This window comes from Enterobacter cloacae complex sp. P16RS2, assembly GCF_014982155.1.
In the GTDB taxonomy this organism is placed as follows: Bacteria; Pseudomonadota; Gammaproteobacteria; order Enterobacterales; family Enterobacteriaceae; genus Enterobacter; species Enterobacter cloacae_M.
In genome coordinates this window covers 1-57,175 of the sequence record NZ_JADCKW010000014.1, presented here as the reverse complement: position 1 = coordinate 57,175, position 57,175 = coordinate 1, and the positions used below count along the sequence as shown (strand labels likewise).

The 57,175-nt window shown below is 58.2% G+C and carries 54 protein-coding genes and 1 tRNA gene (1 of these 55 cut by a window edge); 26 read left to right on the top strand and 29 right to left on the bottom strand.

Annotated elements, in window-relative coordinates; genetic code table 11:
• A protein-coding gene (gene fimH, locus INF68_RS10080) for a type 1 fimbria D-mannose specific adhesin FimH (protein WP_126786009.1) crosses the window boundary here: on the top strand, positions 1-87 show its 3' portion. It extends 921 nt beyond the left edge of the window; 87 of the gene's 1,008 nt are visible here — the last part of the coding sequence; the start codon falls outside the window, past its left edge; the stop codon is at positions 85-87.
• A gap of 9 nt (positions 88-96) precedes the next feature.
• Entirely contained in the window at positions 97-618 is a 522-nt protein-coding gene (gene sfmF / locus INF68_RS10075; protein WP_109844911.1) for a fimbria assembly protein, read from the top strand.
• 51 nt (positions 619-669) lie between these two features.
• Here sfmF and fimZ read toward each other — a convergent pair whose 3' ends face one another.
• The 3 genes from fimZ to INF68_RS10060 all read right to left on the bottom strand — a co-directional run bounded on the left by fimZ (position 670) and on the right by INF68_RS10060 (position 3,554).
• Positions 670-1,302, bottom strand: a complete 633-nt coding sequence (gene fimZ / locus INF68_RS10070; protein ID WP_023310647.1) for a fimbria biosynthesis transcriptional regulator FimZ — start codon at positions 1,300-1,302, stop codon at positions 670-672.
• A gap of 800 nt (positions 1,303-2,102) precedes the next feature.
• A complete protein-coding gene (locus INF68_RS10065; protein ID WP_047173834.1) occupies positions 2,103-2,831 on the bottom strand; it encodes a response regulator transcription factor in 729 nt (242 codons plus the stop codon).
• Positions 2,832-2,855: 24 nt separating this feature from the next.
• Entirely contained in the window at positions 2,856-3,554 is a 699-nt protein-coding gene (locus INF68_RS10060) for an EAL domain-containing protein (RefSeq protein ID WP_126786008.1), read from the bottom strand.
• 278 nt (positions 3,555-3,832) lie between these two features.
• On the opposite strand from INF68_RS10060, the gene INF68_RS10055 reads away from it, so the two are divergent.
• The 8 genes from INF68_RS10055 (at position 3,833) to pheP (ending at position 13,127) form a co-directional block, all read left to right on the top strand.
• Positions 3,833-3,909: transfer RNA gene (locus INF68_RS10055), tRNA-Arg, on the top strand.
• Positions 3,910-4,005: 96 nt separating this feature from the next.
• Positions 4,006-4,836 carry a CPBP family intramembrane glutamic endopeptidase gene (locus INF68_RS10050; protein ID WP_126786007.1) on the top strand — a complete coding sequence of 277 codons (831 nt, stop codon included), beginning with the start codon at positions 4,006-4,008 and terminating at the stop codon, positions 4,834-4,836.
• 355 nt (positions 4,837-5,191) lie between these two features.
• Complete coding sequence (locus INF68_RS10045; protein ID WP_109844921.1) at positions 5,192-6,208, top strand: iron ABC transporter substrate-binding protein; 1,017 nt, start codon at positions 5,192-5,194, stop codon at positions 6,206-6,208.
• Positions 6,209-6,232: 24 nt separating this feature from the next.
• Positions 6,233-7,807, top strand: a complete 1,575-nt coding sequence (locus INF68_RS10040) for an iron ABC transporter permease (RefSeq protein ID WP_048976680.1) — start codon at positions 6,233-6,235, stop codon at positions 7,805-7,807.
• Position 7,808: 1 nt separating this feature from the next.
• Positions 7,809-8,840, top strand: a complete 1,032-nt coding sequence (locus INF68_RS10035; protein WP_045400806.1) for an ABC transporter ATP-binding protein — start codon at positions 7,809-7,811, stop codon at positions 8,838-8,840.
• Positions 8,841-8,989: 149 nt separating this feature from the next.
• On the top strand, positions 8,990-9,265 hold the full coding sequence (gene yahO / locus INF68_RS10030; RefSeq protein ID WP_033144835.1) for a DUF1471 family periplasmic protein YahO: 276 nt from the start codon (positions 8,990-8,992) through the stop codon (positions 9,263-9,265).
• A gap of 186 nt (positions 9,266-9,451) precedes the next feature.
• Positions 9,452-11,635 (top strand): TonB-dependent siderophore receptor, encoded by a 2,184-nt coding sequence (locus INF68_RS10025; protein ID WP_126786006.1) that lies wholly within the window; start codon positions 9,452-9,454, stop codon positions 11,633-11,635.
• Between the two features lie 103 nt (positions 11,636-11,738).
• On the top strand, positions 11,739-13,127 hold the full coding sequence (gene pheP / locus INF68_RS10020) for a phenylalanine transporter (RefSeq protein ID WP_045400812.1): 1,389 nt from the start codon (positions 11,739-11,741) through the stop codon (positions 13,125-13,127).
• An 82-nt stretch (positions 13,128-13,209) separates the two neighbouring features.
• Here the strand turns inward: pheP and INF68_RS10015 are convergent, their stop codons facing one another.
• Together INF68_RS10015 and INF68_RS10010 are read right to left on the bottom strand one after the other, a co-directional pair.
• A complete protein-coding gene (locus INF68_RS10015) occupies positions 13,210-14,451 on the bottom strand; it encodes a mechanosensitive ion channel family protein (protein WP_033144837.1) in 1,242 nt (413 codons plus the stop codon).
• Positions 14,452-14,516: 65 nt separating this feature from the next.
• Complete coding sequence (locus INF68_RS10010; RefSeq protein ID WP_023310658.1) at positions 14,517-15,953, bottom strand: MFS transporter; 1,437 nt, start codon at positions 15,951-15,953, stop codon at positions 14,517-14,519.
• A 107-nt stretch (positions 15,954-16,060) separates the two neighbouring features.
• On the opposite strand from INF68_RS10010, the gene INF68_RS10005 reads away from it, so the two are divergent.
• Complete coding sequence (locus tag INF68_RS10005) at positions 16,061-16,930, top strand: helix-turn-helix transcriptional regulator (RefSeq protein ID WP_126786005.1); 870 nt, start codon at positions 16,061-16,063, stop codon at positions 16,928-16,930.
• 152 nt (positions 16,931-17,082) lie between these two features.
• Positions 17,083-17,685, top strand: a complete 603-nt coding sequence (locus INF68_RS10000; protein WP_126786004.1) for a hypothetical protein — start codon at positions 17,083-17,085, stop codon at positions 17,683-17,685.
• A gap of 27 nt (positions 17,686-17,712) precedes the next feature.
• Here INF68_RS10000 and nfsB read toward each other — a convergent pair whose 3' ends face one another.
• The 3 genes from nfsB to INF68_RS09985 form a co-directional block, all read right to left on the bottom strand.
• Complete coding sequence (nfsB, locus tag INF68_RS09995) at positions 17,713-18,366, bottom strand: oxygen-insensitive NAD(P)H nitroreductase (RefSeq protein ID WP_047061288.1); 654 nt, start codon at positions 18,364-18,366, stop codon at positions 17,713-17,715.
• A gap of 120 nt (positions 18,367-18,486) precedes the next feature.
• Positions 18,487-18,855: an MmcQ/YjbR family DNA-binding protein gene (locus tag INF68_RS09990; RefSeq protein ID WP_109844928.1), complete on the bottom strand. Its 369-nt coding sequence runs from the start codon at positions 18,853-18,855 to the stop codon at positions 18,487-18,489.
• Positions 18,845-19,435, bottom strand: coding sequence for a TetR/AcrR family transcriptional regulator (locus INF68_RS09985; protein WP_039264021.1), 591 nt, complete (start codon positions 19,433-19,435; stop codon positions 18,845-18,847). The genes INF68_RS09990 and INF68_RS09985 overlap by 11 nt, the downstream gene beginning before the upstream one ends.
• Before the next feature lie 190 nt (positions 19,436-19,625).
• On the opposite strand from INF68_RS09985, the gene INF68_RS09980 reads away from it, so the two are divergent.
• Together INF68_RS09980 and INF68_RS09975 are read left to right on the top strand one after the other, a co-directional pair.
• Complete coding sequence (locus INF68_RS09980) at positions 19,626-20,729, top strand: MBL fold metallo-hydrolase (protein WP_126786003.1); 1,104 nt, start codon at positions 19,626-19,628, stop codon at positions 20,727-20,729.
• Between the two features lie 32 nt (positions 20,730-20,761).
• Complete coding sequence (locus INF68_RS09975; protein WP_047650664.1) at positions 20,762-21,103, top strand: RamA family antibiotic efflux transcriptional regulator; 342 nt, start codon at positions 20,762-20,764, stop codon at positions 21,101-21,103.
• Between the two features lie 57 nt (positions 21,104-21,160).
• Here the strand turns inward: INF68_RS09975 and INF68_RS09970 are convergent, their stop codons facing one another.
• Positions 21,161-21,409 carry a DUF1158 domain-containing protein gene (locus INF68_RS09970; RefSeq protein WP_013097677.1) on the bottom strand — a complete coding sequence of 83 codons (249 nt, stop codon included), beginning with the start codon at positions 21,407-21,409 and terminating at the stop codon, positions 21,161-21,163.
• 488 nt (positions 21,410-21,897) lie between these two features.
• Here INF68_RS09970 and INF68_RS09965 point away from each other — a divergent pair, with 488 nt between their 5' ends.
• The 3 genes from INF68_RS09965 to INF68_RS09955 all read left to right on the top strand — a co-directional run bounded on the left by INF68_RS09965 (position 21,898) and on the right by INF68_RS09955 (position 28,944).
• Positions 21,898-24,606, top strand: coding sequence for a cation-transporting P-type ATPase (locus INF68_RS09965; RefSeq protein WP_126786002.1), 2,709 nt, complete (start codon positions 21,898-21,900; stop codon positions 24,604-24,606).
• Positions 24,607-24,714: 108 nt separating this feature from the next.
• Positions 24,715-25,779 carry an efflux RND transporter periplasmic adaptor subunit gene (locus INF68_RS09960; protein ID WP_126786001.1) on the top strand — a complete coding sequence of 355 codons (1,065 nt, stop codon included), beginning with the start codon at positions 24,715-24,717 and terminating at the stop codon, positions 25,777-25,779.
• Positions 25,780-25,788: 9 nt separating this feature from the next.
• The gene (locus INF68_RS09955) at positions 25,789-28,944 is read left to right on the top strand and encodes an efflux RND transporter permease subunit (RefSeq protein ID WP_126786000.1); all 3,156 of its coding nucleotides are present in this window, start codon (positions 25,789-25,791) and stop codon (positions 28,942-28,944) included.
• Here INF68_RS09955 and INF68_RS09950 read toward each other — a convergent pair.
• Complete coding sequence (locus INF68_RS09950) at positions 28,874-29,995, bottom strand: YbdK family carboxylate-amine ligase (RefSeq protein ID WP_126785999.1); 1,122 nt, start codon at positions 29,993-29,995, stop codon at positions 28,874-28,876. The two genes, INF68_RS09955 and INF68_RS09950, sit on opposite strands and share 71 nt — an antisense overlap.
• A gap of 105 nt (positions 29,996-30,100) precedes the next feature.
• Between INF68_RS09950 and INF68_RS09945 the strand changes: the two genes are divergently transcribed.
• Positions 30,101-30,991: an oxidoreductase gene (locus tag INF68_RS09945; RefSeq protein ID WP_126785998.1), complete on the top strand. Its 891-nt coding sequence runs from the start codon at positions 30,101-30,103 to the stop codon at positions 30,989-30,991.
• Here the strand turns inward: INF68_RS09945 and INF68_RS09940 are convergent.
• Entirely contained in the window at positions 30,988-31,782 is a 795-nt protein-coding gene (locus INF68_RS09940; protein WP_126785997.1) for a helix-turn-helix domain-containing protein, read from the bottom strand. The genes INF68_RS09945 and INF68_RS09940 overlap by 4 nt on opposite strands.
• Positions 31,783-31,858: 76 nt before the next feature.
• Here INF68_RS09940 and INF68_RS09935 point away from each other — a divergent pair, with 76 nt between their 5' ends.
• The 3 genes from INF68_RS09935 to INF68_RS09925 are packed head-to-tail and all read left to right on the top strand — an operon-like array spanning position 31,859 to position 34,909.
• The gene (locus INF68_RS09935) at positions 31,859-33,841 is read left to right on the top strand and encodes an FUSC family protein (RefSeq protein ID WP_193525315.1); all 1,983 of its coding nucleotides are present in this window, start codon (positions 31,859-31,861) and stop codon (positions 33,839-33,841) included.
• A complete protein-coding gene (locus INF68_RS09930) occupies positions 33,834-34,049 on the top strand; it encodes a DUF1656 domain-containing protein (protein WP_109844937.1) in 216 nt (71 codons plus the stop codon). The genes INF68_RS09935 and INF68_RS09930 overlap by 8 nt, the downstream gene beginning before the upstream one ends.
• Positions 34,046-34,909 (top strand): HlyD family secretion protein, encoded by an 864-nt coding sequence (locus tag INF68_RS09925; protein ID WP_126785995.1) that lies wholly within the window; start codon positions 34,046-34,048, stop codon positions 34,907-34,909. The genes INF68_RS09930 and INF68_RS09925 overlap by 4 nt, the downstream gene beginning before the upstream one ends.
• Positions 34,910-34,925: 16 nt before the next feature.
• Here INF68_RS09925 and INF68_RS09920 read toward each other — a convergent pair whose 3' ends face one another.
• From INF68_RS09920 to INF68_RS09895, 6 genes are all read right to left on the bottom strand, one after another.
• Entirely contained in the window at positions 34,926-35,351 is a 426-nt protein-coding gene (locus tag INF68_RS09920) for a VOC family protein (RefSeq protein ID WP_126785994.1), read from the bottom strand.
• Between the two features lies 1 nt (position 35,352).
• The gene (locus INF68_RS09915; protein ID WP_193525314.1) at positions 35,353-35,946 is read right to left on the bottom strand and encodes a hypothetical protein; all 594 of its coding nucleotides are present in this window, start codon (positions 35,944-35,946) and stop codon (positions 35,353-35,355) included.
• A gap of 129 nt (positions 35,947-36,075) precedes the next feature.
• Entirely contained in the window at positions 36,076-36,468 is a 393-nt protein-coding gene (locus INF68_RS09910) for an Imm63 family immunity protein (RefSeq protein ID WP_126785992.1), read from the bottom strand.
• A gap of 407 nt (positions 36,469-36,875) precedes the next feature.
• Positions 36,876-37,904, bottom strand: coding sequence for an HNH endonuclease signature motif containing protein (locus tag INF68_RS23225; RefSeq protein WP_224397248.1), 1,029 nt, complete (start codon positions 37,902-37,904; stop codon positions 36,876-36,878).
• A 319-nt stretch (positions 37,905-38,223) separates the two neighbouring features.
• Positions 38,224-38,679 (bottom strand): hypothetical protein, encoded by a 456-nt coding sequence (locus INF68_RS09900; RefSeq protein WP_126785991.1) that lies wholly within the window; start codon positions 38,677-38,679, stop codon positions 38,224-38,226.
• Between the two features lie 226 nt (positions 38,680-38,905).
• A complete protein-coding gene (locus tag INF68_RS09895) occupies positions 38,906-39,787 on the bottom strand; it encodes a LysR family transcriptional regulator (RefSeq protein WP_126785990.1) in 882 nt (293 codons plus the stop codon).
• 105 nt (positions 39,788-39,892) lie between these two features.
• On the opposite strand from INF68_RS09895, the gene budA reads away from it, so the two are divergent.
• From budA to INF68_RS09875, 4 genes are all read left to right on the top strand, one after another.
• On the top strand, positions 39,893-40,672 hold the full coding sequence (gene budA, locus INF68_RS09890; RefSeq protein WP_023310680.1) for an acetolactate decarboxylase: 780 nt from the start codon (positions 39,893-39,895) through the stop codon (positions 40,670-40,672).
• Between the two features lie 13 nt (positions 40,673-40,685).
• Positions 40,686-42,365 carry an acetolactate synthase AlsS gene (gene alsS, locus INF68_RS09885; protein ID WP_023310681.1) on the top strand — a complete coding sequence of 560 codons (1,680 nt, stop codon included), beginning with the start codon at positions 40,686-40,688 and terminating at the stop codon, positions 42,363-42,365.
• A gap of 20 nt (positions 42,366-42,385) precedes the next feature.
• Positions 42,386-43,156: a (S)-acetoin forming diacetyl reductase gene (locus INF68_RS09880; RefSeq protein WP_024906954.1), complete on the top strand. Its 771-nt coding sequence runs from the start codon at positions 42,386-42,388 to the stop codon at positions 43,154-43,156.
• 131 nt (positions 43,157-43,287) lie between these two features.
• Positions 43,288-43,761, top strand: coding sequence for a cold-shock protein (locus INF68_RS09875; RefSeq protein ID WP_023310683.1), 474 nt, complete (start codon positions 43,288-43,290; stop codon positions 43,759-43,761).
• A 68-nt stretch (positions 43,762-43,829) separates the two neighbouring features.
• On the opposite strand, the gene INF68_RS09870 is transcribed toward INF68_RS09875, so the two are convergent.
• The 5 genes from INF68_RS09870 to INF68_RS09850 form a co-directional block, all read right to left on the bottom strand.
• Entirely contained in the window at positions 43,830-44,534 is a 705-nt protein-coding gene (locus INF68_RS09870; protein ID WP_126785989.1) for an ABC transporter ATP-binding protein, read from the bottom strand.
• Entirely contained in the window at positions 44,521-45,357 is an 837-nt protein-coding gene (locus INF68_RS09865; RefSeq protein WP_126785988.1) for an ABC transporter ATP-binding protein, read from the bottom strand. The genes INF68_RS09870 and INF68_RS09865 overlap by 14 nt, the downstream gene beginning before the upstream one ends.
• On the bottom strand, positions 45,350-46,183 hold the full coding sequence (locus INF68_RS09860; protein ID WP_126785987.1) for an ABC transporter permease: 834 nt from the start codon (positions 46,181-46,183) through the stop codon (positions 45,350-45,352). Before INF68_RS09860 ends, INF68_RS09865 begins: the two co-directional genes overlap by 8 nt.
• A complete protein-coding gene (locus INF68_RS09855) occupies positions 46,183-47,196 on the bottom strand; it encodes an ABC transporter permease (protein ID WP_126785986.1) in 1,014 nt (337 codons plus the stop codon). Before INF68_RS09855 ends, INF68_RS09860 begins: the two co-directional genes overlap by 1 nt.
• 144 nt (positions 47,197-47,340) lie before the next feature.
• A complete protein-coding gene (locus tag INF68_RS09850) occupies positions 47,341-48,909 on the bottom strand; it encodes an ABC transporter substrate-binding protein (RefSeq protein WP_126785985.1) in 1,569 nt (522 codons plus the stop codon).
• A 201-nt stretch (positions 48,910-49,110) separates the two neighbouring features.
• Here INF68_RS09850 and INF68_RS09845 point away from each other — a divergent pair, with 201 nt between their 5' ends.
• Entirely contained in the window at positions 49,111-49,809 is a 699-nt protein-coding gene (locus INF68_RS09845) for a GNAT family N-acetyltransferase (RefSeq protein WP_109844946.1), read from the top strand.
• 33 nt (positions 49,810-49,842) lie between these two features.
• Here INF68_RS09845 and INF68_RS09840 read toward each other — a convergent pair whose 3' ends face one another.
• From INF68_RS09840 to INF68_RS09810, 7 genes are all read right to left on the bottom strand, one after another.
• Complete coding sequence (locus tag INF68_RS09840; RefSeq protein WP_126785984.1) at positions 49,843-51,537, bottom strand: thiamine pyrophosphate-binding protein; 1,695 nt, start codon at positions 51,535-51,537, stop codon at positions 49,843-49,845.
• A 33-nt stretch (positions 51,538-51,570) separates the two neighbouring features.
• Positions 51,571-52,311, bottom strand: coding sequence for an SDR family oxidoreductase (locus tag INF68_RS09835; RefSeq protein WP_094934424.1), 741 nt, complete (start codon positions 52,309-52,311; stop codon positions 51,571-51,573).
• 331 nt (positions 52,312-52,642) lie between these two features.
• Positions 52,643-53,290, bottom strand: coding sequence for an anti-sigma factor domain-containing protein (locus INF68_RS09830; protein ID WP_126785983.1), 648 nt, complete (start codon positions 53,288-53,290; stop codon positions 52,643-52,645).
• A complete protein-coding gene (locus INF68_RS09825) occupies positions 53,287-53,841 on the bottom strand; it encodes an RNA polymerase sigma factor (RefSeq protein ID WP_047061309.1) in 555 nt (184 codons plus the stop codon). Before INF68_RS09825 ends, INF68_RS09830 begins: the two co-directional genes overlap by 4 nt.
• Positions 53,842-53,884: 43 nt before the next feature.
• Entirely contained in the window at positions 53,885-54,448 is a 564-nt protein-coding gene (locus INF68_RS09820) for a fasciclin domain-containing protein (protein WP_023334833.1), read from the bottom strand.
• Positions 54,449-54,591: 143 nt separating this feature from the next.
• Positions 54,592-56,256 (bottom strand): choline dehydrogenase, encoded by a 1,665-nt coding sequence (betA, locus tag INF68_RS09815; RefSeq protein WP_126785982.1) that lies wholly within the window; start codon positions 56,254-56,256, stop codon positions 54,592-54,594.
• Positions 56,257-56,269: 13 nt separating this feature from the next.
• Positions 56,270-57,175 (bottom strand): aldehyde dehydrogenase family protein (locus tag INF68_RS09810; RefSeq protein ID WP_193525313.1); only part of this gene is annotated, 906 nt, incomplete at its 5' end.

Here is a 57,175-nt window from a genome sequence, read left to right as displayed (position 1 = left end):
CGGGTCTGGCCGGTGAGCGTGACGGGCAATAAGCCAGCGGAAGGGCGCTTCACCTCGCGCGGGTATTTGCGCGTGGATTACGACTAAGGAGCCGATATGCGAAACGGGATCCGTTTAATCACCGTAGCGCTCTTTGCGCTTTGCACCCAGGCTCAGGCGGACACCGCGTTGGGCGAAATTAACATTCGGCTCTACGGCAATATCGTCGATTTTACCTGCGTTGCCGAGGGCAGCGACAGCGACAAGGCCGTCCCGCTGGGCACATGGCCCACGAAACAGCTCAGCACCACCGGGAGCCGCACGCAGCCTATGCCGTTTACGCTGAAGCTGACCGGCTGCCCGCCGGGCGCGGCGTCCATTACGTTTTCGGGTAAAGCTGACGGGAGCAATAGCGGCCTGCTGGCGCTGAATGACGCCAGTACTGCAAGCCATGTCGCCGTTGAGATCAGGGATGCGGATAAAACGCGCCTGGCGCTTCAGCAGGCCAGCCAGCCGGTTTCGGTTGACGCACAGGGAAATGCGACGCTGTCGTTTTATGCCAATTATATTGCCACTGCCGATAACCCTCAGCCCGGACGGGCTGATGCGGATGCCACCTTCATGATTAATTATAATTAGCACTGACCGCACTCCCTGCAGCTCAGATAAGCTGCAGGGAGTGAATTCAGGTTATAGCAGCTCGTGGGCTTTGGCGTAATCAATTAATTCCACGATGCTTTGCACACCCAGCTTGGAATAAATATTGGATTTATGCGCGCTAATGGTCTTGTTGCTTAATAGTAGCTGTTCAGCTATTTCCTTGTTGGATAATCCATTCGCCAGATACCGTAATACCGTGACCTCGCGATTCGATAATGGCATATCTACTGCCATCCCTTTCCCGGAACCCAAATGGTTTATAAAGTTCAACGTCTCCGACGGGAAAAAGGAATAGCCCATCAGAATCATTTCTACGGCGTTGTAGATCTCACCCAAATCTTTTCGTTTACTGACGAAGCCATTTGCCCCGGCGCGAATGGCGCGACCTGCGTAAAACAACTCTGATTTAGACGAGAGGAACAGAACCTTAATGTTTTTGTTTAAGTTCCTGATTCTCTTTAGTAAAGAGAAGGCATCCGTGCCCGTGAGTTCAATGTCAAGGATCACCAGATCGATAGGGTGATTGCGGATACAGTCAAGGACTTCATGGCTATCGCCAGACTTGAGCTTGACTGCGATATTCTTATTTTTCTGTAGCAGGACTTCTATCGACATTCTGACGATAGGATGTTCGTCCATAATGATAACGGATGCCGGTTTCATTTTTAATGCCTCAGATTGTTAAAAGCGTTATACAGAGTTTGGTAAAACTCTCGAAATGCCGGAAGGATATAATGTGCAGATCCCTGTACCGTAGTATTTCCCTGGGAAGAGCGAAAGCATCCTTGTTTACGTAATGAAAAGAACTATGCCTCAGCGCGGTCATCTCATTAGGCTGGTGTTGGCAAAAAGGTTTTTCTTATTCAGATTTGATACGCATCTTATTATACAGGGTAAGTTTTTTCCGAAAACCCTGTAAATTAATGTGAGGGTATTGGTTTGTATTATCTTCTGGATATGAATCGCTATTTTTTTAAAAATAGCGGAAATATCCTGTTATCCCATTTACCGCATATTTTCATCTTTATGTAATAACAAAAAATAACAGATATCGCTGTATGTTGATCAATTGTTAACAAAAATATGCCTCTTTGAAAGGGACGAACCCGCAAACGTGAGGTTAAAAATTGCCCTCGCAGGCCGACTGACCTTCATCTGAAAGTGCTTACACCGATCCGGATAACGGCTTCTGGTGCACAGGAGAACATGCTGCCCGCTTCGCTTTTTACTCCTGGCAGTTGTCGCTAAGCTGCTTGTTTTTACATCATTATCATCTTGTTAACGCCTTCTGCATTCGCTTAACGGATGGAGGAAAGTGCTGCCGTTCCGCTAATTTGTGGCATTTCACAAGGTTCGCGCCCATAAATTAGGAATAGTTATAAATTCGATTTTATTGTTAAAAATTAACATTTTCGCAACGCGAGTGGTAAGTAAATTCTTAAACCGCTTTAGGAAATAAGGGGTTAGGTGGTGAGTGAAAACGTGCAGTCTGAGAGGTTATTAAGAAGATGGAGCAATTCCTGGCGATGGCTTAGCCCCAGCTTTAAGAGGATGCAGCTGAGACGATAGATAATGCGGCTATAGGGGCGATTCTGCATAAGGGCAATTTGACGCAATGTCTTGCCCCGGGAAAGCTCCTGCAGGATGGGCCATTCGTTGCGCGAGAACCAGTCTTTCTCGGTACCCAGCGGAGGTAGGGTATCCAACAGGCTGTGCTGGAGCGCAGCGGCGCTCAGCTGACGTTCGAGCACATGAAAGGGACCCGCCGCTTTGCAGAAGAGGCGGGTATCGTAATTATCGGCCCGGACCAGCAGCCAGGGCGTTAGGAACGGAGGAAACAGGCTATGCCGTCTCAACTGATCCAGTTTCTCCAGAAGCCCCGTGGACCGGCTTTCAATATCCACGACCAGGCGGGCTGAAGGCCACTGCGTTTGAGCGATAAGGGCGTCGTCCAGCGTGGCGTAGTCGCAGCAGCTGCTCAGGGGAAACTGGGCGTTGAGAAAACCGGTGCGCAGGTAGTGATCCTCCGTCACCAGAAGGATAAACGGGGCGTCGGTTTTGCGGGGCTGGCTGATAGACTGGCTCAAAAATTCGAGCCGGTCGAAAAAGGGGGGAGCAAAAGGTGAGCGCGTAAATCCCAGGGCATCACTTCCTGTACGCCGCCGCCGGTAACGGCGCACTGTCATTCGCATGGTCTCCCTCCTGGAAATGGCTTTTTAATCCTCCGGCCATGTCCAGGACGGCCAGTAATATCCCTGGCCAAGGTCTGCGCCTGCCTGCAGTGCCCAGGTACGATCGCGTTCAGTCTCAATACCTTCAATAAGCACTTTCCCGGCAAGCTGAAAGCAAAGGGAAACCAGTTGCCTCAGCGCAGGGGTGTCGCGTAAACGCCAGAATGCTTCCTTATCTATTTTGATGCCGCTTAACGGGAGTCGGCAGGATAAAAACGACTGCACGGTGACGTCATCCACGTCATCAAGCCAGATTGCGTGTCCCTGTCTGCTAAGTTGCCGCAAATTTTGAACGACATGCTGCTTCTCGACGAGGGTCAGCGCTAAAAAGGACGCGAGATCGACAATCTCAATATTGAGCGACACGCCTGTTAACCGGATAAGTCGCTGAAAAGAGGCTGTCTCTGTCAGGACGGTTATCGGCAGATTAATAAAAAGATTATGACCGTGCGGCGCATTTTTTAACGCGGCAAGCTGCGCTTCAAGCAGCGTTATCGACCAGTCTGCGGACCGTTCGCAAAAAAAGTCCTCGCTGTGCCGCGTGTCGGACAGAACGCTTAGTACCTCCACGCCAACCTGGCGCAAGGAGGAAAGGGCGACGATGGGCTCAAGCTTAATGCCGACGATGTCCTGAGAAATGTACTGTAACCGGGGGGGCGTATCGATCAGGTTTTGCGCTGCCACTCCATTGTCCTGTTGTCTGCCAGCCTCCAGGCGGCCGGGATACCTGACTCTAGTGTGACGAGCTGACGTTCGGGAAAACAGCAGGCGTTACTTAAATGCAACTAAGCCTTTTCGCAGCGCCAAATTTTACGGTGAAACAGGGCGAAATGTTGAGAAAATAGCCGTATTTACAATCGGCTAGTGGTAATTGCCGTGTAAAGCGGAAAAGGCATTGACTCACTTGCCATTGACCGTATAATTCTTCGCGTTTCACCACCGCGAAGTACACGCATATCAGTGCGCCCTTAGCTCAGTTGGATAGAGCAACGGCCTTCTAAGCCGTAGGTCGTAGGTTCGAATCCTACAGGGCGTGCCATTTCATAGAGTCACGCCTCCTTCACATCCTCCTGATTTCCGTTGTGGGACATATTTGGGACATCGCCCCTAAATTTACCGGTCAAGAAGGACATTTATGTGGTATCTACTCGCAACTTCGCTTGCCGCACTCTCCCTTAATAAAAGCCTGGCTTATCTAATGCTGGGATTAACGGCATTTCTCGGCTGGAAACAGGGTATTCTTGACGCCCCGGCGCTGCTGGTTATTGCATCAATCGTTGTTGGCTGGTCTGCTGCTGAATGGCTACGTAATAAAAATAATAAATATACATATCTGGTCGAAGGCCTGTGCGTGGTCATCGCCGTTGCCCTGGTTTTGCATGTGATCCCGGGCTTCCATAACCCCAAAGTGCTGGATGCTGTCGTCGTTGGTCCGCAAAGCATACCGTTCAGTATGTACTTTAATATGGACAAGGCAGTGGTGCCGTTCTTTTTAATTACGTGCATGCCAACGTTATTCGTAGCAAAACCCCTCTATAAAGCTGGCAAGGTCGGCTGGGGAATATTGGTTCTTGCGATACCCGCGCTGTTACTTCTGGCTGTTGCGTTGGGCGGACTTAGAATTGAGCCGCATGCACCAGAATGGTTCGCTCAATTTGCCCTTGCGAATATTTTCTTCGTCTCTTTGGCCGAGGAAGCCTTGTTCAGAGGCTACCTGCAGCAACGCTTGTCCCGGATTATTCATCCTGTTGTCGCGATGTTGATTGCCTCAGTCATCTTTGGACTGATGCATTATAGCGGCGGTTTACTGCTTATTATTTTTGCCAGCCTCTCCGGCATTATTTACGGCCTGGCGTGGATGTGGAGCGGTAAGCTCTGGGTTGCAACGTTATTCCATTTTGGCCTGAACTGCGTGCATTTATTGTTCTTCACCTATCCGATGTATGCCCCTCATGCGGCGATGTGATGCTTTTTAAATGAGTAGTCTTATAAACTTAGCTACCTCCAGATAAGCATAAAAAGCCCCGCAATATCGGGGCTTTTATATCTGGCGGGCGCATGAATAACAGATTTACCTTTGCGTCATAATGAATAGAAGGCTAATGAATTTCATTGTAGGCAGGCTTAAGGTTTTCTTAATCTAAAAATTATCTCTCATTAAAATTTGGATTTTTATCATTCTAAAATCTGCTAAAAAGAAATTTTACACTTTTACGCCTAAACTGGATTGATACTAATTATCATTAGCGTTGTTGTATGCTTTAATCCTGTCCCACAAAGCTATGAGTCGTTAATCCCGTTGGTCTATTAAGGATATGTTCATGAATTCTCGCCTGCTGTCCTGCTTCTCGCTTGCCTTGTTGTCTTCATCACTTTTCCTTTCTACACAATCGGTTGCGGCCGATAACAGCGAAGGTATCGTTGTTTATAACGCGCAGCACGAAAACCTGGTGAAGTCGTGGGTGGACGGTTTTACTAAAGAAACCGGCATCAAAGTCACTCTGCGTAATGGCGATGACAGCGAGCTGGGTAACCAACTGGTTCAGGAAGGCAGCGCGTCACCTGCAGACGTGTTCCTGACGGAGAACTCGCCTTCAATGGTGCTGGTGGATAACGCCAACCTGTTTGCGCCGCTGGATGCAGACACCCTGAAGCAGGTACCGGCGGAATATCGTCCTGCGCACGGCCGCTGGATCGGCATTGCCGCCCGCAGCACGGTATTTGTGTATAACCCGGCAAAACTCAGCGAACAGCAGCTGCCTAAGTCGCTGATGGATCTGGCGAAACCCGAGTGGAAAGGCCGCTGGGCGGCATCACCGTCAGGCGCGGATTTCCAGGCCATCGTGAGCGCGATGCTGGCGCTGAAAGGCGAGAAGGCCACCCTGGAATGGCTTAAAGCGATGAAAGCCAATTTCGTTGCCTATAAAGGCAACAGCACCGTGATGAAAGCGGTCAATGCCGGTCAGATTGATGGCGGCGTGATTTATCACTACTACCGTTTTGTCGATCAGTCCAAAACCGGTGAAAACAGCAAAAACACCCAGCTCTACTACTTCAAACACCAGGATCCGGGCGCGTTTGTGAGCCTCTCCGGCGGCGGCGTGCTGGCATCCAGCAAGCATAAAGCGCAGGCGCAGGCCTTCATCAAATACATTACCGGTAAAGAAGGTCAGGAAAGCCTGCGTACCAACAACGCCTTTGAGTATGCGGTGGGCGTGAACGCGGCCTCAAACCCGAAACTGGTCCCGCTAAAAGATCTTGATGCACCGAAAGTTGAACCTTCGACGCTTAACAGTAAAAAAGTTATCGAGCTGATGACGCAAGCCGGCCTGCTGTGATCCTGAGAGTAAAGTGAACGTCTTATGTCTGGTCTGAGTCTCGACATCGGAAAAAACAGAGTGCAGGAGCCTGCCCGCAGGCGTCCTGCACTGCCGATGGTTGCGTTAGCTGTTTTGTTTTCATTAATGGCGCTTCTGCCTTTGGGTTTTATCATTGCCATTGGCATTGAGACCGGCTGGGAAACCATTAAGGCGCTGGTGTTTCGCCCGCGTGTTGCTGAGCTGCTCAGCAACACGCTGTGGCTGACGGCTTTAGCGGTTCCGCTGTGTATCGTGACGGGCGTGGCAATCGCCTGGCTCACGGAGCGCACGCAGCTTGCCGGGCGAGGGATCTGGTCCGCACTGGCGGTCGCCCCGCTGGCGATCCCCGCGTTTGTGCAAAGCTATGCCTGGGTGAGCGCTGTCCCGTCCATGCACGGGCTCTCCGCGGGCGTGTTCCTCTCGGTTCTTGCCTACTATCCGTTTATCTATATGCCGGTTGCGGCGGTGCTGCGTCGCCTTGACCCGACGCTTGAAGATGTCGCCGCTTCGCTGGGTACGCCGCCGTGGAGGGTCTTTTTCCGCGTGGTGCTGCCCCAGCTCAAGCTGGCTATCTGCGGCGGCGCGCTGCTGGTGGCGCTGCACCTGCTGGCGGAATATGGCCTGTACGTGATGATCCGCTTTGATACCTTCACCACGGCAATTTATGACCAGTTCCAGTCTACCTTCAGCGGCCCGGCGGCGAACATGCTGGCGGGCGTGCTGGCCTTGTGCTGTCTGGCTATATTAATGCTGGAGGGCGTGACGCGCGGAAAAGCACGCTACGCGCGCATTGGCGCCGGGGCCGCGCGCGAGCAGAAACGCTGGCCGCTGAAGCCTGCGGCCGCAGCGCTGGGCCAGCTGTTTTTCATCGTGCTGATCGTTCTGGCGCTGGGCGTGCCGCTAATTGTCCTGTGTCGCTGGATTTGGCTCGGCGGCGTACAAAACTGGATGAGTGCCGATCTCTGGCACTCCCTGCGCCAGACGCTGATGCTCGGCGTGGGCGGTGCGCTTCTGACGACCGCGTGCGTGATCCCCATCGCGTGGCTGGGCATCCGCTATCCGCACCGCATCTTCCGGATGCTTGAAGGGTGCATCTATATCACCAGCTCGCTGCCGGGTATCGTCACGGCGCTGGCGCTGGTCACCGTCACCATTCATTACGCTCGTCCCATTTACCAGACGGAAATTACCCTGTTCCTGGCCTACCTGCTGATGTTTATGCCCCGCGCGCTCATCAACCTGCGGGCGGGGATTGCGCAGGCGCCGGTTGAGCTGGAAAACGTGGCGCGCAGCCTGGGCAGCACGCCCGCGAAGGCGCTCTGGAGCGTCACGATGCGGCTGGCCGCGCCGGGTGCGGCGGCAGGGGCCGCGCTGGTTTTCCTCGGCGTCAGCAACGAGTTGACCGCCACGCTGTTGCTCTCTCCGCTGGGCACGCGCACGCTCTCCACCGGATTCTGGGCGCTGACCAGTGAAATTGACTATGTTGCCGCCGCGCCTTACGCGATGCTGATGATCCTGATCTCACTCCCGCTGACCGCCATTCTCTATATGCAGTCGAAAAAAATTGCAGGGCTATGACATGCTTGAATTAACCGCCATTTCTAAATCGTTTTCTGATGTGCAGGTGCTCGACAGCTTAAACCTGAGCGTGGCGCCGGGGAGCAGGACGGCGATTGTCGGGCCTTCCGGGTCGGGGAAAACCACGCTGCTGCGTATTCTTGCCGGGTTCGAAACGCCTGACACCGGGCGCATTGTCATGCAGGGGAGAACGCTGTTCGATGAAAACAGTTTTGTTCCCGCCCACCTGCGCCGGATTGGTTTTGTGCCTCAGGAGGGTGCGCTGTTCCCGCACCTCAATGTGGCAGACAACATCGCCTGGGGGCTGGACGGCACCCGCCACGAGAAACGCCAGCGCGTTGCGGCGCTGATGGAGATGGTTTCTCTGGACAGGCAGCTCGCAACGCACTGGCCCCACGAGATTTCCGGCGGACAGCAGCAGCGCGTGGCGCTTGCCCGTGCGCTGGCCCAGCGACCTTCACTGATGCTGCTGGATGAACCGTTCTCGGCTCTGGATACCGGCCTGCGCGCCACGACGCGTAAGGCAACGGCCGATCTGCTGGCCGAAGCGGGCGTGGCCTCGATTTTGGTCACCCACGATCAGAACGAAGCGTTGTCCTTTGCCACGCAGGTTGCCGTCATGCGCTCCGGGCGCTTCACGCAGGTCGGTACGCCTTATGACGTTTACACCCGTCCCGTTGACGAAGAGACGGCGCTGTTTCTTGGCGATGCCGTGATCCTGCCTGCTCAGCTTGCCGCCGGGTATGCCGTGTGCGCGCTGGGTGAAGTGCCGACGGACAACGCGCATGCGACAGGACAGGGCAGGGTAATGATGCGCCCTGAACAATTACGCGTGACGGCATGTGCAGCGCATGAAAGTCCGATCTCGATTCTCGACGTGGACTTCACCGGCCAGCTGTCGACGCTCACCCTGGGATTGGCCGGACAGCAGCAGCCGGTGATTCTGAAGACCGTAAGCCAGCCAGGATGGAACCCGGGCACGGCGGTACGCGTTGATATTGCTGGCACCGCGCGGGTATTCGAATATTCTTAATATTCGTTAGTAATTTCATGCAACGGGTTGTTATAAAAGATTTTTCCCGAACGAATGGCAATTCCTGAGATTCTCTACCATGCTCATAAAACCTCACCACACTGCGTGAGGTTTTTCGTAGTTGCTGATTAATCTCAAGGAAAAAGGTTATGAAAAAGACGACTGCTATTTTGTTGGGAACGGCATTACTGTTTACGACCAATGCTTTTGCTGCACAGCTACTTACTAAAAGCGAGTTCAAAAAAGTTGCATCTCAATATAAAAAAATCGGTACGGTAAACACCTCGAATGAAGTATCGGTGGATGATGCGAAAAAAGAACTGATTGAGAAAGCCGATAAGCAAGGCGCGGATGTCCTGGTGCTCACTTCAGGGAACACCAACAATAAAATTCACGGTACGGCCAATATCTACAAGAAAAAATAACGTTATTGCAGCCACTCCCCAAACGGGGTGGCTGTTCCCCCTCTTTTCGCGCCAAATCTCCTCATGAACGCGGTTACACTTGCCAACGCATGGATAATGCGTATAGTTCTCATTTGCATTGCATTCAATACATTCTAAGGCCCGACAACGGGTCATTTTTTGCGCGCACTTTAAAATGAGTTAACGATGAACAACACCATCATGCACAAAACGCTGCTGGCGCTCGCCGTTGGCGCGGCGACACATTCCGCCTTAGCGGCGGACAATCAAAAAGAGGACACCCTCGTTGTCCAGGCTAAACCTGCCAGCGATTTCAAACCCGGCGGCGACCAGCCGGTACCGGCCTTCCTTGACGGACAGGTGGCGAACGGCGGGCGCATGGGGATGCTGGGCCAGCAGAACGCCATGGACGTGCCGTTCAACATCATCAGCTACACCTCGAAGCTGGTAGAAGATCAGCAGGCGAAAACCATTGCCGATGTCGTCGCGAACGACGCGGGCGTGCAGTTCGTTCAGGGGTACGGCAACAGCGCGGAGACCTACCGCATCCGTGGCCTGAAGTTCGACGGTGACGACATGACCTTCGGCGGCCTGTCCGGCGTGCTGCCGCGCCAGGTTGTGGATACCCAGATGGTCGACCGCATCGAGATCTTCAAAGGGGCCAACTCGCTGATGAACGGCGCGGCAAGTTCCGGCGTGGGCGGGATGATCAACCTTGAGCCAAAACACGCGGGCGAGCTCCCGCAGGCGAAGGTCGGCGTGGACTACACCTCGGATTCCCAGATTGGCACCACGCTCGACGCGGGCCGTCGCTACGGTGACAGCGACCAGTTCGGCGCGCGGGTGAACCTGGTCCATCGCGAAGGGGAAACCGGCATACCGAATGACCGCCGCCGCACCACGCTGCTCTCTACCGGCCTGGATTACGCCGGCGACCGCTTCCGCACCTCGCTGGATCTGGGCTATCAGAAGAAAACCTTCCACGGCAGCCCGACCAGCGTCAATATTTCCGCGGTGGATTTCGTACCCGAGCCGCCGAAAAACGATCGCAACTTCTCGCAGAAGTGGGCCTACAGCAACATCGAAAACGAATTCGGGATGTGGCGCAGCGAGTACGACATCACCGACGGCTGGACGGCCTATACCGGTCTTGGCGCGCAGCACGCGCACGAGGAAGGCATCTACAGCGCGCCGAAGCTGGTGGATAAAAGCGGCAAGGCAACGGTCAGCCGTCTTGATACCAACCGCATCAGCGATTCCGTCAGCGGCATGGCGGGCATTCGCGGTAATTTCAATACAGGCTTCGTCTCGCACAAGGTCAACGTTGGCTATTCGGCGATGACCAAAAACGAAAAAATCGCGTGGAAAATGTCGGCGGCGAAAGATAACCCGACCACCAACATCTACCACAACACCGGCGTCGATATGCCGGACAGCACCAATTTCAACGGTTCCGGCGGAAAGTACAGCGATCCGCTGACCAGCGGGCGCACCCGTACCCAGGGCTGGCTGCTGAGCGATACGCTGGGCGTGCTGGATGACAAGCTGCTGTTCACCGCAGGCGCCCGCCATCAGAAGGTGGTCATTCGCGGGTATAACAAAGTCACCGGTGCGGAAAACGCGGCGGACGGTTTCGACGGCAGCCGCTGGATGCCTACCTACGGCGTGGTCTACAAGCCGTGGGAGGAGATTTCCCTCTATGCAAACCACACCGAAGCGCTGCAGCCGGGCAAAACCGCACCTAACACCGCCACCAACTACGGCCAGAGCACCGGTATCGTTCACTCTAAGCAGAACGAAGTGGGCGTGAAGGCGGACTTCGGCCGCGTGGGCGGATCGCTTGCGCTGTTTGAGATCAAAATGCCGTCGGCGATCCTCGACGACAGCGGCCATTACGGCCTGGATGCCGAGCAGCGAAACCGTGGCGTGGAGCTGAACGTCTTCGGTGAGCCAATGCTGGGGATGCGTCTGAACGCCAGCGCCACCTGGCTGCAGGCCGAGCTGACCAAAACCAAAAATGGCGTGAATCAGGGTAACGATGCGATCGGGATTCCGAACTTTTACGCCGTGCTGGGCGCTGAGTACGACATCAAGCCGATTGACGGCCTGACCGCGACCGCCCGCGTGAACCATTCTGGCGCGCAGTACGCTGACCTGGCAAACACCAAAAAGCTGGACAGCTACACCACGCTGGATCTGGGAGTGCGCTATCGCTTCGCGGTGAACCACAATGAAAACCAGATGACGGTTCGTGCGGGCATCGACAACGTGACCAATGAAAACTACTGGGCCAGCGTGGACGATTCCGGGACCTATATTACGCAGGGCGAACCGCGCACCTTTAAGGTCTCGGTTGGCTACGCGTTTTAAGCGTTCCTTCTCGTTATCCGGGGCAGGGATGCCCCAATCCCTTGCTACCTCCAGCATGAAGTGTTAAAACGTGCCCCTTCTAAAAAAGAGACAGGGGTAGGACGTGAAAGACGCGTCATCCGCTTCAGGCCATGGTAGCGCTGAAGCCTCGTCGGATCAGAATCCGACGCTGCAACGTGGTTTGCAAAATCGACATATTCAGTTAATTGCCCTTGGCGGCGCGATTGGTACCGGGCTGTTTCTCGGCATCGGCCCCGCTATTCAGATGGCGGGCCCGGCGGTGCTGCTGGGTTACGGTATCGCCGGGATTATCGCCTTCCTGATCATGCGCCAGCTTGGCGAGATGGTTGTTGAAGAGCCGGTTTCAGGCTCCTTCGCGCACTTTGCTTATAAATACTGGGGCCCGTTTGCAGGCTTCCTCTCCGGCTGGAACTACTGGGTGATGTTCGTGCTGGTGGGGATGGCGGAGCTGACCGCCGCAGGCATTTACATGCAGTACTGGCTGCCGGACGTCCCGACGTGGATCTGGGCGGCGGCCTTCTTCATCATTATTAACGCCGTTAACCTCGTCAACGTGCGCCTGTATGGCGAAACCGAGTTCTGGTTTGCGCTGATCAAGGTGCTGGCGATTATCGGGATGATCGGCTTTGGCCTGTGGCTGCTGTTCTCCGGCCACGGCGGTGAGCGCGCCACGATCGACAACCTGTGGCAGCACGGCGGCTTCCTCGCCACCGGCTGGAAAGGGCTGATTCTCTCCCTGGCGGTGATCATGTTCTCCTTCGGTGGACTAGAACTGATTGGAATTACCGCCGCGGAAGCGCGCGACCCGCATAAAAGCATTCCAAAAGCGGTCAACCAGGTGGTATACCGTATTCTGCTGTTCTACATCGGCTCGCTGGTGGTGCTGCTGGCGCTCTATCCGTGGGTGGAAGTGAAGTCCGACAGCAGCCCGTTCGTGATGATTTTCCACGATCTGAACAGCAACGTGGTGGCCTCGGCGCTGAACTTCGTCATTCTGGTGGCGTCTCTGTCGGTCTATAACAGCGGCGTTTACTCCAACAGCCGCATGCTGTTCGGCCTCTCCGTGCAGGGCAACGCGCCGAAGTTCCTCACCCGCGTCAGCCGTCGCGGCGTGCCGGTGAATTCCTTGTTCCTTTCTGGTGCTATCACCTCGCTGGTGGTGCTGATTAACTATCTGCTGCCGAAAGAGGCCTTTGGCCTGCTGATGGCGCTGGTTGTCGCCACTCTGCTGCTGAACTGGATCATGATTTGCCTGGCGCACCTGCGCTTTCGCGCCGCGATGCGCCGCAAGGGACGCGATACGCAGTTCAAAGCGCTGCTCTATCCGGCGGGGAACTATATCTGTATCGCTTTCCTGGGGCTGATTCTGGTGCTGATGTGCACCATGGATGAGATGCGCCTTTCGGCGATGCTGCTGCCGGTATGGGTTATCTTCCTGTTTGTGGCGTTTAAGCTTTCCCGCAAAAAGTAGCGCGGTTTTCTTCCTCTCCCCGTGGGAGAGGGCCGGGGTGAGGGCACCAGACTGCACCTGCCTTCACGCCCGGCAACCCACCTTACCGATGCTGTAGGGTCAACGAGCGAATATCGTTCCCGGTCGGGGACTGGTGAATACGCAGCCCAAATTCATCCACCACCGCGAAAATATGGTCGAAGATGTCGGCCTGAATCTCCTCATATTCTGCCCAGACCACCGTGTTGGTGAAGGCGTATATTTCAATCGGCAAACCATTCGCATCAGGCGCTAGCTGGCGCACCATCAGCGTCATATCTTTGCGAATACGTGGATGGTTGCGCAGATATTCATTCAGGTAGGCGCGGAAGGTGCCTATATTGGTCATCTTACGCAGGTTTAATACTGACTCCCCTTCACCGTTCTTCTGATTCCACAGACTAATTTCCTCATGTCGCGCGGCCAGATAGGGCTTCAGCAGCTTCGCCTGAATGAGTTTCTGCTGCTCCTGCTCGTCCAGGAAATGAATGCTGGTGGTATCAATATTCAGGCTGCGCTTAATGCGTCGCCCGCCGGAGGCCGACATGCCGCTCCAGTTGATAAAGGCGTCGGAGACCAGGGCCCACGTCGGAATGGTTGTAATCGTATTATCGAAGTTGCGTACTTTAACGGTGGTCAGACCGATGTCCGTCACCGTGCCGTTGGCACCGTATTTCGGCATCTCCAGCCAGTCGCCGAGCTTGAGCATATCGTTGGCGGAAAGCTGAATCCCCGCCACAAGACCGAGTATCGGGTCCTTAAACACCAGCATCAGCACGGCGGCCATGGCGCCCAGACCGCTTATCAGAATCGCCGGGGACTGGCCGATCAGCAGGGAGATAATCAGTATCCCCACCAGGATGGCGCTCACCAGCTTGATGCCCTGGAAGATCCCCTTCAGCGGCAGCTGTGATGCGGTGGCCATTTTCTGCGACAGATTAAAAATCACGTCCAGCAGCGAGAAGAAGGAGAGAAGGGCATACACCATGACCCACAGCTTTGCGCATGTCGTGAGAATTTCCGCCGCTTCGCTGCCTTTTTGCAGCCACAGTACCGCCTGGACGTTGACGATTATCCCCTGAAGGGTGAAGGCCAGACGGTGAAATAATTTATTCTGGGTGATGATCTGCAGCCACAAATGGCTGCTGGCCTGCGCGCGTTTTTCGAAAGCGCGAAGCACCACTTTGTGCAGAATAAAATGAACGATGATGGCGGTAAGAAAAATAATACCAAAGATAATCACTAAAGAAGTGGTGTGATTAATTTCAATGCCTAACTCTTCAACCTGAGCAATTAATTCCTGCATAACGTCTCCTGTATTGATGCAGCCCCATAATGGCGGCTGCGGATCTATTATGCAAATTCACGGGCTTATTTGGTGGCCTGGCAGACCTTTACCATTGGCAGGCACAGGCGATGGCGGATGCGCAGCGTCGCCAGGGCAAGCACCACCATCATCGCCGTTTCCACCATCAGGAAGACGTTCACCGCCTGGGTGTAATCCCCGTGATGGTTCTGCAGCGCGTGGAGCAAAATCGCGCCGAAAATGGCCGGGCCAAGCCCCAGAGCGGCCTGCTGCAGCGTGCTGAGAATGGCGCTCGCGGCTCCCGCGTCGTCAGGCTGAATATCGCGCATCCCGATGCGGTAGAAGCTGTTCACGATCAGCGCCTGCCCGTAGCCGACCAGCCCGGTCGCGGGCGCCAGCGTCAGGGCGGTATTCTCCATTCCCCAGACGCGGAACGTGGCGATCAGCGCCAGCAGGCCGGCAATCTGGATCGCCAGACCCGTCAGCAGAATGGTACTGGTGCTGTAGCGAGCAATCAGTCGCGGCGCGAACCACGCCGAAATAAAGTAGGTAACGCCCAGCGCGATAAAACTGTTTCCGGACTGCCACGGTGCCATCCCCAGACCGGTTTGCATGGTCAGCGCCATACAGAACATAAACCCGGACCAGACGCTGAAAAAGAGCATCGCAATCAGAATGCCAAAGCGAACGCTGCGAAGCTGCAGCAGGCGCGGCGGGATCAGCGGATGGGCATTCTCACGCTCCTTTTTGCGCGCATTCAGCGCCGTCAGCCAGCCCAGCGGAATAATGGCGAGAAGCATAACCTTCAGCGGCCACGACCAGTGCCACTGTGGGCCGAGCGCCATCGGGAACAGCAGGCAGCAAAGAATGATCGCCAGCAGCACGGTTCCGGTCCAGTCGATGCGTGACGGCGTCTCGCGACGGGTTTCGGGTACGAAATGGCGACTCAGCGCCAGCACCACCAGACAGATCGGCACGTTGATGAAGAAGGCGTTACGCCAGCCCAGCCCGGCGATATCCGCCGACACCAGCCAGCCGCCGCCCATCTGGCCGACGATAAACGCAATCCCACCGATGCCGCCAAACAGGCTGATGGCCTTAGCGTGCGCCGTACCTTTCAGCGTCACGTGCAGCGTGGCAAGAATTTGCGGCACGATCAGTGCGGCTCCCGCCCCCTGAACGATGCGCGCGGCCAGCAGCTGTTCAATGTTCCCCGCCATCCCGCAGAGCAGCGAGGCCAGGCCAAAGCTCGCGACGCCCCACATGAACAGACGCCGACGGCCAAAGTTGTCCCCCAGCTTGCTGCCGAGCGCGAGGCAGACGGCAAAGGCCACGCCATAAAGCGCGACGATGAGCTCCAGTTCGGTAGCGGTAGCGTGCAGCGAATGGGTGATGGCGTCCAGCGCCACGTTGGTGATTGAGGTATCAATCATCGGCAGCATCTGGCCGGTTAGCAGCAATATCAGGCCAGCGCGGCCCGGTGAAACAACTGACGTATTCATGGTAACTCCATTGCGTCATTCAACAGATGGTCGTAGCATCAACCATCTGATAAACGGGTACCAGTTCTTGCTTATACTGGTACTGGCACTACCATGCAGGGGGATTTATGGCCTTGATGTCTGAACCCGTCGTCTCACTTCAGGATGACACCCGAAAACAGCTGGGGGCATTTTTACGCGCGCGACGTGAAAGCCTCGATCCGCAGCGTCTCGGCCTGCCGCGTAGCGGTCGCCGCCGCACGCCGGGTCTGCGCCGTGAAGAGGTGGCGATGCTCGCTGACGTGGGCGTGACCTGGTACACCTGGCTGGAGCAGGGCAGGGACGTCAATCCGTCCAGCGCGGTGATGGAGGCTGTGGCAAAAGCGCTGCAATGCACTCCGACCGAGGCCCGACACCTGTTTGTGTTAGCCGGGTTGCCGCCGGGTGAAGCGCCGCAGGCGGTCTGCTGCGAGGGTATCAGCGAGGGCACGCGGCGCCTGCTGGATACGCTTATGCCTAAACCCGCCAGCATTCAGAAACCGAATTTCGACATCGTGGCGTGGAACGACAGCTTCGGACACCTGATGGGCGTCGACTTCAATGAAATTCCCCCTGAAGACCGCAACTGTATTTACCTGTTCCTCACCCATCCGGCGTGGCGCGCGCGTCTCGGCAGACGCGACGATGTGCTGCCGATATTCGTCTCCTATTTCCGCGCGGCGATGGCCGAACACCGGGGCGACCCGCTGTGGGAGGCCAAACTGGCGCGCTTCTTCGCGGTGTCCGAAGAGTTCAAAACCCTGTGGCACCAGCGCAACGACGTGCGCGGCGTGGAGAATCAGCTCAAGCTGTTTACCCATCCCGAGCTGGGGGATTTTACGTTGCAGCAGATGTACTGGTATTCCGCGCCGCGAAACGGATCGCGGCTGCTGGTGTATCTGCCGGTGGATGAGGCGGGAGAGCGGGCGATGGAGTGGCTGGCGGCGCAGGGAAAGTAAGTTTTTTGCGAGACGGTTTCAGGGAATAAGCGCCGAATCTGCTAAGTGGAGGAGACCGGTGTAATGTTGGGTTTAACGTAAACCCATCGACTGAATCGACATCATTTCGACGAGGTGTTAAGTCGTTTATACTCTCGCCATGAGCAACCACCATGTCGCCACTGATGATTGATTCCGCAGATTTCAGCCAAAAATTAGGCCTTATCTCCCGAAACGTCGAACATACCGAAGCGTTTCTTGCGCGGAGTACGGTGGATTTTCATCTGCCCGGATTTATGCTGCCTGTGGGATATCGCCTGTTAAAATCGCGATACGGCGATGAATACCGTCTCGTGACCACCGAGGACGGAAAACCCTATACGGCGTATGCGGTAAAGTTGACGTTTCATAAAGAAATTACATTCCCCCACGGGGCTGCGACACAGGTCATGGTGTGGCGTACGCCACGCGCTGTCCATCAGCGGGTAATAAGTGGATTACCCCAATCTTTCTTCCAGTGGGTGCTAAGCGAATACGACATTGTGGTCTCTGACAGCGAACAGACTGGCGACGGACAGCGGTTTTGGTTACGTATGATCGACTGGGCGTTCAGTATGAATTATCAGATAAGCGTGGCGGACGGTACGGTAGGCGAAGAGTGGCACTTAACACCGGTGAGTTCATACGCCGAGCTGGAAGAGCGCTGGATTGCGTTTGCCTGGGGATACGATCGCGATGTCCATCCACATCGCAGGTTAGTCATCAGTAAAGCGTAACGGGCCGCACAGAGCGGCCCGTGTTGATTAGCACTCTGTCACAATCGTGCTCAGCGGCAGGCGAGATTTCGGCAGCGTGGCGTTGAAATCTTCCACGCTGTGGTGCCCAACCGGTACCACCACCAGGCTGGTAAAGCCTTTCTCTTTCAGGCCAAATTCTTCGTCGAGGATCGCGGCGTCGAAACCTTCAATCGGTACCGCGTCCAGGCCCATCGCGCCCACGCCCAGCAGGAAGTTTCCGACGTTAAGGTAAACCTGCTTCGCCATCCACTGGTCGTCATCTTTCAGATCCACGCGGTGCATGTCGGCGAAATAGGTGCGGCCCTTGTGGTTTGCGGCTTTGGCTTCCGGCGTGTTGAAACGGCCATCGGCCTCTTCCTGATCCACGACGCGCTCCAGCCAGGCGTCATCCAGCGCGGTTTTCGCGCAGAACACTACCACGTGGGAAGCATCCAGCATTTTGCGTTCGTTGAACACATAGGTGCCCGCGGCGGATTTTGCCACGCGCGCTTTTCCTTCCTCGGTGCTGGCTACAATGAAGTGCCACGGCTGGGAGTTGGTGCTGGACGGGCTGTACTGCAGCAGGGTTTTGATTTTTTCCGCTTCTTCCGCGGTCAGTTTTTTGCTTGCGTCGAACGCCTTGGTAGAGTGGCGTTTCAGGGCGACAGAAATGATATCCATAACAACTCCTGGTGATGAAATTCGCCCGCTCGCGGGCGCGAAAGGAAAGCAGATTACAGCGGGACGCGGAAAAAGATAAGTGCAATTCGAGCGCTTAATCTGTTCGTCTCAGACGAACAATCAGACCGGCCGGATCCACTTCTGGTCTTTTTTCGGCAGCTTATCCACCACCAGATTCCAGGAATCCGCTATCAGGTCGGCGACCAGTTCAGGTGTGATGTCGTCAGTGCCGTAAAGCGAAATCCAGTGTTTTTTATTGAGGTGATAGCCCGGCTCAACGCCGCGATAAATTTGCTGATTTAACAAGGATTTTTCTGGGTCTGACTTGAGGCTGACGTGCGGTCGTCCGCGTACGGTGGCCATCAGCATAAAAATTTTCCCGCCCACCTTAAACACGTCGTACTCGGGGCCGAACGGCCAGCAGTGTTCGGTGAACGGCAGCTCCAGCGCCACGCGTTTTGCGTGCTCCTGCAAGGATTTACTGTCCATCGCTCTCTTCCTGGGCAAGCCCGCGCCACATCACCTCAAAGCCGAGCGCTTTAAAATCAACGGCACGGGAAGGGTCGCGAGTGGCAAATTCCATCGTAGATTCGGCCAGCGATAAGAAAAGCGCATCGCCAAACGTTTTAAATTCATCTGACATAAACACCTGACGCACCGAGCGGCGGCACAGTTCATGGAGTTCCGGGAACATCTCTTTCACCGCCTGTTCCGTTTCGGCGCTCAGCTTTTCACTGACGCCGATCTGGCGGATAGCCGCATGAGAAACGGGGTTACGAATACCCCAGTCCACGTAGCTGTTCCAGATATTGCGGGTATGTTCTTTGGGCAGCGTGATGGTGCGATCGAGGTTTGCCAGCATGGCCTGGCAGAGATCCTGCTTCAGGTGCAGATAGAGGGCATTCAGCAGATCGTCTTTAGTGGGAAAGTAGCGAAACAGGGTCCCTTCGGCGACGCCCGCGTTACGGGCGATTAACGACGTTGAGGCGGCAATACCTGACTGTGCGAACGCCACCGTTGCGGCTTCCAGTAAGGCCTGTTTTTTATCTTCACTCTTCGGACGTGCCACTAAATTTTTCCCCCTGTCAATTATAAAAACCCTGATTGAAACACGTGCTTTGACACGCTGCAACGCGGAATGTCAAAGATCGAAAACGTCTTGACGACTTTATCATCATATCTATAATGAGTGCTTACTCACTCATAATCAAGTTTACCCCGCGCAAACTATCGGATGGGGCGCGTTTTCGGGTCTGGATATGAACAAACCTCTCTTCATCTGCGTGGTGTTAATCATGATTATTGCTTCAGCTGCGAGTTTACCGTTTGTACTGAATGCCGGATTCGGCCAGCCGCCGCAGGGTGAGCAGCTCACTGAAGTGGAGGCCTCTCCCCAGTATCGCGACGGGAAATTCCACAATACGCTGCCAACGCCGGGCTATAACGGCGACAAAAACATGCTGGTCGCGACGTGGGATTTTCTGACCAAAAAAACCGAAAACGCGCGCCCGGCCCAGCCGCTGCCGCTGGTGAAAACCGATCTTGCGAGCCTGCCGCTGGAGGAGGACACCCTGGTGTGGCTCGGCCACTCCTCGTGGTACCTGCAGCTCGCGGGCAAACGCATCCTGATTGACCCGGTGCTCAGCAACTATGCCGCGCCGTTCTCGTTTCTGAATAAAGCCTTTGCCGGGGAGTATCCGTGGCGCGCTGAAAGCATGCCGGAAATCGACCTGCTGATTATCTCGCACGATCACTACGATCATCTGGATTACGCCACCATCAGGGCGCTACTGCCGAAGGTGAAGCGCGTGGTGACGCCGCTGGGCGTGGGATCTCATCTGCGCTACTGGGGGATGAAGCCTGAGATTATTGCCGAGCGCGACTGGAACCAGTCGGTACGCATCAGCGATGAACTGACGGTGCACGTTCTGCCGGCGCGTCACTTCTCCGGGCGCGGCATCAAGCGCGATCGAACCCTGTGGGGCAGCTTTATGTTCGTCACGCCAGAGCAGAAGGTTTATTACAGCGGGGACTCCGGCTACGGCCCGCACTTTAAGGCCATCGGCGAGCAGTTTGATGGCGTTGATGTCGCCATCATGGAAAACGGCCAGTACGACCAGGACTGGAAGTATATCCACATGCTCCCGGAGGAAACGGCGCAGGCCTCGGTGGATCTGAACGCGAAAGCCGTGGTGCCCGGGCATAACGGACGCTTCGTGCTGGCGAAACATACGTGGAACGATCCGCTGATCCAGCTGGCTAAAGCCAGCAAGGATAAAAACTATCGGCTACTGACGCCGGCGCTGGGCGATCCCGTCCGGGTGAATGACGCCACGCAAACCTTTCGCGCGTGGTGGGAATAATGTTTAAGCGAGAAGCAGAGGGGGACAGCAGCATGACCATTTCCGCTCAAGTCATCGACACTATCGTCGAATGGATCGACGACAATCTGCACCAGCCGTTACGTATAGAAGAGATTGCCCGCCACGCGGGCTACTCGAAGTGGCACCTGCAGCGGCTGTTTATGCAGTACAAAGGGGAGAGTCTGGGGCGTTATATCCGTGAACGCAAGCTGCTGCTGGCGGCGCGCGATCTGCGTGAATCCGACGCTCGGGTGTACGACATCTGCCTGCGTTACGGGTTTGACTCGCAGCAGACGTTTACCCGTATCTTCACCCGCACGTTCAACCAGCCGCCTGGTGCGTACCGCAAGGAGAACCACAGTCGGACGCATTGAACGCAAACCAAAACAAGCCGGGTCAGGCGAAGCCGCCACCCGGCTTTTTTTATGGGCTTACGACGCCAGTGAAAACCAGCGGCGCCAGACGAAACGCAGGACGAAGAATTCGATGGCACCCAGCAGTAAAAACCACACGCAGAACAGAATGGTGTAAAGCTGGTTCAGATCGACCATGTGAAAGGTCTGAACCAGCTTCTGCGCCAGCACCAGACCCAGCGACGGCGCGGGTAACAGCAGGCAGGAGAGCAGGGCCAGCAATAAAATGCCGCCTGCCGTAAGCAGCGATTCTAACGGGTGTTTCATCGTAATGTTAATCGTCAGTTAAAAATGTCATTGTCCGGCATCCCGGAACGTAAAGCAATATAAACCCGTCCATCCGATTTCAGGAAAATAAACGCCGTTATCTGCGCGTTAATCGCAGAAATAAAATAATATTCTGCAGGCAATTAAATTAATATCGCGTTGTGTCAATAAATGTCTGCGTTACGAAAATAATTTTACAAATGTATAAGTGCTATAACCAATTAACGCGGCAATAACAATGGCTGCGATAATGTATAACGCCAGGCGACGCCCGCGATAAATACCAAACATGGTTCCCCCTCGTTTAATGTTGGTTTAGAAATATTTTGTAAAAATCAGGTCATCGAAATAGTTTTAATCAGTTTTGAATAACCATGAAGTCATTATATTGCGGTAGATCAATTTTACCCGCAAGACTTTAAAATGAATTTATTTATGCCCGAAAGGAATTCAGGCTTCTTTTCACCGGATATTGAAGGAAAAATACGATGACCGAGAAAAAATTATCCCCAAACGTGCCGCCTTCCGGCGGGCTGGCATATCAGCAGACCACAGAGCAGGTGCTTGCTCACATGAAGAGCCAGGCCAGCGGTCTGGATCGTGCAGAGGCGCAGGCGCGTCTGCAAAAACATGGCCCCAATGCGCTGCCGGAGAAAAAAGGCAAACCTGCCTGGCTGCGTTTTTTGGCCCATTTTAATGATGTGCTGATTTATGTCCTGCTGGCCGCCGCCGTATTAACGGCAATCATGGGCCACTGGGTGGATACGCTGGTTATTCTGGGCGTGGCGGTAATCAATGCTTTAATTGGTCATATCCAGGAAAGCAACGCGGAAAAATCCCTGAAGAGTATTCGCAATATGCTCTCCAGCGAGGCGCGCGTTATTCGTAACGGCACTCACGAAACTATACCTACAACTGAAATAGTTCCGGGCGATATTATTGTATTACGCGCCGGAGATCGTATTCCGGCGGATATGCGTTTAATCGAAGCGCATAATTTACGCGTGGAAGAGGCGATTCTGACCGGTGAATCCACCGTGGTGGATAAACACGTTAATCCGTTGAGCGGTGAACTGCCGCTGGGCGACCGCACCAATATGGTCTTCTCCGGGACGACCGTAAGCGCGGGCGGCGGCGTAGGCGTGGTCACCGCGACCGGTAAGGATACGGAGCTTGGCCACATCAACCAGATGATGGCGGGCATCGAAAAGCACCGCACGCCGCTGCTGGTGCAGATGGACAAGCTGGGTAAAGCGATCTTCGCCATTATCCTGGCGATGATGGCCGCGCTGTTTGTCTTCAGCCTGGCGTTCCGCGAGATCCCGATGGGCGAGCTGCTGCTCTCCCTGATTAGCCTGGCGGTGGCCTCCGTGCCGGAAGGCCTGCCGGCGATTATCTCCATCATCCTCTCCCTGGGCGTGCAGGCGATGGCGCGCAAGCGGGCGATTATCCGCAAGCTGCCGACGGTTGAAACCCTGGGTGCGATGACCGTGGTCTGCTCGGATAAAACCGGCACCCTGACCATGAACGAGATGACGGTTAAAGCCATTATCACCGCTGACGCCTGCTACCGCGTGGACGGCAACAGCTACGAGCCGGTGGGCAACATCTACCTGGACGGCAGCGATGAGCCGGTTCACATCCAGCCAGGCACCGTTCTGGAGCACTACCTGCGCACCATCGACCTGTGTAACGACAGCCAGCTGATTCAGGACGAGCGCGGCCTGTGGGGCATCACCGGTGGGCCGACCGAGGGCGCGCTGAAGGTGCTGGCGGCGAAGGCCAGCCTTGAGCCGGTCATGACCACGCTGGTTAACAAGATCCCGTTCGACTCGCAGTACAAGTACATGAGCACCCACTACCAGATTGGCGGTGAGGAGCAGATCCTGATCACCGGCGCGCCGGACGTCATTTTCGCCCTGTGTGCCGAGCAGCAGACCCGCAACGGCGTGGAAGCCTTCAACCGCGCGTACTGGGAAAGCGAGATGGAGCGCTATGCGCGTCAGGGGCTGCGTATGGTCGCCGCGGCGTTCAAGCCGGCGAACGGTGAGCAGGAACTTACGCACGACGACCTGAGCCACGGCCTGATCTTCCTCGGTATCGCCGGGATGATGGATCCGCCGCGTCCGGAAGCCATTGATGCGATTAACGCCTGCCAGCAGGCGGGGATCCGCGTGAAGATGATCACCGGGGATCACCCGCAGACGGCGATGAGCATCGGCCAGATGCTGGGGATCACCAACAGCGAGCAGGCGGTCACCGGCTACGAGCTGGAGAAAATGGACGACGCCGCGCTGGCGGAAGCGGCTGTGAAGTATGACATCTTCGCCCGTACCAGCCCGGAGCATAAGCTGCGCCTGGTGAAAGCGCTGCAGGACAAAGGCGAAATCGTCGGCATGACCGGTGACGGCGTGAACGATGCCCCGGCGCTGCGTCAGGCTGACGTCGGCATCGCGATGGGCATCAAGGGCACGGAAGTGACCAAAGAGGCGGCGGACATGGTCCTGACGGACGATAACTTCGCCACCATCGCCAGCGCGGTGAAAGAGGGGCGTCGCGTTTACGACAACCTGAAGAAGACCATCCTGTTCATCATGCCGACCAACCTCGCGCAGGGTCTGCTGATTGTGATTGCGCTGCTGGCGGGAAACATCATTCCGCTGACGCCGGTGCTGATTCTGTGGATGAACATGGCCACCTCCGCCACGCTCTCCTTCGGCCTGGCCTTTGAGGCCGCCGAGCGCAATATCATGCGCCGTCCGCCGCGTCAGACCGGGCAGCACGTGATGGACGCCTACGCCGTGTGGCGCGTGGCCTTCGTCGGCACCATGATTGCCATTGCCGCCTTTGCGCTGGAAGCCTGGCTGGCCCCGCGCGGCCACAGCGCGGAGTTCATCCGCACCGTGCTGCTGCAGATGCTGGTCTGCGCCCAGTGGGTGTACATGATTAACTGCCGCAACACCGAAGGGTTCTCCCTGAACCGCGGCCTGCTGGCGAACAAAGGGATCTGGCTGGTGACGGGCGTGCTGTTCCTGCTCCAGGCGGCGATTATCTACCTGCCGTTGATGCAGATGTTGTTCGGCACCGAAGCCCTGCCGCTGCGCTACTGGTTTGTGACTCTGGCGGTGGCGGGCGTGATGTTCTTCGTCGTCGAAATCGAGAAGCGACTGACCCGCAGGTTCCGTCAGGCTGCATAACCTTTTGCCCTCACCCTAACCCTCTCCCACAGGGAGAGGGGACTCTGACCTCCCTCTCCCTGTGGGAGAGGGCCGGGGTGAGGGGAGAAACAACGCTGAGGTACTCCCATGAAACTCCCACTCCTGTTCGCACTTCTCGCCTGCACCCTGCAACCCGTATTCGCCGCCGCCATCCCCGTTCGCGTCGCCACCGTGGAGCAGACCGCCCACGCCGCCGAGCGCCAGATCCCTGGCCGCATCGAAGCCATCCACACCGTTGAGCTGCGCGCGCGCACCGAAGGCGCGATCGCCAAAATCCACTTCCGCGACGGGCAGTACGTGAAAAAAGGCGACCTGCTGTTCGAGCTGGACGACGCCGAGCCGCGCGCCGCCCTGCGCGTGGCGCAGGCCGAGGTAAGAAGCGCCGAAGCCACGCTGCGCCAGGCGCAGCAGCAGCTTTCCCGCTTTGAAAGCCTGGGCAGCAGCAACGCCATCAGCCGTCACGACGTGGACAACGCCCGCATGCAGCGGGACGTGGCGAGCGCCGCGCTGGAGCAGGCAAAAGCCCGGCTCGAAACCCGTAATGTCACTCTGAACTACACCCGCATCACCTCACCGATTGACGGTCGCGTAGGGCACAGCCGGTTCCACGTCGGCAGCCTGGTCAACCCTGCCAGCGGCGTGCTGGTGGAGGTGGTGCAGCTCGATCCCATCCGCATCGCCTTTGCTCTGGAAGAGGGCGCATTTGCCACCAAAGCCGGACAGCATGCGGATATCAGCGCCATGAAGCAGGCCTGGCAGGCGTTCATTTACAGCAACGGCCAGCGCGTCAGCGGCGAGCTCACCTCAGTGGACAACCGCATCGATCCGCGCACCGCCAGCGTGATGCTGCGCGCCGAGTTTGCCAACCCGCGCCACCAGCTGTTGCCCGGCGGTAGCGTGAACGTGACGCTGCGCCCGGCCAGCGAGCTGTCGGTTCTGACCCTACCCGCGGCGGCGGTCCAGCAGAACGGCGACGGGTTCTTTGCCTGGGTGGTTAACGCCGACGGAAAAGCCGAAATGCGCCCGCTGAAGGTCGTCGGACAGATCGGCCAGCAGTTCCGGATTTCAACCGGCGTGAAGTCCGGTGAGCGAGCGATTACTGACGGTGCGGAGCGCGTGCAGACCGGCGCTGCTGTCCAGATACTGAATTAAGGAGCCATCATGCTGACGTTTTTCATCAAACGCCCGCGCTTCGCGATGGTGATTGCGCTGGTCATCACCCTGCTGGGGGCCATTGCGCTGAGGATTATCCCGGTGGAGCAGTACCCGCAGATCGCGCCGCCGGTAGTGAATGTGTCTGCCAGCTGGCCGGGCGCCAGCTCGGCTGACGTGGCGGAGGCTATCGCCACGCCGCTTGAGACGCAGCTGAACGGCGTGGATCACATGCTCTACATGGAGTCCACCAGCTCGGACGAAGGTTCGTACAGCCTGAACATCACCTTCGCGGCGGGCACCGATCCGGACCTCGCCGCCATCGACGTGCAGAACCGCGTCTCGCAGGCTGTGGCGCAGCTCCCGACCGAGGCACAGCAAAACGGCGTGCAGGTGCGCAAGCGCGCCACCAACCTGATGATGGGGGTAAGTCTTTACTCACCGAACAACACCCATACGCCGCTGTTCGTCAGCAACTACGCCAGCACCCAGGTGCGCGAGGCGCTGTCCCGCCTGCCGGGCGTCGGGCAGGTGCAGATGTTTGGCGCGCGCGACTACAGCATGCGCATCTGGCTGCGTCCGGACCGCATGAACGCCCTGAACGTCACCACCGACGACGTGGCGCAGGCGCTGCGCGAGCAGAACGTGCAGGGGGCGGCAGGCCAGGTCGGTACGCCGCCGGTGTTTAACGGCCAGCAGCAGACCTTGACCATCAACGGCCTGGGACGCTTAAGCCAGGCCGAAGACTTTGCCGATATCATCATCCGCGCGGGCGAGATGGGCCAGCTGGTGCGCCTGAAGGACGTCGCAACCATCGAGCTCGGCTCGCGCAGCTACAGCTCCGGCGCGCAGCTGAACGGGCACGACTCCGCCTATCTCGGCATCTACCCGACGCCGTCCGCCAACGCCCTGCGCGTGGCCGACGCGGTGCGCGCGGAGCTGGATCGCCTCTCGACGCGCTTCCCGGACGACCTGGTCTACGAGGTGAAATTCGACACCACCTCATTTGTTGCGGCCACGATTAAAGAGATCGGCGTCTCGCTGGCGCTCACCCTGCTGGCGGTGGTGGTCGTGGTGTCCCTGTTCCTGCAAAGCTGGCGCGCGACGCTGATTGTCGCGCTCGCCATTCCGGTATCGCTGGTGGGCACCTTCGCTGTGCTCTACACGCTCGGCTACTCCGCCAACACGCTCAGCCTGTTCGCCATTATTCTGGCGCTGACCATGGTGGTGGATGACGCCATCGTGGTGGTGGAGAGCGTCGAAACGCTGATGGCGGAAGGGCAGAGCCGCACGGCGGCGACCGCGCTGGCGCTGCGCCAGATCGCCGGGCCGGTCATCGCCACGACGCTGGTGCTGCTGGCGGTGTTTATGCCGGTAGCGATGCTGCCGGGGATTGTCGGCGAGCTGTACCGCCAGTTCGCGGTGACGCTCTCGACCGCCGTGACGCTCTCAAGCCTGGTAGCGCTGACCCTGACGCCCGCCCTGTGCGCGATGCTGCTGCGTCCGCGCCCGGCGCAGCCCGCAGCGATTTTCCGTGGGTTCAACCGGGGGCTGGAGGCCACGCGTGGCGTCTACACCCGCATCGTGACTATCTTCAACCTTCGCCCGTGGCTGGCGCTGCTGGCCACCGCAGGCGCGGCGGCCGTGGTGGCGTTCAGCTTTACGTCGATGCCTAAAAGCTTCCTGCCGCAGGAGGATCAGGGCTACTTCTTTGCCAGCGTTCAGCTGCCGGAGGCGGCCTCGCTGGAGCGCACCGAAGCGGTGATGAACACGGCACGCGAACTCATCGCTAAAAATCCGGCGGTGGAGGACGTGATTCAGGTCTCCGGATTTAACATTCTCAACGGCACCAGCGCCTCCAACGGCGGGTTTATCTCCATCATGCTCAAAGACTGGAGCGAGCGTCCGCCGCTGGATGAGGTGATGGGTACCCTGCAGCGCCAGCTGCTGGCCCTGCCGGAAGCGACCATCATGACCTTCGCGCCGCCGACGCTGCCGGGGCTGGGCAACGCCTCCGGCTTCGACCTGCGCATACAGGCGCAGGCGGCGCAGAGCCCGGCAGAGCTGGAGCGCGTGACGCGTGAAGTGCTGGCGAAAGCCAACCAGCATCCGCAGCTGAGCCGCGTGTTCACCACCTGGAGCAGCAACGTGCCGCAGCTGACGCTGACCGTTGACCGCGAGCGCGCCGCGCGCCTCGACGTGCCGGTGTCGCGCATCTTCAGCAGCCTGCAAACTGCCTTTGGCGGCACGCGCGCCGGGGATTTCAGCGTCAACAACCGCGTCTACCACGTAGTGATGCAGAACGAGATGCAGTGGCGCGAGCGCGCCGAGCAGATCGGCGAGCTGTTCGTGCGCAGCAACAGCGGCGAGCGGGTGCGCCTGAGCAATCTCGTCACCATTACGCCGACCGTCGGCGCGCCGTTCCTGCAGCAGTACAACCAGTTCCCGTCCGTGTCGGTGAGCGGCTCGGCGGCGGAAGGAGTGAGCAGCAGCACCGCGATGGCGGCGATGGGCGAGATTCTGACGGAAAACTTGCCAGCCGGGTACGACTATGCCTGGAGCGGCATGTCGTATCAGGAGCAGCAGGCCGGCAATCAGGCGATATGGATTGTTCTGGCGGCGGTGGTGATGGCGTGGCTGTTCCTTGTTGCCCAGTACGAGAGCTGGACGCTCCCGGCGAGCGTGATGCTCTCGGTGCTTTTCGCCATCGGCGGGGCGCTGGTCTGGCTGTGGTTGGCGGGCTACGCCAACGACGTGTACGTGCAGATTGGTCTGGTGCTGTTGATAGCCCTTGCCGCCAAGAACGCGATCCTGATCGTGGAGTTCGCCCGCGCGCGGCGCATGGACGGAATGGCGATTGTCGATGCCGCGCGGGAAGGGGCATCGCGCCGCTTCCGCGCGGTGATGATGACCGCCGTGTCGTTCATTATCGGCGTATTGCCCATGATGCTGGCGACCGGGGCGGGTGCCCAGAGCCGCCGCATCATCGGCACCACGGTGTTCAGCGGCATGCTGGTGGCGACCGTGGTGGGGATTGTGTTTATCCCCGCGCTGTTCGTGTTGTTCCAGCGCCTGCGCGAGTGGGGCCACGGACTTACGGACTCGTCGCCCACAGCTCGCAGTGCTTCTGAACCAGAGAAATCAGCGAGCCACCGTCGGCGATAAACTCCCGCATGCGCTGCGCCTCGCTCTTGCCCTGCTTTAACAGCAGGGCAATTTCATTGATTGCGCTCGTTGCGCTGAGTTTCTCGGCCGACGGCGCAACCTGCTCCAGCAGCCACGCAATGTCTTCCGCCACGGTTTTGTGCTCGCCGGTGTGCACGTCCGTCAGGATCCCCTCCAGCCCGTAGCGACAGGCCTGAAAACGGTTAAAGCGGTACAGCAGAAAATCCCGTTCCTGATGCTTATAGGGCCGCGCGGTCAGCAGCCAGTGCGAGGTCGCCTGGATAAGCCCGGCGATGTTAATCGCGTGGCCGAGCGTCAGCGGCGTATCCATCACTCGCACCTCGACGGTGCCGAAGTGCGGGCTGGGGCGGATGTCCCAGTGCAGATCCTTAATGCTGTCGATCATGCTGGTGGAACTCAGGCGGCGGAACAGCCCCTCGAACTCTTGCCAGCTGTTGACCCACGGCATCTGGCCGTTATCCGGAAATCCCGAGAAGATGTTGAGCCGCGACGAGGAGAACTTCGTGTCCGTGCCCTGCATATACGGCGAGGCGGCCGCCAGGGCGATAAAGTGCGGCACGAAGCGCGACAGGCCGTGCAGCAGGTAAATCGCGTCGTCCCCGGTCCGGCAGCCGACGTGCACGTGCTGGCCGAATACCGTCGCCTGCAAAATCAGGTAGCCAAAGCGCTCCAGCGTGACGTTATAGCGCTCGTCGTCGCACACCTCCTGACGCTGCCACTTCTGGAACGGGTGCGTCCCGCCGCCGCAGATCTGGATATGCTGCTCCGCCGCCGCGCGCAGGATGCTCTGCTGCATCACCGAGAACTGCGCCGCCGCCTGGTCGATGTTCTGGCATACGCCGGTGGCGATTTCGAGCATGCTTTCGGTGATGTCGTGTTTGACCTCGCCGCCTTTGATGTCGTCTTTGACGGCGGCGATAAGCGCGGAGGAGTCCTGGCTCAGATCGTATCCCGGCGGGTTAACCACCTGCAGTTCGAGCTCGATGCCAAGGGTGAAAGGTTCAGAGGACTTGAAATCGGGTAAAGGCATGGCGCACTCCGTTGTCTGTTGTGTGTTGAGTATAGACAACGACGTGGCGCTCACTTTTCAGGATGGTATAACTGTTAGCAGGCTTAGCGAAAAGGGGAGTTAACCATGTCTGACAATCCAACCATTGCGCTGATTGGGCCTGGCGCAATTGGGACCACCATCGCAGCGGTGCTGCATGACGCGGGCCGCACGCCGCTGCTGTGCGGGCGCACCGCGCACGCGGAATTACGCCTGCGCCATGACGAGGGGGAAACGGTGGTGCCCGGTCCGGTATTAACCGATCCGGCCGTCATCACGCGCCCCGTCGATCTCGTTTTTGTTGCGGTAAAAACGACGCAAAATGCCGACAGCGCCGGGTGGCTGCGGGCCCTGTGCGATGAAAACACCGTGGTCTGCGCCCTGCAAAACGGCGTGGAGCAAAAAGCCCAGCTTGAGCCGTGGGTAAACGGCGCGACGGTGCTGCCGTCGGTGGTGTGGTTCCCGGCCCAGCGCGAGCCGGATGCCTCCGTCTGGCTGCGGGCGAAGCCGCGCCTGACGCTGCCGGACGTGCCGCAGGCGCAGCGGGTGGTGGAGGCGCTTCGCGGTACGCGCTGCGCGGTTGAGCTCTCGGCAGATTTCGCCACCGTCGCCTGGCGCAAGCTTCTGCAAAACGCGGTCGCCGGGCTGATGGTGCTTTCCAACCGCCGCGCCGGGATGTTCAGGCGCGAGGATATCAGCGAGCTTGCGCTGGCCTACCTGCGCGAGGGGCTTGCCGTTGCCCGCGCCGAAGGGGCGAAGCTGGACGATGCAGTGGCGCAGGAGATCCTGGCGAACTTCCAGCGTGCGCCTGAGGACCTGGGCACCTCGATCCTGGCCGACCGTCAGGCCGATCGCCCGATGGAGTGGGATATCCGCAACGGCGTGATCCAGCGCTACGGCCTCAAACACGGTATTGCGGTGCCCATCAGCGACGTGGTGGTGCCGCTGCTGGCGGCAGGGAGCGAGGGGCCGGGCTAACGGCCGCTGTTTTTCCGTTCGGCAAAGTAGTGGGCGGGCGTGCTGCCCATCGCTTTTCGGAACATGGTGATAAACGCATTCACCGATTCGTACCCGAGCGTTGTCGCCACGTTCTGGACGGGCACGCCGCTTGCCAGCTCCCGCAGGGCAATAATCAAATGCAGCTGCTGGCGCCATCGCCCGAAGCTCAGCCCGGTTTCGCGCTGCATCAGGCGGGCAAACGAGCGCTCGCTGAGGGCGAGCCGTTTCGCCCACTCCTTCAGGGTGCTTCTGTCCTCAGGGCGGCTGACCAGCGCGTCCGCCATGGCGCGAATTTTCGGATCGGTTGAGACCGGCAGGCTTAGCTTCTGCTGCGGCATGCTGGCGAGCTCGTCAAGCGTGACCCGGGTCAGCCTCGCGACGTGGCCGTCGGCGGGATAATCCACGCCTTCGCGCGTCAGACGATCGACCAGCTCCTTAATCAGCGGCGAGATCGCCAGCGTGCAGCATTTTTCCGGCAGCGCCGCCGCGCCGGGCTCAATAAACAAATAGTTGAGATGCGCGTTCCAGGTCGCTTTGGCGCTGTGCGGGATCCCGCCGGGGATCCAGACGGCGCAGTCCGGCGGCACGATCCAGATATCATTCTCCGCGTAACAGCTAACCGCGCCGTATCGGGCAATAATCAGCTGGCCCTTGCGGTGGGTATGCACCGGCACTTCCGCGGCGTAGTCCATGAAGTCCAGATGACACGCCACCGCCGGGCTGGCGGTAGAGTCGGGGTCATACAGCGTAGTAGCAGGTTGAGGCTTCACGATTCTGGCAATATTTAGGTATTTTTTGACAGAATAGAGTATTTAAGCGGGTCTGCAAGCCGGTAATAATCCCGGCATGAATAAAATCTTCTCACTTCACGTGCACATCCCCGCCGCGCTGCGAAACGATGCGGGCGCGCTGATCTATTCCGCGAAGAGTTTTGCCGCGGCGATGCTGGCTTATTACCTCGCGCTGTCGATCGGTCTTGAGCGTCCCTCGTGGGCCATTATTACGGTTTACATCGTGTCGCAGACGTCGGTCGGGGCATCGCTGAGCAGAAGCCTCTACCGGCTGGCCGGTACCGTGGCGGGTGCCAGCGCGACCGTTGTGATTGTGCCTGCCTTCGCGAATACGCCAGTCCTGTGCAGCGTGGTGCTGACGGGCTGGATCGTATTCTGCCTGTGGCTATCCCTGCTGGAACGCACGCCCCGGGCGTACGCCTTTGTGCTGGCGGGCTACACCGCGAGCCTGATTGGTTTTCCGGCGGTGTCCGATCCCGGCGGCATCTTCAACGTCGCCATTGTCCGCGTGCAGGAGATCGCGATTGGGATTTTCTGCGCCGCGCTGATCCACCGCTACGTGCTGCCCGCGCGCGTATCAGGCCAGTTCAACGCTAAATTATCCCAGACGCTACAGGCCGCGCGCGGGCGGGTGGCGGACACCTTAGCGGGCAAACCAGACGCGGCTTCCGGCCCCCTGCATCTGGCCCTGGCGCTGCAGTTCCTGCAGGGCATCAGCCACCATATTCCGTATGATTTTGCCCTTTCAGCCCCGGTGCGGCAGGCCAGAAAAGCGATTCACGATCGGCTGGCGCGGCTGGTTATCGTCAACTGTGAACTGCGCGATCGCCTGCCAGCGATCGGAACCCTGCCCGCCGACGTGCAGGCATTGCTGGGCGACGTTCAGGCCTGGCTGGCCGCTGAAGGCGCTGGTGCCAGCAGCACGGCAGACGCGCTGCGGCTCCGCTGTGCGCTTCTCATCGATCGGTATGCCGCGCAGGCGCAGACGTTTGACGACGCGCTGCAGGTCAGCTTTATCCGCTACCTCTCGGAGGCGATCGCGCTTCTGCAGCAGTGCGAGCGTCTTTCCGGGGCCATCCACCGTGCAAAACCCGTATTTGGGGAGATGCAAACCCGCGCGGCGAAAGGGTACGTTTTCCACCGCGATCCTCTTACCGCCGCCCGCACGGCGATGGGGGCTTTCGCCATCATCCTGAGCGGCTGTCTGGTCTGGATCTTCTCAGCGTGGCCGGATGGCGGTACGGCGGTGTCTATTCTGGGCGTCTGCTGCACGCTGTTTGGCAGCTTCGATACCCCGGCGCCGCATATCGTGAAATACATCATTGGCTCGTTCTGGGGCGTGGTCATTAGCCTGTTCTACAGCTTTGCGCTGCTGCCGCTGGTGAGTGATTTCCCGGTGCTGGTGGCGGTGCTTGCCCCGGCGTATCTGCTGGCCGGGTCGCTTCAGGCGCGCCCGCCCACCACGTTTATGGCGATGGGGATCACCCTGACGCTGCCCATTTTGTGCGAGCTGGGGGCTCACTACACCGGAGACTTCGCCGTTGCGGCTAACACCGCTATCGCGCTCTTTGCCGCGACCGGTTTTGCCGTCATCAGCATGAGCCTGCTGCAAACCGTGCAGGCGGATGGCGCCATCACGCGTCTGCTGAACCTCTGCCAGCGCGACATTCGGCGCAGCGTGAAGGGCACGCTGCGGGTTGATGAAACGCACTGGATCAACCTGATGATGGACCGAACCGCCCTGTTGCTGCCGCGCCTGCAGCGCAGCGCGCGCGCGCCGGAGCAGGCGCTCAATCGGCTATTACACGCGCTGCGTCTGGGGCTGTCGGTCATGCATTTACGCCGCAGTGACGCGCCGCCCGGCAGGGAGGTTGACGCGCTTTTTCATCGGATAAACGCCGCGGACCGCCACGCCTTGCGCGAACGCATTGCCTCCCTTATCGAGCGCCATCTGCCTGCGGCAGATGAGCATACGCGCCAGTTGGTCTTCAGGCTGGTGGATCTGCACTGTGCATTACGGGGGCCAGACCATGGTTAACGATCTCAATATCGGCGGGGTTTTTATTCCGGGGCTGCTGATGGTCGCCCTCGCGGCGCTGGTCTGCACGCTTAGCCTCGTCGCGCTTTTCTCGCTCAGCAGGCTCTACCGGCGCTTGCCGTTTCGCCCGCTGATGGATGTTTCAACCTGGATTGTCACCTTTTTCCTGCTGATGCAGGGGCTGACCGCGTTGGGGTTATTGTCATGAAATCACTGCTCTCTTTACTGGCTCGCTATGCGCTGACCTTAAGCGCGGCTGTGGCGGCCACGCTTCTGGCCTTTATGATGTGGAAACACTACGCGCAAACGCCGTGGACCCGCGACGGCCGCGTGCGGGCGGACGTGGTGCAGATTGCGCCGGACGTCTCCGGGCCGGTCATCAGCGTAGCCGTGCGGGACAACCAGTGGGTGAACCGGGGCGATGTGCTTTACACCATCGATCCGCGCTGGCTTAAGCTGGCGGTGGTCAGCGCGCAGGCTGATGTGGAATCGAAACGCCATGAGATGCTGATGCGCCAGGACGCGGCCCATCGCCGCACGCTGATTAAAAACGCCATCTCGAGCGAGGATTTGCAGCAAACCGGAAGCGCGGCGAACGTCGCGGCGGCCAATTATCACGGCGCGCTGGCCGCGCTGGATCTGGCAGAGCTGAATCTGGCGCACGCCACCGTGCGCGCGCCGGTCTCGGGGTACGTCACCCACCTGCGGCTTCGCTCCGGAGATTACGCGAAGGCGGGGGAGACGAAGGTCGCCATCGTCGATGCGCACAGCTTCTGGGTGGTGGGGTACTTTGAGGAGACCAAGCTGCGCCATATTCGCGTCGGGGATGCCGCGCAGGTTGTGCTGATGGGATACGAGCCGGTCATCAAGGGTCACGTGGAAAGCATTGGGCATGGGATCGGGGACAGCAACGATGATGCGGGCGGGCTGGGTCTGCCCGACGTCGAGCCCACCTTTAGCTGGGTGCGGCTGGCGCAGCGCGTGCCGGTGCGCATTCATATCGACAGGCTGCCGGAGGGCGTTGAGCTGGTGGCGGGGCTGTCGGCGAGCGTGGCGGTGGGGCGGTAGATAAGGATTGAAGCGACTATTCCTCGCCTACAAAATTATCGGCTTCAGGAGAGTAATGCTGATAAACGCATGCGAGTTTATGCCCGTCAGGATCGCGCAGATAGGCAACATAAAAGTCGGGGCCGTACGCGCTTCGCGTCCCAGGCTCGCCTTCATCCGTTCCTCCCGCAAGGAGGCCAGCTGCATGGAACCGTCTGACAAGATCCGCGTTATCTGCACTGAATGCGAACATTGTCCCGTTTCCCGCCGTAGCGGGCTGCTGGTCAAAAGGAGGACAAATACAGAAGCTGAACCCCTCGCCGGGATTATTTTCATCTCCCCACATTGCCCAGCTTTCAGTCCAGGCCTGCAGACGCGAGTAGCCGAGAACGTTAAAAACTGCGTCATAAAAATTCACGGAGCGCTGAAAGTCGTTTGTACCTACTGTGATATAAGCCAGCATCTTATGACTCCCGTCCTTCAATATTCGATTTAACAGCCTTCAGCATCCTTTTACGGATCCAGCCGCTACCCGCCCGTATTATCAGCCAGTAAGCCGACATTTTTAGCCGAGTGCGTCTGTCAGGACAAAAGATGAATGTTTCCGTAAAGAGCTCATACTTGCCTGGCACCAGCTCCGTTACCTTGTAGCGCAACAACAGTTTCGCGCTGCCCGGCGCGGCTGGGGTCTGAAAAGCAATGGCATCCGGCACGTTTTCCAGACCGAAATCCGAACGCCAGAATTGTCCTCTTAAGCCGTAACAGATTTCTGATGCTGAATTTTTCAAAAGGGTAAAACTGTGCAAACCAAAGTTGCCGATCGACTGTGGCTTCTGGTTGCGCAGAAATTTTTGCGGTATTTGACGCAATGACATTAACCGCCGAATCACGGCATCTTGCCGGATGTCAAAGCTGGCAATCATTGGCAGAATATTTTCAGGACGGCTAGTGTGAATGACCGTTAGGTGTTTTTCATGAAACTGGAACTGGGGGAGAAAAGCGGGAACATCCTGCCACTGAGCAAGAGCTTTGCGGGTAACGAATCCAGGGTTTAGCATCTCTCTTCCTTGTCTTCCCTTGCGTCCAGCCAGAGTAACAGATGGTGTGTCGCAGGCAATTACCAGGAAAAGAGAGGGCAACAGGGAAGTAAATGTAACGAGCCGGTTGGGTTAATAACGTTCGCTTATTCACGAATGGAGAAGCTCAGCGATTTCTTTGCGCTTTCTTGTTGCCCATTCAGGTTTGATAGAGAGCATTAAACTGTATTGCCTTCTGAAGTAAACCTCTCTAAATTCTCGTTCAGATGAATGGCTTGCTGCATAGGTTGAGGCCATCCCCGCCACGGCACTCTCCACAAACCAATACAGAATTTCATCGTCACTGAGCGTTACTTTTCGCTGTATCTCAAGGCCTCTTTCACTGACGATAAAATGATATTCTTTGCCATGAATTTCAAGATAGGGAGTTGCAACCCCATCGGGTTGGTCAGGGATAAAGAAGTAATGGTTTGGCCTTGTCCCTCCGCCTAATAGCTCACCTATTCTTAGAAGCTCGTTTCGTAGTTCTTCAATTGTTTTCATAAACAGCTCTTTGTTCTTGTATGTAAACGACTCATTATCGCGGATTGGGTACAAAGCGCCTGCTCTCGATCACTTCCCCACAAACGCACTCACCGGCAAATTAAAACGCTTCGCCAGCGCACGTATATGAAGCTCCGGAGATTCGTTCACGCGAATGCTTGATTAGGAAATTCTCTGGTTGCCGCATTGAAAGACGCTCTTAAGACTACGTGCATCCTTACCCCTTGTTTCCGGGCTGGAAACATTATAGGTGTGATTGGTGGGTAGACAATGTGGAAACATTTGTGAAGTGCAGTTTTCATATGCTCGTGATGACGGCACTCATTTAATGAGTGCGAACACTGTATGAGGTGACTGTGAATGATTTGTCCGCTTTGTGCCAGAAGCGGACATTTGTGACCAGTTAATCATGCCAGCAAGATCTTAACGAAGGCATCCCAGCGGTCTTCGATGTTGTCTTTGTTGATAGGGAGCAGCGTTTTGCGCATCGTTATCCCATCAATGGCCGCGAGATCTGCGTCTTTTTTTACCAGGTCTGGCGCGAACCAGAGTTTAAGCGTGTGCGGATCGATGGCACATAGTCCCGCGTCAAAGAGCTTGTGGATATCAGCGCGCAGCAGCAGACCGTTTTTAAAGCTCGCGCCACCTTTGCGAGCGTGGGCTTTAAGGTGTGCGGCTTCGCAGCGTACCGCAATGGCATTCGTGTAGACGCAACGGCCACCGCAGTTAAGCATCACATCTTCACGGAATTTCCCCTGATCACGACGGCGACGGCCATAGAAGGGTACATCTTCTTTATGTTCGCGTTCTTCAGCCAGCGACCGTTCGGCTCGAGGTTCTTCAGCCTGGGGTTCTTCGGCCACCACGGGTTCAGGTTTGACCGCATTCGGTTCTTCCCAGGTTCCCAGGAACATGGCAACGCGCTGGGGCATTTTGACACGATTCAAAATCCCAAGGTGCGCTTTTTCCCAGGCTAGGAATTCTTCCAAACGACTTGCTGGACAACCATGTTTAAGCGCTGGATGGGGGGATTCCTTTTTGACTGGAGCGGGCGCGGGAGCAGATAACGTCGTGCTGCTACTGCCTGTGCTGTAGCTGCTGCGGCCACCCACATGGCGTTTAACCGAATTTCCTTCGACCAGGATTTGCTTGTCCTCGTCGATCTGACGCTGGAAGAATGCCTCAATTTGGGTGTAGTTCAGCTTGAAGTGGCGCATAACTGCGCCACGGAAAGCCAAACGAACTTCTTCGTTACGATTTGGCGGGCAAGCACGGTCAACGCGCTGGGAAGCATAGGTATCATTCCCCCAGGCTTGCGTACCGTAACGGCTAAATATGACCGTCCAGTTTTTCCCCGATTGGCTGCGATAAACCTTACCATCGCAGACGAACACGAACGGAGACGAAATAATAAACCCGTGAACTTCCATAGCCATTTTAATCCACCTCAACCAGCTTTTTTTCCAGTCCACCCCTTCGAGATCGACCTTGCCAACTTATTTCTGTCAACAATTGCCGTAAGCATAAATGTAGTGACCTGCATTTGAAATCGGTTCGACCTGCATTTACGATTAGCTTGACCCGCTCCCCGTTCGTTAACACATAGCAACGTTAGTAATGCATCCTACGCGCTAATAACAATTGCGAGCTTCCGCTACTCGCTCTTAACGGACATTCATCAAGCAACGTTGTTCTTTGCATAAGACCGAAATCTTACTTCTTACTCATCAGCATTCCGGCCTCCTGCTACTTAACTCAGTGCGCCGTGATATACGGCTCCTTCACAAACTCCGCCAACAGCCAGACCATATCATGCAGCAGCCCGGTGAGTTCTTTCGCCACGCTCGCAGGCAACGTCCCGCCCATCACCGCCAGCGTTAACGCCACGGCATAGTCCACCTGCAGCGTCGTCTCCTGCCAACAATCCGGCACGCAGGAGGCAATCTTTTCCCCCGCAATCAGTTGTTCAACCAGATGCGGAGGCAGTTCGGCATTACAGCATTCCCGCAGCCGCTTCAGCGCAGCCAGCAATCTCTTACAGAGCGTGGCAAATGTCACCGCGTCGTCAGTTTCTACCAGCACGCTGACATACGCAGTGCAGGCATCGGCCAGTTCGAAGAGATCCGCAGAATCGGAAATTGAAGTGTTGATGAGGTGATGAACTGCGCTTTCCTCAGAGAGCGCGTAAGAAAATCCAGGAGTAGTCGCCATTTAGCATCCTCTTTGTCTAAAAAAACGTCATGTTATGCTAACGGGTTCCTACGCCCGGTTACGGATGTGCAGCAACGCAGGCACTTTACGGCGGCGAAAAAGGGAAGGAAAGGGATAACCCTGAATTACATAAGGTTGCTTGAAAGTTTGCGAGGCGGCTTCCAGAAGGGCATTGCCGGGTGGCGGCAACGCCTTATCCGGCCAACAAACCAGCAGCGCTGCGCCGTCACCCCTCGCTCATCATCGTCAAAAACCGCTTCACCGTCCGCGAGCGTTCAAAGCGTCGCCAGCAGAGCGCGATATCGGTATAGAGCTCCGGCGAACTCAGCGCGTGATAGGTGACATTCGGCGGTGAAATGGCCGCCATGGATTTGGGCACCAGCGCGAAGCCGCCCCCCGCGGAAACCATGCTCAGGGAGGAGGACAGCTGCGACGACTGCAGCGCGTGCTGCACGTCAATCCCGGCCCGCTCGCAGCAGCCGTGAACCCGTTCGTACAGCCCCGGCGCGACCTCCTGCGGGAACAGCACCACCGGCGTATCCCGAAGCTGCTCTAGCGCCAGCGAATCGCACGCCGCCAGCGGATGTTCGCGATGCAGCGCCACCACCATCGGCTCCCGGTCGAGGATTTTTATTTCGAACATCTTGCTGCTCTCGCAGGGCAGGCGCACGAAGGCGATATCCAGTTCACCCTCCGCCAGCATCGTCGTCAGCGACGACATATTGGCTTCCACCTGATGAACCTGCACCGCCATGTTCTGCACCTGAAACTGGCGGATCAGCGCGAAAATTTTGGGATGAAAAGCGTCGGAGCTGGTAATGCCAATCGACAGGTTGCCGTTCAGCCCGCGCGCGATGCCGCGGGCTTTTTCCAGCGCGGCATCGCTCAGCGCCAGAATTTTGCAGGCGTCCTCGTAGAAGGCTTCTCCCGCCTCGGTCAGCTCCACGCCCCGCGTCAGGCGTCTGAACAGCGGCGTGCCGACTTCCTCTTCAAGCCGTTTGATCTGCTGACTCAGAGGAGGCTGTGAAATACCCAGCGCTTCGGCCGCCCTGGTGAAGTGTCGCTCGCGTGCAACCGCGACAAAATACCGCAGATAACGAAGTTCCATATCTAAAACGTCTCAAACCAGCATGGTTTCTATATTGGAACTCTCTGCTGAATCGGGTCAACATTTATTTAACCTTTCTAAATAAAGTTGAAGAGGACGAGCACGATGATGCATTCATCTGCCTGCGACTGTGAGGCAAGCCTGTGCGAGACCCTGCGCGGGTTCTCCGCCCAGCATCCTGACAGCGTGATCTACCAGACATCGCTAATGAGCGCCCTGCTAAGCGGCGTGTACGAAGGAGAGACCACCATCGCCGATCTGCTGGCACACGGTGATTTTGGTCTGGGCACCTTCAACGAGCTGGACGGTGAAATGATTGCCTTCAGCAGCCAGGTGTACCAGCTGCGCGCCGACGGCAGCGCCCGCGCCGCGAAGCCGGAGCAGAAAACGCCGTTCGCGGTGATGACCTGGTTCCAGCCGCAGTACCGTAAAACCTTCGATGCGCCGGTCAGCCGTCAGCAGATCCACGACGTCATCGACCAGCAGATCCCCTCCGATAACCTGTTCTGCGCGCTGCGCATCGACGGCAACTTCCGCCACGCCCACACCCGCACCGTACCGCGCCAGAAGCCGCCGTACCGCGCGATGACCGACGTGCTGGACGACCAGCCGGTGTTCCGCTTTAACCAGCGCGAAGGGGTGCTGGTCGGGTTCCGCACGCCGCAGCACATGCAGGGCATTAACGTGGCCGGCTATCACGAGCATTTCATCACCGACGACCGTCAGGGCGGGGGTCACCTGCTCGACTACCAGCTGGAGAGCGGCGTACTCACCTTCGGCGAAATTCACAAGCTGATGATTGACCTGCCCGCCGACAGCGCGTTCTTACAGGCCAACCTTCACCCCAGCAATCTTGATGCAGCGATCCGTTCCGTCGAAAACTAACAGGAGAACTACCGTGAACAGTGAGAAACAGTCACGTCAGTGGGCGCACGGCGCCGATATGGTTGTCGGCCAGCTGGAAGCGCAGGGCGTGAAGCAGGTGTTTGGGATCCCGGGTGCGAAAATCGACAAGGTCTTTGACTCCCTGCTGGACTCCTCCATCGAGATTATTCCGGTGCGCCACGAAGCGAACGCGGCGTTTATGGCGGCGGCGGTAGGGCGTCTGACCGGCAAGGCCGGGGTAGCGCTGGTCACCTCCGGGCCGGGCTGTTCTAACCTGATCACCGGCATCGCCACCGCCAACAGCGAAGGCGACCCGGTGGTGGCGCTGGGCGGGGCGGTGAAGCGGGCGGATAAAGCCAAGCTGGTACACCAGAGCATGGACACCGTCGCCATGTTCAGCCCGGTCACCAAATACGCCGTGGAGGTCAGTTCACCGGACGCGATTGCCGAGGTGGTTTCCAACGCGTTTCGCGCCGCCGAGCACGGTAGGCCGGGGGGCGCGTTCGTCAGCCTGCCGCAGGATATCGTCGACCAGCCCGCGACGGGGGCCATTTTACCCGCCAGCGGCCCGGCGCTGATGGGCCCGGCACCGGAGTCGGCGATTAACGACGTGGCGAAGCTTATCGAAAACGCCAAAAACCCAGTCATCTTGCTCGGCCTGATGGCCAGCCAGCCCGCGAACAGCGCCGCGCTGCGCAAGCTGCTGGAGAAAAGCCGCATTCCGGTGACCAGCACCTATCAGGCCGCCGGGGCGGTAAACCAGGAACACTTCACCCGCTTCGCCGGCCGCGTCGGCCTGTTCAATAACCAGGCGGGCGACCGGCTGCTGCATCTGGCGGACCTGATTATCTGCATCGGCTACAGCCCGGTGGAGTACGAGCCGTCCATGTGGAACAGCGGCGACGCGACGCTGGTGCACATTGACGTGCTGCCCGCCTATGAAGAGCGTAACTACGTGCCGGATCTGGAGCTGGTGGGGGACATCGCCGAAACGCTGAACCTGCTCGCTAACCGTATCGATCGTAAGCTTGAGCTGAGCCAGCGGGCCTCCGAAATTCTGGTCGATCGCCAGCATCAGCGCGATCTCCTCGACCGCCGCGGCGCCTCGCTCAACCAGTTTGCCCTGCACCCGCTGCGCATCGTGCGCGCCATGCAGGACATTGTGAATAACGACGTGACGCTCACCGTCGACATGGGCAGCTTCCACATCTGGATCGCCCGCTACCTCTATAGCTTCCGGGCGCGTCAGGTGATGATCTCCAACGGTCAGCAGACCATGGGCGTTGCTCTGCCGTGGGCGATTGGTGCGTGGCTGGTAAACCCGGGCCGCAAGGTGGTTTCAGTCTCCGGCGACGGCGGCTTCCTGCAGTCAAGCATGGAGCTGGAAACCGCGGTGCGCCTCAACGCTAACGTGCTGCACATCATCTGGGTGGATAACGGCTACAACATGGTTGCCATTCAGGAAGAGAAAAAATACCAGCGTCTTTCCGGCGTCGAGTTCGGCCCGGTCGATTTCAAAGTCTATGCCGACGCCTTCGGTGCGAAAGGCTTTGCCGTGGAGAGTGCCGAGGCGCTTGAGCCGACGCTGCGAGCGGCGATGGATGTGGATGGCCCGGCCGTGGTGGCCATTCCCGTCGACTACAGCGATAACCCGCTGCTGATGGGCCAGCTCCATCTCAGCCAGATTTTGTGACTCACGATAAGGACAGAGAAATGCAAAAAGTTGCTCTCGTAACAGGCTCAGGCCAGGGGATTGGTAAAGCGATCGCGCTTCGCCTGGTGAAAGACGGTTTTGCCGTCGCCATCGCCGACTATAACGTTGAGACGGCAAGAGCCGTCGCCGATGAAATCATCCGTAACGGCGGCAACGCCGTCGCCGTGAAGGTCGATGTCTCTGACCGCGAACAGGTATTTGCGGCGGTGGAGAAAGCGCGCACCGCGCTGGGCGGCTTTAACGTTATCGTGAATAACGCCGGGATTGCGCCGTCTACCCCCATCGAATCCATCACGCCGGACATTGTCGACAAGGTTTACAACATCAACGTGAAAGGTGTGATCTGGGGGATCCAGGCCGCGATTGACGCCTTCCGCAAAGAGGGGCACGGCGGCAAGATCATCAACGCCTGCTCCCAGGCGGGCCACACCGGCAACCCGGAACTGGCGGTCTACAGTTCCAGCAAGTTCGCGGTGCGCGGCTTAACCCAGACCGCGGCACGGGATCTCGCGCCGCTGGGGATCACCGTTAACGCCTACTGCCCGGGCATCGTCAAAACGCCGATGTGGGCGGAAATCGACCGTCAGGTCTCCGAGGCGGCGGGTAAACCGCTCGGCTACGGGACCGAAACCTTTGCCAAACGTATTACGCTTGGCCGCCTGTCCGAGCCGGAAGATGTTGCCGCCTGCGTTTCATACCTGGCAGGACCGGACTCCGACTACATGACCGGCCAGTCTCTGCTCATCGATGGTGGGATGGTGTTCAACTAAATTCTAATAAGCTCTGACATGAGTTTTCCCCTGCACCCGTGCAGGGGCTTTTTTTTGTCTCCTCCGTCATTGTGCATTACACTGCGCGCTGCAAAACTTTAGTCATTACGATCTGACAGGCGGTAACAGCGATGAACGGTACAATCACAACGTGGTTTAAAGATAAAGGCTTTGGATTTATCAAAGATGAAAACGGCGACAACCGCTATTTTCATGTGATTAAGGTCGCGAACCCCGATCTGATTAAGAAAGATGCCGCGGTGACCTTCGAGCCGACCACCAACAACAAAGGCCTTTCCGCCTATGCGGTGAAGGTGATCCCCGAAAGCAAACATCTCTTTATTGCTGGCGAGCGCGTGAAGCTCTCCTCGATCAAATCCTTCGTGGTGTTTAACGAAGAAGAGCCGGCTGATACCAAAATCGACAAAGAGAACGCGGTGCTGTCGGTGGGGCTGCTGATGAACAGCATCAAGCCGAAATCAGAGAAAAAGCCGGGCGAAATGCGCACGGTGAAGAAGCTGGCGATCACCACCTTCCAGAACACGACGCTGATCTTCACCGAAGATGAGATCGACATCGATGCCACGGTGAAGCTGCTGAAGTGATTTTTTGCCGGGTAGCGGCGACGCTTACCCGGCCTGTAAAACCCGCGCGGCACTGGCCGCCACGCGGTTTACCCCATCCGGTGCTCGCCCCGCAACATCGCCTCGCGGTCAAATACCCTCTGGATCTCCCCGTGCGCCATAAACGCCGCCCGGTCGGACATGTGGGCAATCACGTCCGCATCGTGGCTCACCAGCAGGTAGGTCATGCCGTGCTCGGCCTTCAGGCGGTTGAGCAGGTTCAGGATCTCCGCCTGCACCGACATATCCAGCGCCGAAGTCGGCTCGTCCAGCAGCAGAAGCTGCGGGCGCAGCAGCAGCGCGCGGGCTATGGCAACGCGCTGACGCTGCCCGCCGGAAAGCTGATGCGGGTAACGTTTACCCGCGTCGGCGGAAAGCCCGACCTGCTGCAGCGCATCCGCCACTTTCTCCGCAATCTGCGTTTCGCCGTGGATGTTTAACGGCTCCGACAGGGTGCGCGCAACGGTGTGGTTTGGGTGCAGCGACGCCCACGGATCCTGAAACACCATCTGCACGTTGCGGCGAAGCTCGCCTTCAAAACGGCGCCCTGGCCGTAGCGCGTCTCCCAGGATCGAAATGCGGCCGTTCCACTCGCGCTGCAATCCCGCCAGCACGCGCAGAATAGTCGATTTCCCGCAGCCGGATTCGCCGATCAGGCTGAAGGTTTCGCCTTTCTCGATGTCAAAGCTGGCGGCGGACACCGCCGTTTTCTCCCCGAATCTCACCTGGAGATCCTTAACCTCAACGAGCGCCATTATCGGCCTCCTTCCACGGCTGCGTGCGGTCCAGCGTCGGCAGCATCTGGCCATAAGTATTGGCGTCTGGACGACAGGTCCACAGGGTTCGCGTGTACGGATGCGTCGCCTGCGGAAGCCGGCTTGCCGCCATCTCATCGACCTTCTCGCCCTGGTACATCACCAGCACGCGGTCGCAGTGCTCTGCCACCAGCGGCAGATCGTGGCTGATGAGCAGCATCGCCATCTGGCGCTCTTCGCTCTGCTGCACCAGCAGCTCGAGGATCTGATTGCGCAGGCGGGCGTCCAGCGCGGAGGTGGGTTCGTCGGCAATCAGCACCTGCGGGTTGTTGATCAGCGCAATCGCAATCATCACCCGCTGGCCCATGCCCCCGGAGAGTTCGCCGGGGTAGCGCGTGAGGACATGTTCGTTGAGCCCGACGGCGCGGATGACGTCGTGAATGCGCGCCCTGCGCTCGGCGCGGGGCAGGCGCTGGTGTAGGGTCAGCGCTTCATCGAGCTGAGCGGCGACGTTTTGCGCCGGATTCAGCGCGTAGCGCGGGTCCTGCAGGACCATAGCAATCCCGTTGCCGCGCAGCGCCTGCCAGCGGCGGGTGCTCAGGGTCAGCAGGTCGTTGCCGAGCACGTTAAGCCGGTTCGCGCTCACGATGCCGGGTTTGCGCACCAGCCCCATCAGGGCGCGGGCGGACATTGATTTGCCCGAGCCGGATTCCCCCACCAGCGCCAGCCGCTCGTTGCCCAGCGTGAAGCTGAGGTTGTTGACCACGCGCGCGGCGGGGTAGTCGATATTCAGCGCATCGACGATGACGCGTTGTTCAGTCATGCTGCGGCTCCAGTACGTCGCGCAGGCCGTCGCCCAGCAGGTTAAAGGCCAGGCTGGCAAACAGAATCGCCCCGCCCGGAATGGCGGCTATCCACCACTGGTCGAAAATCACCTGCATACCGTCGGCGATCATCGCGCCCCATTCGGCCATCGGCGGACGTGCGCCAAGGCCGAGGAAGCCCAGCCCGGCGGCCGCCAGAATAATCCCCGCAAGATCCAGCGCCAGCCGCACAATCGCGGACGGCAGGCACAGGGGCAGAATATGGCCGACCAGCAGGCGCGGGCCGCGAATGCCCATCATCTCGGCGGCGGCGAGGTAGTCGCTGTGGCGCAGACGTTGGATCTCGCTCCGCGCCTGCCGCGCGTAGGCGGGCCAGGTGGTTAAGGCCAGCGCCAGCGCGCCGTTGACCAGCCCCGGGCCAAGCATCGCCACAAACGCGAAGGCGAGGATCAGACGCGGCATCGACATTACCACGTCGGTAAAACGCATCAGGATGCGCTCCAGCCAGCCGCCGTAGTAGCCGGACAAAATCCCCACCAGCAGCCCGGCGGGCAGGGTGATTACGGTAACTAATGCCACCAGCCCGAGCGCCGGACGGGTGCCGTAAATCAGACGCGAAAGCAGGTCGCGCCCGTAGCTGTCGGTGCCCAGCCAGTGCTGGTGATTCGGTGCCTGCAGGCGCGCGGCGGCGTCCTGCCAGTTCGGGTCAAGCGGTGCCAGCCACGGCGCGAACAGGGCGATAACCACCAGCAGCGTGATGGCAGCCAGCCCGCAAAACGCAGCAGGGGAGCGGCGCAGGCGACGTAAGAAAAGATAAAACGGCATCAGCGCACCCTGGGATCGGTCGCCCGCACGAGCAGGTCGGTAAGGTTATTAATGAGTACAAAGCAGACGCCAATCAGCAGCGTGCCGCCCATGACGGCGGTGGTGTCTCCGGCGAACAGGGCGGTGGTGAGGTAGCGCCCGATCCCCGGCCAGGAGAAGACGGTTTCGGTTAATACCGCGCCTTCCAGCATGCTGGTGTAGGCGAGGGCGATTACCGTCAGCAGGGTACCGCGAATGTTCGGCAGCACGTGGCGCAGCAGAATGGTCATCTCCCCGGCGCCCTTGGCGCGGGCAAGCAGGATGTACTCTTTGTTCATTTCGCTCAGGCAGGCGGATCGCGTCAGGCGCGTGATGCTCGCCAGCGAGTAATAGGCCAGCAGCAGCACCGGCAGCACCAGGTGGCTGAGGGCGTTGCGGAACGCCTCGCGATCGCCGGAAAGCCAGGTATCCACCAGCGCAAAGCCGGTGCGCGGCTCGACGGTGAACTGCCAGATATCGTCCAGCCTGCCGGGACCCGCGCTCCACTGCAGCTTCGCGTAGAACAGGGCCAGCATCAGCAGGCCGAGCCAGAAAATCGGTACCGAGTTGCCGAGCAAGGTTAGCGTTCTGATGGCGAGATCGAGCGGCGAACCGGCGTAGCGGGCGCACAGCACCCCGGCACTCACGCCGAGCACGGCACCGATGATCAAGGCAAGGGTCGCCAGCTCCAGCGTGGCGGGGAAGGCGTACAGCAGGTCCTGCAGCACCGGTTGCCCGGTGGCGCTGGCGGTGCCTAAATCACCGTGGGCAAGGTTTTGCAGGTAGTGCCAGAACTGCACGGGCAGGGGACGATCCAGCCCAAGCTGGTGGCGAACCTGATCGTAGGTTGACTGGCTGGCGTGATCGCCGACGATCTGCAGCACGCGATCGACCGGTGAAAACGCCGAGAGCGCAAACGTGACGAGCAGCAGTCCGAAGAGCGTGAGCAGCAGGGTCAGCAGACCCTGAAGCACGCGGGTGGAAAGATGTGGCATGGGAAAACCATTATCCTGAAAATATGCACGGACGACCCCCTCTCCCCTTGGGAGAGGGCGGGGGTGAGGGGAAACAGGCGGCTCTGCTGCGCGATGTTGCCCTCACCCCAACCCTCTCCCACGGGAGAGGGAGAAGGACAAGGGCTACTTCGTGACGCGATCGTACCAGACCATATCCGCGTTCAGCCCCTGCTGATACCCCTTCACTTTATCGCGCACCACGATCTGGGTTTTACCCTGATCGACAAATACGTACGGCGAATTCTGCTGCAGCTGCTCCTGCATCTTCTTGTACAGATCCAGACGCTTCGCCGTATCCGGCTCGGCTACCGCCGCCAGCGTGGCTTTGTTCAGCTCCGGGATTTTCCAGCCGTTCAGCCCGGCCACGGTGCTCGATTTACCGTCGTTCCACGCGAAGGCGCTGGCGTTAGAGTGCGCGTCGAAGTAGTCCGGGATCCACAGACGAATCGCCGCCTGATGCTGCTTTGCGCGCACGCGGGCATAGACCTGGCTCCCGGCGGCAGGCAGCAGATCGACCTTCACGCCGCCCTGAGCAAAGCTCGCCTGCATCGACTGGGCGATGGTGATAAACGGCGGCTTGTTCTCCACGTCCAGCGTGAAGTGCGCGTCTTTAATGCCCGCTTTGGCGAGAATGGCTTTCGCTTTTGCCGGGTCAAATTTAAACGGGTTGTCTTCCAGCGCGCCCGGCAGGCCGACCGGCAGGAAGCTTTGATGAACAAAGTACTGGCCTTTCAGCAGATTTTTGGTGATGCCTTCATAATCGACCAGCCAGCGCGAGGCTTCCCAGAACGCCGGGTTGTTCAGCAGCGGGTTGGCGCTGTTGCCGGTGTTAAACACCAGGTAATTTTGCTCGGCGGACGGAATGCTCAGCACCTTCACGCCCGGCTTGCCGTCCAGGGCGCTTATCTGATCTGCACCGAGATCGCGCGCCACGTCGGCATCACCCTGCTGGATCAGCAGGCGGCGTGAGGCCGGATCGGGGACGTTTTTAATGATGATGCTTTTGAGCTTCGGCGCGCCGCCGGGTGCCGATTCGTTAGCTTCCAGCACGATGGCCTGATGCGGCTGATAGACGCGCATTTTGAACGCGCCGCTGCCCGCGGAGTGCATTTTCAGCCACGCGTTGCCGAAGTCGTTATCCTTCACGTTTGCCGCAACCTGCTTTTCATCGACGATGGAGGCAATCGGCGTGGAGAGAATATTCAGCGCCACCGACGGGCTAACGTCCGCCGTCCAGTGAAGCTGGAGGGTATGATCGTCCACCTTTTTCAGCTGGCTGGCGATGTTGCTCGCGTCCCAGCCCAGCACGTTCAGAATAAAGGCCGGGGATTTGTTCAGCGTCACGGCGCGGGTGTAAGAGAAAATCACGTCTTCCGGGCGCAGCGGGTTGCCGGAGGCGAATCTGGCATCGGGCTTAAGTTTGATCGTCAGCGTTTTTGCTGCCGCGTCCGCTTCCCAGCTTTCTGCCAGAATCGGCGTGATTTTTTCCGGGTTATCGCGGTCCGGCTGTACCAGGCGCTGATACAGGCTCGGCACGGTCTGGATGCTGGAAAGCTCGTTGGCTTCGGCCGGGTCGAGGCTCACGATGTCATCCAGCCCCTGGGCAACAACCAGCGTGTTGGGCGGAGTAGCGGCGTGGACAACGCCTGAGAGCGCAGCCAGCACCAGTAACGGTAACAGTTTTTTCGTCATAGCGATCCCTGAGAAGAATATATTGTGATTGTTTTATGCTCCGCTACGTTAGGTCGACTCTGACATTCCGCAAAGTCGAAATTCAGCTTTGCTTATATCTTCCGGGAATATCGCATGCGCTCGGGCTATTAAAATACGCTGCTTTTCGCCCGCTTTTTAACCTGCTATAACAAACTCCTTACCTTTCAGGGAGTCACCGCCGTGCCCGAAATCAATCAACATGGTCAAACCGTTAACGATATCGTTCCAGACTGGAGAGGCGCACGCGTATTAACCCGCACGCCGCTGTTCGGCCAGTATTGCCGCCTGGAGCCGCTGGATGCCGATCGTCACGCGGCCGATCTCTATGAGGCCTACGCGCTGGGCGACGACAGCGACTGGACGTGGCTTGCCAGCACGCAGCCAGCGAGCGTGGAAGCCACCGCCCACTGGATCGTGGCTAAGGTGATGGACGATGAGCTGGTGCCGTTTGCCGTCATTGATTTACGCACCGAACGCGCGGTGGGGCTGGTGAGCTATATGGCTAACGAGCGGCTGCTGGGGTCAGTGGAAATTGGTCACGTGACCTGGTCGCGCAGGATGAAAGGAACCCGGATGGGCACCGAAACGGTGTGGCTGCTGCTGAAAAATGCGTTTGAGCACGGCTACCGGCGCGTCGAGTGGAAGTGCGATTCCATGAACGTTGCGTCGCGCAGCGCGGCGGAGCGGCTGGGGTTTGTCTGGGAAGGACGCCTGCGCCAGAAGCTGGTGCGCAAAGGGCGCAACCGCGACAGCGATATGCTTTCTATCATTGACGTCGAGTGGCCGCAAAGAGACGCCGAGCTGCGCGCCTGGCTGGCGGCGGAGAATTTTGACGGAGAAGGGCGGCAGATTAAGCGGCTTGAGGCGTTTCGGTTATAAGTGTTTTATGTAGGGTACATCTGAAACGGTCGATCAATCTGCGGAAATGGCAATTTCGATCAAATTGGTTTTTCCGGACTGTAGCCCCTGCGTCACCGCCGTGGCGATATCCGCGGCCTGGGTCACCCGGCAGCAGCGGATACCCATCGCGGCGCCCAGCGACTGGAAATCAATTCGCGGGTTAATCAGATCCATCCCGATAAAGCGACCCAGCTTTGTCGAACTGTAACCCGGCTGTCCTTTCATGAAGTTTTTCAGGATGTTGTACTCCAGGTTATTCATCACGATAAAAGTGACGGGCAGATTTTCGTGCGCCGCCGTCCAGAGCGCCTGCGGCGAGTACAGGGAGGCGCCGTCGCCAACCAGACACACTACCGGCTCGCGCCCACGCCCCAGCGAGTGACCTACTGCTGCAGGCATCCCCCAGCCCAGACCGCCGCCGCGCATAAAGTAGTAGCGCGGGTGCTGCTGGTCGGAGATAAACCGACGAACGTGTCTGGCCGTTGCTATCGCCTCGTCGACAATCGTGGTGCCCGGCGGAACGGACTTTATCACCTCGTAGGCCGCGACCATCGGCGAAATCGCCGGGCGCAGCCGCTCGGCTGCCAGACGCTCTTCCTGCAGTTGCCACTCTTTTTCACGTTCAGCGCGTGCCGCTTTGAGCAGCCGCTGATGCGTCAATTTGCTTGCCACCCGGCGCTGCTCAAGCTTCGGCAGCAGTTCCTTCAGGGAGAGTTTTATATCCCCCATCACCGAGAGGCGGGTGGCGTAGGTGCGGCCAAGTTCGTTCATATCCGCCGAGAGCTGATACACCGCGCAGGTTTCCGGAATGGCCTCGCCCTCGCTATACAAAATGGTAATCAGGCTTCTGCCGCCGATGATAAACACCGCATCGTAGGCATTAACGACGCTGGCGATTTCATTTGCGGTGGTGGGCATATTGCCTCGCCAGAGCGCGTGCTGCGTGGGGAAGGGCAAATTCAACGGCCAGGAGGAGCCGTAGACGTGGGCGCCTAGCGCTTCAGCAAGCTGGACAATCTCCTGCGTCGAGCCGCTGGAGTGAACTTCATCCCCCGCCACAATCATGATCCTGCCGGGCGTAACCTGGCTCAACTCTTCGGCCAGTTCGTCCAGCGAGCCCGCCACGGTGTGGTAGTTCACTTTAGAGGCCGTTTGTATCCCGGCGTCGCTGAGCTCTTCCATCACGTTCATTGGCAGGGATAGCAGCACCGGACCCGCGGGAGGATAGCTGGCGGCATGAAACGCCCGACGCACCAGCACCGGAAGCTGGTCGGCGCTGGTGACCTCCTGCGCCCATTTCACCACCGGCGATCCAATCGAGACAATGTCATCGTACAGGAGCGGGTCGCGCACGTAGTGCCGCGTGTCCTGCTGCCCGACGGTGACAACCAGCGGCGTTTTCATAATCCGCGAATTGATGAGATTCCCCATGCCGTGCCCAAGACCGCTGGCGGTATGCAAATTGATAAAACCGGTCTTGCCGGAGGCTTTCGCGTAGCCGTCGGCAATGGCGACCACGCTGCTCTCCTGGAGTGCCAGAATATAGTGAATATTTTCATGGCGAAGAAGGGCATCAATGAGCGGGAGTTCGGTGGTGCCGGGGTTGCCAAAAATATATTCCACACCTTCACTCTCCAGCACTTCAAGGAGAATGTCGGCACCCGATCGCATATTTAAATCTGATATGGACGTTAATGATTTAATCATAATGACACCTCATTCAGCGTTATTTAACTCATGCTAAAATTCTTCCTGCGTAGGACGGACAATTATTTCATTTACATCAACGTCGCCAGGCTGTTCGATAGCAAATAATACGGCTCTGGCAATCGACTCTGCCGGAATAGCCTGCTTATAAAATTCATGCAGGAACTGTTTGCTCGGGGCATCAGAGCTGCCAAACTGCAGCTCGCTTTCAACGGCGCCGGGGGAAATAAGGGTCGTCCGAACGGTTTTCCCCGCTTCCTGACGTAAGCCTTCACTCAGGGCACGGACGGCGAATTTCGTGGCGCTGTACACCACGCCGCCGGGGGCAAGGACCTTGATACCCGCCACGGAGGCCACGTTAATAAAGTGTCCGCTCCCCTGGCGCTGGAATACCGGAAATGCCGCTGCGATACCGTACAGCACGCCTTTAATATTGGTATCGATCATCCGGTCCCACTCGTCTGTTTTCAGCTCGCTGAGGGGGGCAATCGCCATAAAGCCCGCGTTGTTGATCAGCACGTCGACGCGCTGGTATGCGGCAACGGCAGCGTCAATCGCGCGCTGAACCTCCTCCTGTCGGGTCACGTTTGCCTTCACGGCAATCGCCTGGCCGCCCTGCTGAATAATGCGATCCACCAGGGCGTTAATTCTCTCCAGACGACGGGCAACCAGCACCAGAGAAAAAGGTTTATTTGCCAGATGAAGGGCAATGGCCTCACCAATACCGCTGCTGGCACCGGTGATAACAACAACTTTGTTTGCACTATTATTCATGATCTTATCTCACTGTTGTGTGATTCAAAAAAAATAAAATGCAGAGAAGGATTAAAGAATGATGACGAATTCTTTAACCCTTTTTAAAAATATATTGTATATATCGAATTAAATAGCATTCGATTTAAACTTAATGGAGTTGCAGGGAGAGTGTCAATAAAGTTTCAAATAATAAAATTCATTGCGGTGCTAATATTTAATTCTTATATGTAACAGTCAATATTATGTACAGGATTGAGTATTGAAAAATCTCTCTTTTCTTATCACGCGGGCGTAAATCCGGGGGAAGGCAGATTAAGATGCTCGCGGCCCTGCGAACAAGGCCGGAGGATTAAATCTTGCCGCTGTACAGCACGGGGCCGGTGGGTTGACCGGTGGGTGATCCCCCTTTAGGTTCAAGGCTTATGGCTATCATCGCGTCAGGGGTAAGGGTGTTGTTCCTGAGGGCAACATCAGTCGGTATATCACTTTGCAGCAGCCCAAGGGATATCGGAGCCTTCCCGGCAGGAATAAGCCAAAGCTGCAGGCTGTTTTGCGCCGCAATAGCGTTCGGTCTGAGCGGGGTGATGCTCAGATACTGGCGTCGGCTGTCTGCACTGACGATCCATTGCCCGTGCTGTTGGGCATCGTTGAGCACCATCAGCGGTGCGAGTTCCGGCGTGCGGGTGGAATACCAGGTCACGATGGTAACGGCGGCGAGGCCGGCCGCGACCATCCAGCCGAGATAGGGCCGGCTTTGGCGCAAAGGCTTTTTCGGTGGCAGATCGAGGGCGATCCTCTTCCACACCGTCTCGGGTGGGTGAACGGGCGCGAGATGACTGTCGAGCGTGCTGAACGTCTCCTGCCAGTACGCCACGCGGGCAGCCAGACCGGGCTCAGCGGCAAACCTCTTCTGGAACTGAAGCCGCGCCCCTCCGCGCAGAGTGCCGAGGGCATATTCCGCAGCCAGCATGTCATCGCGTTTTTCGCTGTCATTCATAGGCCCACGCACTCCCGAAGATGATCCATCGCGCGGCGGATCCAGCTTTTTACCGAGCCCACGGGCTGCTGGAGCCAGTCGGCAATGTCGCTGTGGGACATGCCCTGATAGTAGGCGAGCGTAATGCTCTGGCGCTGTTCCTGACTCAGATGATCCAGACAATGCCTGAGTCGTGCTGCCTGCGCGTCATCGTACCAGTTGTTTTGCTCATCGTTTTCGCTCAGCAGACTCTCTTCGGAATACGACTCCTCGCGGGCGGCAGCCCGGGTTTGCCCGCTGCGCAGCCAGTCAATACAGCGGTTGCGAACAATATGCGTAAGCCAGGTCATCGGAGAGCTCAGGGCGGCGTTATAGGTTTCGGCTTTACTCCAGACGGTGACAAAACAGTCGTGAAGGATCTCTTCTGCCCAGGCGCGATGGCGCAGCATGCGCAGCGCGACGGCAAACAGATGCGGTGAAGTGAGTCGGTAAAGCTGTTCAAATGCGCGGCGATCGCCGTTTGCGACCGCCTGCATTAATTTCAACTGCTGTTCAGCCAGCGCGTTATCCATATTTTTCCCGGAAGGCAACGTCACACTTCCGAAGTATAGACAACTACTTAGGCATCAGGACGGTATCGATCACATCGATCACGCCATTTTTCTGATGGACGTCATAGGTGCTGATGTTCGCCACGTTACCTTTACCATCCTTGAGCTGAATATTGTGCGGGCCGTTACTCATGATCCACAGAGGTTGACCGTTAACGGTTTTCAGCTCCGCGTGGCCGCCGCCCTGTTTAATTTTCTGCTCCAGCGCTTTCATATCGTAATTACCCGCAACCACGTGATAGGTCAGGATACTGGTGAGCAGCGCTTTATTTTCCGGCTTCACCAGATTGTCGACCGTACCCGCAGGCAATTTCGCAAATGCCGCATCGGTGGGCGCAAAAACGGTGAAGGGCCCTTTGCTCTGTAGCGTATCCACCAGCCCGGCCGCTTTGACCGCCGCCACTAGCGTGGTGTGATCTTTTGAGTTCACGGCGTTTTCAACAATGTTTTTGCTCGGGAACATTTCTGCTCCGCCCACCATCACGGAGCCTGACGTCATGGCCGCTGATGCGCCTGCACAGAAGAGTAAAGCGCTGGATACGAATGCAACACTGAGTAGCTTTTTCATCATTTATCCTCGGATTAAGGAGCAAAGGCGTTGCTCACATACTCACATACGAGGGCAGGGGGGAAACTGGATGCAGGCAAATGAAAATAAATTTTTGGCGGGGGAGTGAATTCCCTCTCCCCGGCGGGGAGAGGGGAAATGGCTTAGCGTCTTACCGGCGCCCCGTTCGCCACATAATACGCCGCCGTGCTCTTCGCCAGCGGCTCGCGCCCGCAGATTGCGTCGGCAATTTTCTCGCCAATCATAATAGTGGTGGCGTTCAGGTTGCCGGTGATGATCTGCGGCATGATCGACGCATCCACCACGCGCAGCCCTTCCAGCCCGTGAACGCGGCCTTCGCCGTCGACCACCGCCATCTCGTCGTAACCCATCTTGCAGGTGCCGCACGGGTGGAAGGCGGTTTCGGCGTGGTTGCGCACGAACTCGTCGAGCTGCTCGTCGGTCTGGCATTCGATACCCGGGCTGATTTCGCGACCGCGATATTTGTCCAGCGCGGGCTGGTGCATGATCTCGCGGGTGATGCGGATAGCGTCGCGGAACTCCTGCCAGTCCTGCTCGTGGGACATATAGTTGAACAGGATCGCCGGATGCTGGTGCGGATCGCGGGACTTGATGCGCACGTGGCCGCGGCTCGGGGAGCGCATGGAGCCAACGTGGCACTGGAAGCCGTGCTCTTTAACCGCGTTCGAGCCGTTGTAGTTAATCGCTACCGGCAGGAAGTGGTACTGAATGTTGGGCCATTCAAACTCTTCGCGGCTGCGGATAAAACCGCCCGCTTCGAAGTGGTTGCTCGCGCCCACGCCGGTGCCGCCAAACAGCCACTCGGCGCCAATCTTCGGCTGGTTCCACCACTGCAGGGCAGGGTAGAGGGAGACCGGCTCTTTGCACTCGTACTGGAGGTACATCTCCAGGTGATCCTGCAGGTTTTCGCCCACGCCGGGCAGGTCGTGCACCAGGGGAATATCGAACTGCTTCAGCAGCTCCGCGCTGCCCACGCCGGAGCGCTGGAGGATCTGCGGGGAGGCAATCGCGCCTGCACACAGCAGCACCTCTTTATTCGCCGTCGCTCTGGACGGGATGGTGCTTTCGCCCTCCAGCCACTCGACGCCCACCGCGCGTTTGCCGTCAAAAATAATATGATCGGTCATGGCGTGAGTGCGGATGGTCAGGTTCGGGCGCTTTTTAGCCTGGTCCAGATAGCCGCGCGCGGTGCTGGCGCGTCGGCCCTGCGGCGTGACCGTGCGGTCCATCGGGCCGAAGCCTTCCTGCTGGTAGCCGTTGAGATCGTCGGTGCGCGGGTAGCCCGCCTGCACGCCCGCCTCCACCATCGCCTCGAACAGCGGGTTCACGCCCGGTTTCGAGGTGGTAACGCTCACCGGACCGTCGCCGCCGTGGTAGTCGTTCGGCCCCACGTCGCGGGTCTCTGCCTTGCGATAGTAGGGCAGGCAGTTGAGGTAGCTCCAGTGCTCCAGGCCCGGCTCTTTCGCCCAGTGGTCGAGGTCCATCGCGTTACCGCGGATGTAGCACATGCCGTTGATCAATGACGAGCCGCCCAGCCCTTTGCCGCGTCCGCACTCCATGCGGCGGTTGTTCATGAAGGGTTCTGGCTCGGTTTCGTACGCCCAGTTGTAGCGCTTGCCCTGCAGCGGGAACGCCAGCGCGGCGGGCATCTGGGTGCGGAAGTCAAAGCGGTAATCCGGCCCGCCCGCTTCAAGCAGCAGGACGGTGGTGTTCGGATCTTCAGTCAGTCGTGTAGCCAGCACGTTGCCGGCAGAGCCGGCCCCGATAATGATGTAGTCAAATTGCAAATAAACCTCCCGGTTAAAATATGGACTGGAATTTACCCATCTCAACCTGGATGGACTTCACCTGGGTGTAGCTCTGCAGCGTCATCACGCCGTTCTCGCGGCCAATGCCGGAGTGCTTGTAGCCGCCGACCGGCATTTCTGCGGCGGATTCACCCCAGGTGTTGATCCAGCAGATGCCCGCTTCGAGCTGATGAATGGCGCCGTGGGCGCGGTTCAGGTCGGCCGTAACGATGCCTGCCGCCAGCCCGTAGTCGGTGTCGTTGGCGCGGCGAATCGCTTCCTCAATGGACTCATAGGTGAGGATGGACATCACCGGGCCGAAGATCTCTTCGCGCACGATGGTCATCTCGTCGGTGCAGTCGGTGAACACGGTCGGGGCCACCCACGCGCCGTTATCGAAGCCTTCGCCCTTCAGCACGTCGCCGCCGCACAGCACGCGCGCGCCTTCCTCTTTGCCTTTGGCGATGTAGCGCATCACGCTGTCGCGGTGCAGGAAGCTGACCATCGGGCCAAAGTTGGTAGCTTCATCGAACAGATCGCCCGCGCGGATGCGGCCCACACGCTCGACGATTTTCTGCTCAAACGCGGCTTTGAACTTGGCCGGAACAAACACGCGGGTGCCGTTGGTGCACACCTGGCCGGAGCTGAAGAAGTTGGCCATCATGGCGATGTCCGCCGCGAGATCCAGATCGGCGTCGTCGAAAATAATCAGCGGCGATTTGCCGCCCAGCTCCATCGTCACCTCTTTCAGGGACGAGGCCGCCGAGTTGGCCATCACCTTTTTGCCGCTGGCGACGCCGCCGGTAAAGGAGACTTTGGCGATGCCCGGATGCTCGGTCAGGTACTGGCCGGTCTCCGCGCCCACGCCCGGCAGGACGTTAAACACGCCGTCCGGCAGGCCCGCCTCGGTGTAGATCTC

Bases quoted from the DNA above. Each gene is read 5' to 3' on its own strand.
- INF68_RS09930 (WP_109844937.1), top strand. From the start codon at position 33,834: ATGGTTAACGATCTCAATATCGGCGGGGTTTTTATTCCGGGGCTGCTG.
- INF68_RS09860 (WP_126785987.1), bottom strand. From the start codon at position 46,183: ATGCCGTTTTATCTTTTCTTACGTCGCCTGCGCCGCTCCCCTGCTGCG.
- INF68_RS09965 (WP_126786002.1), top strand. From the start codon at position 21,898: ATGACCGAGAAAAAATTATCCCCAAACGTGCCGCCTTCCGGCGGGCTG.
- INF68_RS09850 (WP_126785985.1), bottom strand. From the start codon at position 48,909: ATGACGAAAAAACTGTTACCGTTACTGGTGCTGGCTGCGCTCTCAGGC.
- INF68_RS09970 (WP_013097677.1), bottom strand. From the start codon at position 21,409: ATGAAACACCCGTTAGAATCGCTGCTTACGGCAGGCGGCATTTTATTG.
- INF68_RS09980 (WP_126786003.1), top strand. From the start codon at position 19,626: ATGAACAAACCTCTCTTCATCTGCGTGGTGTTAATCATGATTATTGCT.
- INF68_RS09855 (WP_126785986.1), bottom strand. From the start codon at position 47,196: ATGCCACATCTTTCCACCCGCGTGCTTCAGGGTCTGCTGACCCTGCTG.
- fimZ (WP_023310647.1), bottom strand. From the start codon at position 1,302: ATGAAACCGGCATCCGTTATCATTATGGACGAACATCCTATCGTCAGA.
- INF68_RS09840 (WP_126785984.1), bottom strand. From the start codon at position 51,537: ATGATTAAATCATTAACGTCCATATCAGATTTAAATATGCGATCGGGT.
- INF68_RS09975 (WP_047650664.1), top strand. From the start codon at position 20,762: ATGACCATTTCCGCTCAAGTCATCGACACTATCGTCGAATGGATCGAC.
- INF68_RS09960 (WP_126786001.1), top strand. From the start codon at position 24,715: ATGAAACTCCCACTCCTGTTCGCACTTCTCGCCTGCACCCTGCAACCC.
- INF68_RS10005 (WP_126786005.1), top strand. From the start codon at position 16,061: ATGGCCTTGATGTCTGAACCCGTCGTCTCACTTCAGGATGACACCCGA.
- INF68_RS09825 (WP_047061309.1), bottom strand. From the start codon at position 53,841: ATGGATAACGCGCTGGCTGAACAGCAGTTGAAATTAATGCAGGCGGTC.
- INF68_RS09830 (WP_126785983.1), bottom strand. From the start codon at position 53,290: ATGAATGACAGCGAAAAACGCGATGACATGCTGGCTGCGGAATATGCC.
- INF68_RS09895 (WP_126785990.1), bottom strand. From the start codon at position 39,787: ATGGAACTTCGTTATCTGCGGTATTTTGTCGCGGTTGCACGCGAGCGA.
- sfmF (WP_109844911.1), top strand. From the start codon at position 97: ATGCGAAACGGGATCCGTTTAATCACCGTAGCGCTCTTTGCGCTTTGC.
- INF68_RS09915 (WP_193525314.1), bottom strand. From the start codon at position 35,946: ATGCTAAACCCTGGATTCGTTACCCGCAAAGCTCTTGCTCAGTGGCAG.
- INF68_RS09900 (WP_126785991.1), bottom strand. From the start codon at position 38,679: ATGGCGACTACTCCTGGATTTTCTTACGCGCTCTCTGAGGAAAGCGCA.
- INF68_RS10045 (WP_109844921.1), top strand. From the start codon at position 5,192: ATGAATTCTCGCCTGCTGTCCTGCTTCTCGCTTGCCTTGTTGTCTTCA.
- INF68_RS09870 (WP_126785989.1), bottom strand. From the start codon at position 44,534: ATGGCGCTCGTTGAGGTTAAGGATCTCCAGGTGAGATTCGGGGAGAAA.
- INF68_RS09910 (WP_126785992.1), bottom strand. From the start codon at position 36,468: ATGAAAACAATTGAAGAACTACGAAACGAGCTTCTAAGAATAGGTGAG.
- INF68_RS10025 (WP_126786006.1), top strand. From the start codon at position 9,452: ATGAACAACACCATCATGCACAAAACGCTGCTGGCGCTCGCCGTTGGC.
- INF68_RS09875 (WP_023310683.1), top strand. From the start codon at position 43,288: ATGAACGGTACAATCACAACGTGGTTTAAAGATAAAGGCTTTGGATTT.
- INF68_RS09990 (WP_109844928.1), bottom strand. From the start codon at position 18,855: ATGGACAGTAAATCCTTGCAGGAGCACGCAAAACGCGTGGCGCTGGAG.
- INF68_RS10000 (WP_126786004.1), top strand. From the start codon at position 17,083: ATGTCGCCACTGATGATTGATTCCGCAGATTTCAGCCAAAAATTAGGC.
- INF68_RS09835 (WP_094934424.1), bottom strand. From the start codon at position 52,311: ATGAATAATAGTGCAAACAAAGTTGTTGTTATCACCGGTGCCAGCAGC.
- INF68_RS09880 (WP_024906954.1), top strand. From the start codon at position 42,386: ATGCAAAAAGTTGCTCTCGTAACAGGCTCAGGCCAGGGGATTGGTAAA.
- INF68_RS10065 (WP_047173834.1), bottom strand. From the start codon at position 2,831: ATGCGAATGACAGTGCGCCGTTACCGGCGGCGGCGTACAGGAAGTGAT.
- INF68_RS09920 (WP_126785994.1), bottom strand. From the start codon at position 35,351: ATGCTGGCTTATATCACAGTAGGTACAAACGACTTTCAGCGCTCCGTG.
- INF68_RS09925 (WP_126785995.1), top strand. From the start codon at position 34,046: ATGAAATCACTGCTCTCTTTACTGGCTCGCTATGCGCTGACCTTAAGC.
- INF68_RS10035 (WP_045400806.1), top strand. From the start codon at position 7,809: ATGCTTGAATTAACCGCCATTTCTAAATCGTTTTCTGATGTGCAGGTG.
- INF68_RS10015 (WP_033144837.1), bottom strand. From the start codon at position 14,451: ATGCAGGAATTAATTGCTCAGGTTGAAGAGTTAGGCATTGAAATTAAT.
- INF68_RS09935 (WP_193525315.1), top strand. From the start codon at position 31,859: ATGAATAAAATCTTCTCACTTCACGTGCACATCCCCGCCGCGCTGCGA.
- INF68_RS10050 (WP_126786007.1), top strand. From the start codon at position 4,006: ATGTGGTATCTACTCGCAACTTCGCTTGCCGCACTCTCCCTTAATAAA.
- INF68_RS09955 (WP_126786000.1), top strand. From the start codon at position 25,789: ATGCTGACGTTTTTCATCAAACGCCCGCGCTTCGCGATGGTGATTGCG.
- INF68_RS23225 (WP_224397248.1), bottom strand. From the start codon at position 37,904: ATGGCTATGGAAGTTCACGGGTTTATTATTTCGTCTCCGTTCGTGTTC.
- INF68_RS09945 (WP_126785998.1), top strand. From the start codon at position 30,101: ATGTCTGACAATCCAACCATTGCGCTGATTGGGCCTGGCGCAATTGGG.
- budA (WP_023310680.1), top strand. From the start codon at position 39,893: ATGATGCATTCATCTGCCTGCGACTGTGAGGCAAGCCTGTGCGAGACC.
- yahO (WP_033144835.1), top strand. From the start codon at position 8,990: ATGAAAAAGACGACTGCTATTTTGTTGGGAACGGCATTACTGTTTACG.
- INF68_RS09950 (WP_126785999.1), bottom strand. From the start codon at position 29,995: ATGCCTTTACCCGATTTCAAGTCCTCTGAACCTTTCACCCTTGGCATC.
- nfsB (WP_047061288.1), bottom strand. From the start codon at position 18,366: ATGGATATCATTTCTGTCGCCCTGAAACGCCACTCTACCAAGGCGTTC.
- INF68_RS09865 (WP_126785988.1), bottom strand. From the start codon at position 45,357: ATGACTGAACAACGCGTCATCGTCGATGCGCTGAATATCGACTACCCC.
- INF68_RS10040 (WP_048976680.1), top strand. From the start codon at position 6,233: ATGTCTGGTCTGAGTCTCGACATCGGAAAAAACAGAGTGCAGGAGCCT.
- INF68_RS09820 (WP_023334833.1), bottom strand. From the start codon at position 54,448: ATGAAAAAGCTACTCAGTGTTGCATTCGTATCCAGCGCTTTACTCTTC.
- INF68_RS10010 (WP_023310658.1), bottom strand. From the start codon at position 15,953: ATGAATACGTCAGTTGTTTCACCGGGCCGCGCTGGCCTGATATTGCTG.